Source organism: Mycolicibacterium neoaurum ATCC 25795 (assembly GCF_000691525.1).
Lineage (GTDB): Bacteria > Actinomycetota > Actinomycetes > Mycobacteriales > Mycobacteriaceae > Mycobacterium > Mycobacterium neoaurum.
On sequence record NZ_JMDW01000008.1, the window covers coordinates 113,494 to 169,181 of the forward strand.

A 55,688-nucleotide genomic window follows, 5' to 3' on the forward strand; every position below is an offset into this window, starting at 1 on the left:
TCTCCGAGGCCGTGACGTTGGCCGACCGCGTCCTGATCCTCGACGAGGGCCGTATCGCCCACACCGTCGACATCGACCTGCCCCGGCCACGCAGCCATGCCTCCCCGGAGGCCGCCGTGTTCACGGCTCGGCTGCTGGAACTGCTGGGTGTCGACGTCCTGCAACGACAACACTGAGGAACATCTGGTGAAGATCGCATCGCTGTTGGTGGCCATGATGATGGCTCTGACGGCCTGCGCGGGCGGCTCGGACAAGGCCGCGCCCGCGGGTCCCGTCGACCTGTCGACGGTGACGCTGAAGGTCGGTGACCAGCGCGCGATCTCGATCGAGGTGCTGATGAAGGCTTCCGGTCAGCTCGCCTCGTTGCCCTACAAGGTCGAGTTCTCGACCTTCACCGCAGGCCCGCCGCTGGTGGAGGCGGCCAGTGCGGGCGGTATCCACCTGGCTCAGGTAGGCAATACCCCCGGCGTGTTCGGGGCGGCTGCCGGCGCAGACATCAAATTCGTCGGCGCGCTGCAGGCCACCGGGAAGGGTGACGCGATCCTGGTGGCCAAGCAGTCACCGGTGGTGGGGGTGGCCGACCTGAAGGGCAAGAAGGTCGCGGTCACCAAGGGCAGCTCTGCCAATGCCAATCTGTTGTTGCATCTGAAGAAGGCCGGCCTGGGACTCTCCGATATCGAACCGGTGTACGTCGCACCCGCCGACGGCTATGCCGCGCTGACCCGTGGTGAGGTCGACGCGTGGGCGGTCTGGGATCCCTATACGGCGATCGCCGAGCAGGAGATCGGTGCCCGGATCATCGCGGCAGCCGACACCGCGGGCAACGGCTACAACTTCTGGGTCGCCTCGGCGGGTGCACTGGACGACGCGGGAGTCAGTGCGGCGATCGCCGACTTCCTGGATCGTTACGCGGTGGCCACGAAGTGGTCCGAGGACAATCTGGACAGATGGTCGGCCGATTACGCGAAGCTGACCGATATCAGCCCGCAGGCCTCCACGATCACCTGGACGCGGTCGCTGAAACGGCCGGTCCCGCTCTCCGCCGACGTGGTGGCCTCCGAGCAGCAGATCGCCGATGCGTTCACCGAGGCCAAGGAGTTTCCTGGCGCGGTCGAGATCGCCGATTTCGTCGACGACCGCTTCCAACGCGAAGGCGGCCAGTGACCTTGCACTCGCCATGCCCGAGTGCTAAAAATGAACTTGGCACTCTCGATCTGTGAGTGCCAGGTCGGGACGGTGAGGCGGGGAGCACACCCACGCCGTCCGTCGCGGGCACTGAACCCGACCAATGAGACGTGCAATTCCCAACCGGAGGAATCACTTCGCAATGGCCAAGACAATTGCGTATGACGAAGAGGCCCGCCGTGGTCTCGAGCGTGGGCTCAACGCCCTCGCCGACGCCGTAAAGGTGACGCTGGGCCCCAAGGGCCGCAACGTCGTCCTGGAGAAGAAGTGGGGCGCCCCCACGATCACCAACGATGGTGTGTCCATCGCCAAGGAGATCGAGCTGGAGGACCCGTACGAGAAGATCGGCGCCGAGCTGGTCAAAGAGGTCGCCAAGAAGACCGATGACGTCGCGGGCGACGGCACCACCACCGCCACCGTGCTGGCCCAGGCCCTGGTTCGCGAAGGTCTGCGCAACGTCGCGGCCGGCGCCAACCCCCTCGGCCTGAAGCGCGGCATCGAGAAGGCCGTCGCGGCCGTCACCGAGCGCCTGCTCTCGACCGCCAAAGAGGTCGAGACCAAGGAGCAGATCGCTGCCACCGCGGGCATCTCCGCCGGTGACCAGTCGATCGGTGACCTGATCGCCGAGGCGCTGGACAAGGTCGGCAACGAGGGTGTCATCACCGTCGAGGAGTCCAACACCTTCGGCCTGCAGCTGGAGCTCACCGAGGGTATGCGCTTCGACAAGGGCTACATCTCGGGTTACTTCGTGACCGACGCCGAGCGTCAGGAAGCCGTCCTGGAGGATCCCTACATCCTGCTGGTCAGCTCCAAGGTCTCGACCGTCAAGGACCTGCTGCCGCTGCTGGAGAAGGTCATCCAGTCCGGCAAGCCGTTGCTGATCATCGCCGAGGACGTCGAGGGCGAAGCCCTGTCGACCCTGGTGGTCAACAAGATCCGTGGCACCTTCAAGTCCGTCGCCGTCAAGGCCCCGGGCTTCGGTGACCGCCGCAAGGCGATCCTGCAGGACATCGCGATCCTGACCGGTGGCCAGGTCATCAGCGAAGAGGTCGGCCTCTCGCTGGAGACCGCTGACCTCGCCCTGCTGGGCCAGGCCCGCAAGATCGTCGTCACCAAGGACGAGACCACCGTCGTCGAGGGTGCCGGTGACTCCGACGCCATCGCCGGCCGGGTGGCCCAGATCCGTGCCGAGATCGAGAACAGCGACTCCGATTACGACCGCGAGAAGCTGCAGGAGCGCCTGGCCAAGCTGGCCGGTGGCGTTGCCGTCATCAAGGCCGGCGCTGCCACCGAGGTGGAGCTCAAGGAGCGCAAGCACCGCATCGAGGACGCCGTCCGCAATGCGAAGGCTGCCGTCGAAGAGGGCATCGTCGCCGGTGGTGGCGTGGCCCTGCTGCAGTCGGCTCCGGCCCTCGACGAGCTGAAGCTCGAGGGTGACGAGGCGACCGGTGCCAACATCGTGCGCGTCGCGCTGTCGGCTCCGCTGAAGCAGATCGCCTTCAACGGTGGTCTCGAGCCGGGCGTCGTCGCCGAGAAGGTGTCGAACCTGGAAGCCGGTCACGGCCTGAACGCCGCGACCAACGTGTACGAGGACCTGCTGGCCGCCGGCGTTGCCGACCCGGTCAAGGTCACCCGCTCGGCGCTGCAGAACGCGGCGTCCATCGCGGCGCTGTTCCTCACCACCGAGGCCGTCGTCGCCGACAAGCCGGAGAAGGCCGCCGCACCTGCGGGCGACCCGACCGGTGGCATGGGCGGTATGGACTTCTAAGTCCAGTTGTTTCGGAAAGCCCGGTCCCGTTCGCGGGGCCGGGCTTTTCCAATGTTCGCCTGACAGCGCCGTCGTGCCTATATATCCACGACGCCGCTGTCAGCGGAACATTGCGTCGGGCCGCGATGCACGCGGCGGCGGATGACGGCCAGGATGTCTTCGACCACCACGTCCCAGCGGTAGACAACATCCTCATAGGTCAGCCGAATCACCAAGAACCCCAGGCTCGTTGCGACCCTGTCCCTGGTCCGGTCGTTCTGGTAGTTCGGGAGATGGTGCTCGCGGCTGTCCGCTTCGATGATGAGTCGCCGGCCCACGAGAAAGTCGACCCGACCGACACCGGGAATGTCCACCTGGGTCCGGAGCCGGATGCCGAGGGCGCGCAGCCGTAATCGGATGATCGTCTCGGTTCCCGACTCACTGCGTGCGTCACATCGCTCGGCGAGGTTCAGGCGCGCAAGAGGGGATGCCGCGACGATCGACCTCGCGTCGGCCATCTCGATCATCCGCTTGTTCAGCATCGAGTCCAACACGATGACGAGCTGCTCGGCGTCGAGGCAATTGGCCGCCGAGGCCACTGCGATGTCGACCGGGTCGACGGCGGCGCGGATCGGTGGGTCGAGGCGGTAGGGGTGGCAGGATCGCACGCCCGGGCGGCGCGCACGTTTGGAATAGCGCACGTGTAGCGCCGGATCGAGGATCCAGACTCGACCCAGGCGCAACGCCGAGGTGCAGCCGAGGACGCCGCCGGCCGATACGGCGCGGACAACCTGCGGATCCGCGGTCGGGCCGGCGTACCAACCGCGCCGCAGCCGCATCCAGGTCGGCGGTGGCGCTACCCCAGCCGCCCGCAATTGCGCCACCGACAGCACCCCGCCGTTCGCGGCGAGGGCACGCTCGATTCCGGCCACGCTCCGATCTCAGCTCACCCCGGGGCCGCGCGACAGCCCCCACCGTCACCCTGTGGATAACTCAGTGTTTGAGCGGGACGCAGTCGTGCAGGCCGCCGGGGTCGGTGCCGGCGCGGGGCTCGATCGCACTTCGGTGCAGCACCGCGCGAGTGGGCGTCAGGCGCACACCGTCCTCGGTGACCTCGGCAGTGCCGTCGACGATCAGCGAGTACCCGGTCGGCTCGCGGGGCGGCCACAACACGGTGACGGCCTCATGCGATCGCGCATTGCGGCGGGTGGTGTTGCCCAGCGGCCCGATGGTGAAGACACCGTCGGCGAGGACCGGGGCGACGGCCACGGTGTGCGCGCGGAAATCGTCACCGACGGTGATCAGATAGCCGAACGGAAAATCGGCAAGGGTCTCGGCGAGCTTGTCCAGATCGACCTTCACGCTCATGTTGTCGGCGCCTTCTGACGGCCGCGGACCAGTCGCCCGGGCCGGGCCGCCGTAGGCACACCGTGCTCGGCGATGATCTCTCCGGACACGATGGTCGCAACGTACCCCTCGGCGGACTGGTCGAGTCGGCGACCGCCGGCAGGCAGATCGGCCTTGACGGTCGGGCGGTGCAACCGCATGGCGGCGGTGTCGAGGATGTTCACATCGGCCTTGTAGCCGACCGCGAGCTGGCCGCGGTCGGCCATCCCGGCGATCCGGGCGGGTACCGATGTCAGCTCGCGGATCACCTGCGGCAACGGCAGCCGGCCGGTGGGCCTGTCGCGCACCCAGTGCGTCAGCATATAAGTGGGAAAGCTTGCGTCGCAGATCATCCCGTAATGGGCGCCGCCGTCGCCGAGGCCCAGGACGATGTCATCGCGCTGGATCAGTTCGGCGACGGTGTCCAGTGAATTGTCGCGGAAGTTGGCCAGCGTCACCAACAGCATGGCGTGCCCGTCGTCGTCGAGCAGTCGGTCATAGGCTTCTTCGAGCGGGTCGACACCGCGGGCCCTGGCCCGTGCGCCGATCGAATCCTGCGGCGAGGGTTCGTAATTGGGTGGATCGCCGAGTGGGTACATGTAGTCCCAGGCCTGGGCGGCGAACATCAACGGGTGTCCGTCGGAGGCCGGTGTGTCGGTCAGGATGCGCTTGCGCACCTCGGGTCGACGCATCCGCGCGACACGCTCGTCCAGTGGTAGGTCGGCGATCTCCCGGTAGGACGGGTACATCACGAACGGATTGCCCGACAGCTCCAGGCCCAGCACCAGGCCGATGGGGCGCGGGAAGATCTGGCCGGTCACCAAAGGTCCAGCTGGGCCTGCTTGCGCATTGGCCTTCTCGACCATCCGCAGTGCATCGAGATGCAGCGGCGGGCCGGCGTTGCCGATCGCGAGCGTGAACGTCACCGGCAAGCCGACGTCGGCGGCGACGTCGAAGACGGCCTTCAGCGCACCCTCGTAGTCGCCGGCCATCAGGTCGGGCACGAACTGCAGCAGTCCGCCACCGGCGTCATCGACGCCGCGGGCGATGGCCTCGATCTCGGCGTGCTGCGCCTCGTAACTCGGAATAGGTTGTCCGCCGGCGGTTTTGTGCAGCGTCAGTCGTGACGAGGCGAATCCGACGGCGCCGGCGCGGACGGCCTCCTCGGCCAGCTTGCGCATCATGGCCAGGTCCTCGGGGGTCGGGAGCTCGCGGTCGACCCCGCGCCTGCCCATCACGTAGACCCGCAACGGGGAGTGTGGCAGGAAGGCGGCGACATCGATATCGCGCTGTCGCGAATCGAGGGCGTCGAGGAACTCCGGGAAGGTCTCCCAGGTCCAGGGCAGGCCGTCGACCATGACCACGCCCGGGATGTCCTCGACACCGGCCATCACGTCGACCAGCGTGTCGTGGTCCTCGGGCCGGCACGGCGCGAACCCGACGCCGCAGTTGCCCATCACCGCGGTGGTGACACCGTGCGCCGAGGACGGTGTCATGCGGTCACTCCAGATGGCCTGCCCGTCGTAATGGGTGTGCAGGTCGACGAATCCGGGCGTGACGTGCAACCCGGTGGCATCGATCTCACGATCGCCGGGGGCGTCGACGGCACCGATCGCGCGGATGGCGCCGTCGGCGATGGCGATGTCCCCGACATAGGGCTCACCGCCCAACCCGTCGACGATGGTGCCGCCCCGGATGACGAGATCGAATGTCTTCGCGTCGCCCTCGTATGTCATACCTCGAATGTACGGTCACCACGTGATAGATCACTTTGGAATCAACTGTGCGGATTGGGAGCGGTCGAAGGCCTTCTACGACAAGGTGCTCGGCGTGCTGGGGTTCACCAGGCAGATGGATTTCGATGTCGCGATCGGCTACGGCGTCGAGGGCAAGCCAGACTTCTGGATCGCGGATATGAACTCGGGGGAGGCGACGGGCCCCAACCGGGAGACGCATATCGCATTCCAGGCCGCCGACACCGACGGGGTGCGTGCGTTCTACGACGCGGCAGTGGAGGCCGGTGCGGAGTCGCTACACGCACCGCGGCTGTGGCCCGAGTATCACCCCGGCTACTTCGGGGCGTTCGTCCGCGACCCGGACGGCAACAACGTCGAGGCCGTATTCCACGGGGCCGCTTAGGGCGGGCGCGCCCCGGGTACCTTCCCGATATGTCTGATGCTGCGAGGGAATTGCTGCGCGACGCCTTCACCCGGCTCATCGAGCATGTCGACGAGGTGACCGACGGGTTGTCCGACGAGGTCTCGTCCTGGCAGCCGGTCGCGGGCGCCAACAGCATCGCCTGGTTGGTGTGGCACAGCGCGCGAGGACAGGATCTGCAGGTGTGCGATATCGCCGGCACCGAGCAGATCTGGACCCGCGACGGGTGGCGGGAACGGTTCGCGCTCGACCTGCCCGGCAACGATATGGGCTACGGGCACACGCCGGATGAGGTGGCGAAGGTGCGTGCGCCTGCCGATCTGCTCGCCGGCTACTACCACGCCGTGCACAAGATGAGTCTGGAGTACATCGCGACCGTCGATGACGCCGAGTTGGCGCGCATCGTGGACGACGGATGGGACCCGCCGGTGACGGCCTCCGCCCGACTGGTGAGCATCGTCGACGACTGTGCCCAGCATCTCGGTCAGGCCAAGTACATCCGCGGCACCCTCCTCCAGGACTGACCGAACTTGACAGGTGTCAACCCCGGTGCGAGATAGGTCACAGCCCCGGTCTAGCATGTGGCTATGACTGCAACAGCAGACCGTTCCGACGTGTCGACCATCCTGAATCCAGCAACCGGTGCGGTCGCGGGCCAGGTGCGCTGGACCAATCCCGCCGATGTGCCCCAGATCGCCGCCGGCCTGCGCGAAGCCCAACAGGGCTGGGAGGCGCGCGGCGCCAAGGGCCGGGCCAAGGTGCTGGCCCGCTACGCCGTGTGGCTCGACGAACACCGTGACGAAATCGAGCGGCTGCTGATTGCCGAGACCGGCAAATCGACGACCGATGCCGCTCAGGAGGTGTTGCTGATCAGCATCATCCTCTCCTACTACATCAAGACGGTGGAGAAGGCGATGGCGCCCGATCCCCGTCCCGCCCCGCTGCCCTTCCTGTCGGTGAAGAAGATTGCCGTCCATTACCGGCCACGGGCGGTCGTCGGCATCATCGCGCCGTGGAACTATCCCGTCGCCAATGCCCTGATGGACGCCGTGGGCGCGCTGGCCGCCGGTTGTGCGGTCCTGCTGAAGCCGTCCGAGCGCACGCCCTTGACCGCCGAGGTGCTGCTGCGCGGCTGGATCGACTGTGGCGCCCCCGAGGTGCTCGCTCTGGCCCAGGGTGCGCGCGAGGTTGCCGAGGCGGTCATCGACACTTCCGACTACATCCAGTTCACCGGATCGAGCGCCACCGGCGTCAAGGTGATGGAGCGGGCCGCTCGCCGGCTCACCCCGGTCAGCCTGGAACTCGGCGGTAAGGACCCGATGATCGTCCTCGATGATGCCGATATCGCGCTGGCGGCCAACGCCGCGGTGTGGGGGGCGATGTTCAATGCCGGGCAGACCTGCGTCTCGGTAGAGCGGGTATATGTCATGGACTCGGTCTACGACCAGTTCGTCGCGGCGGTCGTCAAGGCCGTGGAGAACCTGAAGATGGGTGCGGGCGCTGGTTTCGACTTCGGTGCCCTGATCGACGACTCGCAGGTCGCCGTCACCGCGCGCCATGTCGACGACGCACTGGCCAAGGGCGCCAAGGCGCTCACCGGCGGCAAGCGCCCGGAGGGCAAGGGCAGCTTCTACCCACCCACGGTGCTCGTCGACGTCGACCATTCGATGCTGTGCATGACCGAGGAGACCTTCGGGCCGACACTGCCGATCATGAAGGTGTCCTCGGTCGGCGAGGCGGTCCGGCTGGCCAACGACAGCCCCTACGGTCTGAGTGCCTCGGTGTTCTCCAAGGACGTTGAGCGGGCCGAGGATGTGGCCGTCCAACTGGAGTGCGGGGCGGTCAACGTCAACGACGTGATCTCCAACCTGATGCTGCCGACCGCTCCGATGGGTGGCTGGAAGACCTCGGGGATCGGCGCGCGGTTCGGCGGGCTCGACGGGGTGCGCAAGTTCTGCCGTCAGGAGACGGTCGTCGTGCCGCGTACCGCGGCGGGGGCAGGCAGCAATTACTACAACCACACCGTCAAGGCGCTGGCCCGCGGCAACAAGTTGATGACCAAGTTCGCTCAGATCCGTCCGCGCCGCGAAGCCAAGTAACCCCTGCTGTTCACCCGGGCGTCACCGTCACGTACGTCCGGGTGGATAGCTTCGGCGGGTGACCCTGGATGCCGCCGGCTACGCCGTCCGTGACGATGACGACGACGACCCCGAACTGTTGCTGTTGCCCAGCGGCGACGTCGTCGACACCTGGCGGGAGAACTATCCCTACGCCGAGCGGATGAACCGCGCCGAGTACGAGGAGCAGAAGCGGCTGCTGCAGATCGAACTGTTGAAGCTGCAGAAGTGGAGCCAGGCCAACGGCCTGCGGCACGTCATCGTCTTCGAGGGCCGCGACGCCGCAGGCAAGGGTGGCACCATCAAGCGGTTCATGGAACATCTCAATCCGCGCGGTGCCCGGGTGGTCGCCCTGGAGAAGCCCACCGAGAAGGAACGCACCCAGTGGTACTTCCAGCGCTACGTGCAGCATCTGCCCGCCGCCGGTGAGATCGTGCTCTTCGACCGGTCTTGGTACAACCGGGCCGGTGTCGAACGGGTGATGGGCTACTGCACACCCAAGCAGCACGCGGAGTTCATCCGGCAGACGCCGCTGTTCGAGCAGATGCTGGTCAACGACGGCATCAGCCTGACCAAGCTGTGGTTCTCGGTGACCCAGAACGAGCAGCGGACCCGGTTCACCATCCGCCAGGTGGACCCGGTCCGGCAGTGGAAGCTCTCACCGACCGACCTGGCATCGCTGGACAAATGGGGCGACTACACCGCGGCCAAGGAAGACATGTTCTCCTGGACCGACACCGAGACCGCGCCGTGGACCGTGGTGAAAAGTAACGACAAGAAACGCGCCAGGATCAACGCGATGCGCCATGTCCTGAGTAAGTTCGACTACGACAACAAGGACTACGACGTGGTCGGCAGGCCCGATCCACTGATCGTGGGACGCGCGCTATCGGATTGATCATGAAAGGGGCGGCATGCGTTCTCTGCTGGCCGCTCTGCTCTGGCTCGTGACCACGGCGCTGCTGGTCGTCACACTGCCCGCGCTGTGGGCCCAGCAGCACATCGTCAGTGAGGACGGTTATGCCGACCTCGCGGCATCGGCGGCCAAGGACAGTGCCCTGCAGCAGCCGATGGCCGCCGAGCTGACCGACCGGATCACGGCAGCGACCGGAACCTCGGGCACCCAGGCGACCTTGATCGGCGCCGCCGCCAACGGGTACACCTCCAGCGACGTGTTCCCCGGACAGTTCGGCGCGATAAACCGGGTCGCACACCGCTGGCTGTTCACCGACGACGCGCAGGGCCGGTGGGTGGTGGACCTGTCCCCGATGCTCGACGACGGTTCGATCCGCCAGACGCTGGCCGATTTCGGTGTGCAGCCACCGCAGGATCTGCAGGTGGCGATCACCGAGGATGCCTCCGGCGGGCTGCGTCCCGGACAGCTGCGCCCCGCCGCGGTGTGGGGGCCGTGGGCGAGCATCGGGGTGGCGGTGCTGACCGGGGTGTTCGCGTTGCTCACCCTCGCTGCATCACGTCGGCGGGGCAAAATGCTTGGGGCGCTCGGGGTTTCGGGCCTGCTTGTCGGTGCGGCCGGCTGGGCCGGTATCGAGATCGGCCGCCGTTACGTCGACACCGCGCTGGACCGCACCACCGGCAACATCCGCGAGATCGCCGAGGTCATGGTCGAGCACGCCATCTCCGGCATGCATGTCTGGCTCAACCTCACGCTGACCATCAGCGGCGGCGTCGTGATCATCGGCATCATCGTGTCCCTGCTCAGCGGACTCGGGGGAGCTCGTCGCGAAGAGGTGCCGGTCAACCGGAAACGGTGACGCTCACCGGCGTCCGCGGGGCGGCACCCGCTTACCCGGTCGTGGTTCGGCCAGACCGGCGCCCACCTCCAGGTCGTAGAGCGCCGGTTCGATCAGATCGGCCATCTTGTGGATGTCCGCCGCCACCTCCGGGGTGGTGATGAACCCGAAATCGACCGAGTCGCAGTAACTGAAGCACGTGACGTTGAGCGCCACGTCGAACAGCAACGGCCCCAGCGGCATCAGGCTCTCGACCTTCGCCCCCGCCAGGTACAGCGGAAACGGCGGCCCCGGCACATTGCTGATCACCACGTTCATCGGCGCGATCGAACTGCCGATCCCACTGGCCGCATAGGCGCGGGACGCCAGTGCCAGCAGGCCGGGTGGCGTTGTCTCGGTATAACCCATGATCTGGTTGGCCGTCAGCGCCTTGGCCATCTCCTTGGCGCCCTGGGTGTAGGCGTAGATCTTCTTGATCCGTTCGGCCGGATCGGCGATATCGCTGGCCAGGACGACGGTCATCGCCGACACCTGGTTGCCCACGGCATTGTCGGCATCGGTGCGGGTGGACACCGGCACCTGGGACACCAGCGATTTGTCCGGTAGCTCGTCGCGCTCCTTGAGATAGTCGCGCATCGCCCCGGAAACCAGCGCAAGGACGACATCGTTGAGCTTGACCCCGTAGGCCTCCTTGACCTTCTTCACCCGGTCCAGTGGCACCCGGGCCCCGGCGACCCGTCGGTGCGGCGAGATCGGGGCGTTGAATCGGACAGTCGGAGAATCGAAATAGCGTGGCGGCTTGTTGTCGATGTTGCGCACCGCGATCTGTTGGCGCACCGTCTGTTCGACCAGGCGGGCGATCCGGTATGGCGTCTTCACACCGATGTTGATCAGATCGTTGATCAGCTGCAGCTCCGGTCGCGGCAGCCGCTTGCCGACCAGGGAACCGTCCACGTCGACGGCCGGCGGGCGGGGCTCGGGCGTGACGTCGAAGAGGATCTCGGTCAGACCCGCACCGGAGACACCGTCGACGACGGCGTGATGCATCTTGGTGATGATCGCGACGCGCCCGTCCCGAAGACCCTCGATCCACCACAGTTCCCACAGCGGCTTGGACCGGTCGAGCTTGTAGGACATCAGCCGCCCGGCGAGCTCGTCGAATTCCTTGCGGCCGCCGGGTGCGGGCACCGCGATCCGCCGGATGTGGAAATCGATATCCAGGTCGTCGTCCTCGACGAACCACGGCCGGTCCAATCCCATCGGAGACCCGGTCACCCGCCACCGCAGCTGCGGCAACTCTGGCAACCGGCTGGCGACCAGATCGCGGACCCTCTCGAAGGTGAAATCCGGTGCGTCCGTTGGATCACACACCGCACAGGCGCCGATATGCATATGCCAACCGTTGGTTTCAGCGAACCAGAAGGCTGCATCGACGCTCGATAGCCGGCTCATGGGCATCAGCGTACGGAAGCGCTGCGCTGCGCGGATACGTTATGCGTCAGAGCGACGGGTGAGCGCCTCGGTGATCCCGAGCGCGATGAGGATGTCGGCGACGGTGACCAACAGCCCGGCCCAGTACATCCACTTGATCGTGGCATCGGGTTGGGCCGCGAAGTAGACGAACAGGAAGATCGGCCCGACGATGCCACACACCAGCGTCATCGACTGGATGACGAGGTAGCGCTTGAACACCGTGAGCCCGGACATCGGCGCCAGCCTAGTTGCCGATGGTCTGCCACAGATAGCGGTAGATCAGCGCCGAGCGGAACGCCGCCTGCGAGTTGTCCGCCGCCCCGCCATGGCCGCCCTCGATGTTCTCGTAGTAGCTCACCGGGTGCCCGGCCTCTTCCAGTGCCGCGGTCATCTTGCGTGCATGCCCCGGATGCACGCGATCATCGCGGGTCGACGTGGTGATCAGGATCGGCGGGTACGTCCGATCGGCCGAGATATTCTGATAGGGCGAGTATTTGGAGATGAACTCCCAGTCCCCGGGATCGTCGGGATTACCGTACTCGGCCATCCAGGATGCACCGGCCAACAACAGATGAAAACGCTTCATGTCCAGCAGCGGGACACTGCAGACCAGGGCGCCGAACCGATCCGGGTATCGGGTCAGCATGATGCCCATCAGCAATCCGCCGTTGCTGCCGCCCTGAGCGCCGAGGCGATCCACCGTGGTGACCCCGCGTGCGACCAGATCGGCGGCCACCGCCGCGAAGTCCTCGTCGACCAGATGCCTGCCCTCGCGCATGGCCTGGGTATGCCAACCCGGCCCGTACTCACCGCCGCCGCGGATATTGGCCAGGACATAGGTGCCGCCGCGGGCGAGCCACAACCGACCGAGCACACCGTCGTATCCTGGCGTGCGCGACACCTCGAATCCGCCGTACCCGCCCAGCAGCGTCGGCCCGGCCGCGCCGGGGCGACCGACCACGAAATAGGGAATGGAGGTGCCATCGGCCGAGGTCGCGAAGTGTTGACTGACCTGCAGTCCGGTGGTGTCGAAGAACCCGGGCGCCGCCTTGATCGGGCTGACCGGTCCGTCGGCCGTGCCGTGCAGCAACTGCGATGGTGTCAGGAATCCGCTTGAGTCCAGGAAGATTTCGTCGCCGTCGGAGTCTGCCCCCGCGATGACGGTGTTGGTGTTGGGTGGCACGCCGGCCAGGTCGACCGCGGTCCACGTCCCCGGCGTGACGATCTGCACGTGGCTGGCCACATCGGCCAGCGTGACCAGCACCAGCTTGTCGCGGGTCCATGAGTACTGGTGCAGGCTGGTGCGCTCGTCGGGCTCGAAGACGACGGTGAGATTCTTTGTGCCGGAGACAAACTCGTCGTAATCGGCGGCCAGCAGCGAACCCGCGCGGTAGTTGTCCCAGTCGGTGCGCAGCTCGATCAGCAGCCAGCCGCGATGCACCGACAGTGAGGCGTCGGTCGGCGCGTCGATGCGCACCAGCTGCTCGCCGCGCAGCTCGTAGATCTCGTCATTGAAGAAGTCGACCGCGCGGCTGATCAAGGTGCGCTGGTAGCCGGGTGTGCGGTCCACCGACGCCGCGACGATGACGTCGGTCCGCTCGCCCGCGTAGACCTGGACCGCATCGGCGAGCGGGGTACCGCGTCGCCAGCGCTTGACCAACCGAGCATAGCCCGAGTCGGTCAACGAGCCTTCGCCGAAGTCGGTGCCGACCAGCAGGGTGTCTTCGTCCTCCCAGCTGATCTGGGTCTTGGCCTCCGGCAGCTCGAAACCGCCGGGGACGAATGCACGTGTGCGCATGTCGAATTCGCGCACCACGACGGCGTCCGCCCCGCCCCGGGACAGGCTGATCAGGGCCAGGCTGTGGTCGGGTTCGATGACATCGGCACCGGCCCACACCCAGTTGGTGTCGTCGGTGCGGGCGAGTTCATCCACGTCGATGACGACGTCCCAGTCCGGCTGCTCGGTGCGGTAGCTCTCCAGCGTCGTGCGCCGCCACAACCCACGCGGGTTGGTCTCATCGCGCCAGAAGTTGTAGAGATACTTCCCGCGCCGGCGGACATAGGGGATGCGGGCATCGGTGTCGAGGACCTCGAGGGCCTCGGCGCGCATCGCCTCGAATTCGTCGTCACCCAGCTGCGCCAGGGTCGGTTCGTTGTGGCTGCGAACCCAGTCCAGGGCGGCGTCGCCGGTGACGTCTTCGAGCCATAGGTACGGATCGGCGGGGGAGTCGGCAGAAGTCACACAGACATTCATACCCTGCGCGTAGCGTTGAGATATGACCAGCCGAGCCCTCATCACCGCACCGGCCGCCGATCTGCTCGCCACCTTGCAGAACCAGCACGGGGCGTTGATGTTTCACCAGTCCGGTGGTTGTTGTGACGGTTCATCGCCGATGTGTTACCCGGAGGGCGATTTCATCGTCGGTGATCGCGACATCCTGCTGGCCGTGCTTGATGTCGGGACCGGGGTGCCGGTGTGGATCTCCGGACCGCAGTTCGACGTCTGGAAACACACCCAATTGATCATCGATGTCGTGCCAGGCCGGGGCAGTGGATTCAGCCTCGAGTCACCGGAGGGCAAACGCTTCCTCAGCCGTGGGCGGGTCTTCACCGACTCCGAACTCGCCGAACTGGAGGCGCGCCCGCCGATCACCGGCGCCCGCTACGAGGCGGGCGAACGGCCGGACGACCGGGATACCCGGATCGTGTCCGAAGCGGCCGAAGCCTGCCCGCTGCCCTCAGCTCCGCGCTGAACTTTTCCGCACATCACGCTGTCGGTCAGGTGGAGCGCTTGCGCAACGTGAACTGCACGACATCGGTCTGCCGTTTGCGGAATGTCTCGGCGCAGCCGGTGAGGTACTTCATGTAGCGGTCGTAGACCTCTTCGGACTGGATCTCGATCGCCTGCTCGCGGTGGGCGGCGAGGGCCTCCGCCCACCGGTCCAGCGTGAGCGCATAGTGCGGCTGCAGCGACTGTCGCCGGGTGAGCTCGAAGCCACCGGCCGCCGAGACCTCCTCGACCATCTCGACCGACGGGAGCCGACCGCCGGGAAATATCTCGGTGATGATGAACTTCACGAACCGCGCGAGCTCGAAGGTGACGGGAATGCCCGCTTCCTTCGCTTTCGCCGGGTTGAACGCGCAGATGGTGTGCAGCAGCATGACGCCGTCGTCGGGCAGGGCCTCGCGGGTCATCCGGAAGAAATCCGGGTAGCGGTCGAAGCCGAAGTGCTCGAACGCCCCGATCGACACGATGCGGTCTACGGGTTCGTCGAACTGTTCCCAGCCCTGCAGCAACACGCGGCGCTCGCGGGCGGAGTCCATGGCATCGAAGCTGCGCTGCACGTGCTCGGCCTGGTTCTTGGACAGCGTCAGGCCGATGACGTTGACGTCGTATTTCTCCACGGCGCGGCGCATGGTGGCACCCCAGCCGCAGCCGATATCGAGCAGTGTCATACCCGGTTGCAGGCCCAACTTGCCGAGTGCGAGGTCGATCTTGGCGAGCTGGGCCTCCTCCAGCGTCATGTCATCACGCTCGAAGTAGGCGCAGCTGTAGGTCTGCGTGGGGTCGAGAAAAAGCCGGAAGAACTCGTCGGACAGGTCGTAATGGGCCTGGACGTCGGCGAAGTGCGGGGTCAGATCCTTGGGCATGAACTGCCTTCCTGGCCGCCCGAGCGGCGATGGCGTATGGGTTGGGCGGGCCGCCGGCTCAGCCTTTCGCGCCCTTTTCCAGGGTGAACTGCACGACGTCGATCTGACCGTTGCGGAACAGGTCGGCGCAGCCGGTGAGGTACTTCATGTACCGGTCGTAGACCTCTTGGGACTGGATGGCGATGGCCTCCTCGCGGCGCGGCTCCAGCGCCGCGGCCCAGTGGTCCAAGGTGATGGCGTAGTGCTGCTGTAGGGAATGCTCGCGGGTGAGGGCGAAGCCGGCGTCGGCGGCGTGTTCCTGCACCATCTCGCTGGTCGGCAGCCGACCGCCAGGGAAGATCTCCTCGGCGATGAACTTCGCGAAACGGACCCCATCCATCGTCAGCGGGATGCCTTTGGCCTGCACGGCTTCGCGGCTGAAGTTGCAGATGCTGTGCAGCATCATGACGCCATCGGCGGGCAGCGCTTCATAGGTCATCCGGAAGAAGTCCTGGTAGCGGTCGAAACCGAAATGCTCGAACGCGCCGATCGAGACGATCCGGTCCACCGGCTCGTTGAACTGTTCCCAGCCCTGCAGCATCACCCGGCGCTCGCGGGCGGAGTCCATGGCATCGAAGCTGCGCTGCACGTGCTCGGCCTGGTTCTTCGACAGGGTCAGGCCGATGACGTTGACGTCATACCGCTCGACGGCCCGGCGCAGGGTGGCACCCCAGCCGCAACCGATATCGAGCAGCGTCATGCCGGGCTGGAGGCCGAGTTTGCCGAGGGAAAGATCTATCTTCGCGAGCTGGGCCTCTTCCAGCGTCATGTCCGGACGCTCGAAGTAGGCGCAGCTGTAGGTCTGCGTGGGATCGAGGAACAGCCGGAAAAACTCGTCTGACAGGTCGTAATGTGCCTGGACGTCCTCAAAGTGCGGGGTCATGTTCTTGGCCATGGGATTCAACTTCCTGGTCGAAGAGCGGCACATCTCAAGGTATTCGGTACAGCCCGAGACCCGGATGGGTTTTTGCTCGACTGAACGTACCCATCTTGCCTGTCAACCAATCGCGGTCGCCATCCGGCCGGATCGGCAACGGCGATAAGCTGGTGTCGTGACCCACTATGACGTCGTCGTACTCGGAGCCGGCCCGGGCGGATACGTGGCTGCCATCCGCGCCGCCCAACTCGGTCTCAACACCGCGATCATCGAACCCAAGTACTGGGGCGGTGTCTGTCTGAACGTCGGGTGCATCCCGTCCAAGGCGCTGCTGCGCAATGCCGAACTGGCGCACATCTTCACCAAGGAAGCCAAGACCTTCGGCATCAGCGGGGAGGCGAGCTTCGACTTCGGTGCAGCCTTCGACCGCAGCCGCAAGGTCGCCGACGGCCGCGTGGCCGGTGTGCACTTCCTGATGAAGAAGAACAAGATCACCGAGATCCACGGCTACGGCAAGTTCACCGATGCCAACAGCATCACCGTCGACCTCAACGAGGGCGGCACCGAGCAGGTCACCTTCGACAACGCCATCATCGCCACCGGTTCGTCGGTGCGGCTGGTGCCGGGCACCTCGTTGTCCGAGAACGTCGTCACCTACGAGAAGCAGATCATGACCCGCGAGCTGCCCTCCTCGATCATCATCGCCGGCGCCGGTGCCATCGGCATGGAGTTCGCCTACGTGATGAAGAACTACGGCGTCGACGTCACCATCGTCGAGTTCCTTCCGCGCGCGCTGCCCAACGAGGACGTCGAGGTCTCCAAGGAGATCGAGAAGCAGTACAAGAAGCTGGGCGTGAAGATCCTGACCGGCACCAAGGTCGAGTCCATCGAGGATTCGGGCGACGAGGTCACCGTCACCGTCAGCAAGGACGGCAAGACCGAGGAGCTAAAGGCCGACAAGGTGCTCCAGGCCATCGGTTTCGCCCCCAACATCGAGGGCTACGGCCTGGACAACACCGGGGTCGCGCTCACCGAGCGCAAGGCCATCGATATCGATGACCACATGCGCACCAGCGTGCCGCACATCTACGCCATCGGCGATGTCACCAGCAAGCTGCAGCTCGCCCATGTCGCCGAGGCCCAGGGCGTGGTGGCCGCCGAGACCATCGCCGGCGCGGAGACGCTGACCCTCGGCGACTACCGGATGATGCCGCGCGCCACGTTCTGCCAGCCGCAGGTGGCCAGCTTCGGGCTCACCGAAGAGCAGGCGCGCGACGAGGGGTACGACGTGAAGGTCGCGAAGTTCCCCTTCACCGCCAACGGCAAGGCGCACGGACTGGCCGATCCGACGGGCTTCGTCAAGCTGATCGCCGACACCAAGTACGGCGAGCTGATCGGTGGGCACCTCATCGGACCCGACGTCTCCGAGCTGCTGCCCGAGCTGACGCTGGCCCAGAAGTGGGATCTGACCGTCAACGAGCTGACCCGCAACGTGCATACCCATCCGACGCTCTCGGAGGCGCTGCAGGAAGCCATCCACGGCCTGGCCGGCCACATGATCAACTTCTGACGGGGAGCGCGTGCCGACCAGGGCAGTGATCGTCGCCGCCATCGGCGGTCTGGTGATCGGCCACATCCTGTGGCTGGTGGCCATCTCACTGGCGATCAACACCAGCAATGTCCCGTTCTGGGTGCTCGTCGTATCCGGTGTGATCACCGTGCTGGCGGGTGTCATCGCGGCGCTGGGCTGGCGGGCCCACCAACGGAAGGACCGGGTCGCCACCGCGTTCCTGTGGTCGGTTCCGGTCGCGCCGATGTTGCTGACGTTGACAGTTCTGGCCGTCACGTACTTGTAGACGTTTGCTTTCGGTAAGAATGACCCCGTGGGGGATGGCGCGCGGGGTGAGCTACTTCTTCAATGGTGGCGTCAGCGTGACGACTACGAGTGGCGGATCGAGTTCCTGCGTAGCCGTGGGATGCTCCCGGTTCTGCGCTATCTGATCGCCGGCATCGGCGCCGTCATGGGCGTGCTCGGTGCTGTCAACATCTTCGTTCCCCCGGTCAACGACACGACGCTGATCCGGGCCGGGTGGGCGGTGGTGTCTATCGGCTCGCTGGCATGGTCGGCGCGCTGGGCGTTGCGGCCCTGGCCCAGCGAACGTGTCTCGGCGCTGCTGGTCGCCTATGTCGACGTCATCATGACGCTGTCGGCGTTGCTGTTCGGCGACCCCAACCTGGCGATGTCGGGTATCCCGATCCTGCTGTGCGCGGGCGGTTACGTCGTCTTCTTCCATGGGCCCAAGCTGCACGTCGCCCACATTGTGTGGTGCGTGGCATCGGTGCTGGGCATCGCGGTGTGGATGCTGCTGAGCGCCGACAGTTATGGCCTGCAGGTCGCCGTGTCGCGCTCGGTGATCGCGCTGGCGGTGACGGTGTGCATCCTGCCCGCGCTGCAATTCGGTTTCTGGCTGCTACAGGGCAGCTCCATCCAGTCCGTCACCGATCCATTGACCGAACTGACCAATCGGCGCGGCCTCGACGCTGCGGTGCGTCGGCTCAACGAGTCCGCACCACCCGATACCGACCTGTGCGCGCTGCTGATCGACGTCGACGGTTTCAAGGCCGTCAACGACGACCTCGGCCACGTCGTGGGCGATCAGGTGTTGATCCGCACCGCCCGCCGGATCAGATCCAGCGTCTGCCCGCACGCGGTGGTGGTGCGCTGGGGCGGGGAAGAGTTCTTGGTGGTCGACCGCATCATGGCCGATCAGGCGCACTGGGTCGCCGAACGCATCCGGGCCTCGGTGGCCGTGCCCGACGAGCCGCGGGTGACCGTCAGCGTCGGCGTGGCGGTGTGCACCGAGCCGGTCTCCGGGCTCGACGGTGTCATCCCGGCCGCGGACCGGGCGATGTACGAGGCCAAGGCGCTCGGCGGTGACTGCGTGGTGATGGCCGAGAAGGCCCACTAGTCCGGGAAGTCCAAGGGAATACGCAGCGTCTCCATGGTGGCGGCCAGCGCGTCGTACTGGCCGGCCAGTGTGCAGAACTCGATGATCTGCGCGCGGTCGTAGATCTTCGACAGTGCGCTCCAGGTCTCGGGGGACATCGACCGGGTGACGACGAACTCGTCGGTCGCGGCGATGAGCACCCGCTGGTGCGGGGTCAGGCCGTCGGCGTCGGGACCTTCGAAGATCGCGGCCTGCACATCGGCCTTGAGGCCCCGGCTGCGCGCCAGCCGCCGGTGCTGTTGTAGCTCGTACTCACAATTGCGCAGGTGCCCGACCCGCAGGATCACCAGCTCGGCATCCTTGCGATCGAGCTTGCCCGCATAGAGCAGATACCCGGAGAACGGCAGCCAGGCCAGGAACAACAGCCGATGCTGGCCGAGCACGTTGAACAGATGGAACTTGGGGGCCCGGATGCCACGGGCGCCGATCTTGGCGATCGCCCAGTTCAGCGGGCCGAGCTCACGGAATCCGCCGGGCGGGATACGGGCAGGTGCGGTATCGGCGCTCACGCACCCGAGTCTAGGTAGTGCGCACCAGATACGGGGACACTGTGCTGCGGTGCTCGTCGAGGTCGAGCGCCTTACCCAGGGCGGGGAAGGCGCGCTGGGTGCAGTTGTCGCGTTCGCAGACCCGGCAGCCGGCGCCGATCGGAGTGGCGGTGACCCGATCTCCCGCCAGGTCCAGACCCTCGGAGTAGACCAGCCGGTGGGCGTGGCGCAGTTCGCAGCCCAGGCCTATCGCGAACGTCTTCCCGGGCTGGCCGTAGCGCGCCGCGCGTCGTTCCACGGTGCGTGCGACCCACATGTAGTTGCGGCCGTCGGGCATCTGGGCGATCTGGACAAGGATCTTGCCCGGGTTGGCGAAGGTCTCGTAGACGTTCCACAGCGGACAGGTGCCGCCGCTGGACGAGAAGTGGAAACCGGTGGCCGACTGACGCTTGGACATGTTGCCCGCCCGGTCGACGCGCACGAATGACAGTGGTACGCCGCGCATATCGGGTCGTTGCAAGGTCGAGAGCCGGTGTGCGACGGTCTCATACGATACCGCGTAGTGCGCCGACAGCCGCTCGACGTCGTACCGGAAATTACCTGCGATCTCATGGAACTGCCTGTACGGCAGCACGATTGCCGCGGCGAAATAGTTCGCCAGTCCCAGCCTGGCCAGGGTGCGCGACTCGTCGCTGGTGAAATGGCCGTCCTCGACCAGCTTGTCGATCAGATCACCGAATTCCAGGTGGCCCAGTTCGGCTGCCAGCTTGAAGACGAACTGCCCGCCCGACAGGTGGTCACCGACCTGCAGGGTGCGGGTCTGTGGGTCGTAGCGGTGCAGTACGTTGTCGCCGAGATCGGTGCGCCGCACGATGCGAACCCCGTGCACGCGGGTAAGCCGGTCGGAGAGCTCGCGGGTCAGCTCGGCGCGGTGCATGCGCATCCGGATCGTCAGATCCTCTGCGGCGGTGTCGAGTTCGTGCAGGTAATTCTGCCGTTGGTAGAAGTAGTCGCGGACTTCTTCATGCGGCATGGTGATCGCACCGGAACCGGATTCCGATGTGCTGAACCGGCCTTCGGTGGCGGCGGCCAGCTGGGTGGTGGTGAGCCGGTATCGCTGATGCAGGTTGACCATGGCCCGTGCGATTGCCGGATGGGCGCTGACGATATCGGCGAGTTCGCCCGCGTCGATATCGATGTCCAGATCACGGTCGAGGGTGACCTCGCGCAACTCGGCGACCAGGCGGGTGTCGTCCTGGGATGCGAAGAACCCGGCGTCCACGCCGAACACCTCGGTGATGCGCAGCAGCACCGACACCGTCAACGGCCGGACGTCGTGTTCGATCTGGTTGAGGTAGCTGGGGGAGATGTCGAGCATCTGAGCCAGCGCGGCCTGGCTGAAGCCGCGTTCCCGTCGTAGCTGACGGACCCTGGATCCGACGAAGGTCTTGGCCACCCGTCCAGCCTAATGAGCGTTGCAAAGGTTGGCTTTGCATTCTTCGCAGGCCATATTGGAGGAATGACCGGCTTGGCCAAGACCATGATGCCCGTGCCCGATCCGCACCCCGATGTGTTCGACACCCAGTGGCCGCTGCGGGTCGCCGACGTGGACCGGACCGGCCGACTGAAATTCGATGCCGCCACCCGGCACATCCAGGACATCGGGTCCGATCAGCTGCGGGAGATGGGTTATGAGGAAACTCACCCGCTGTGGATCGTGCGGCGCACGATGGTCGACCTGATCCGGCCGATCGAGTTCAAGGACATGCTGCGGTTGCGGCGCTGGTGTTCCGGCACGTCGAACCGATGGTGTGAGATGCGGGTCCGCATAGATGGCCGTAAGGGCGGACTGATGGAATCGGAGGCGTTCTGGATCAACATCAACGCCGAGACGCAGGGACCGGCTCGGATCTCCGACGACTTCCTGGCCGGTCTGCGCCGCACCACCGATGTCGACCGGCTCCGCTGGAAGGCCTACCTGAGGGCCGGCGACCGCGCGGATGCCGAGGAGATCCGGCCCTATCCGGTCCGCGTCAGCGATATCGACATCTTCGACCACATGAACAACTCGGTGTACTGGAGCGTCGTCGAGGACTTTCTCGGCACCCGGCCGGAACTGCTGGAAAGGCCGCTGCGGGTGACCATCGAGCACGACCTGCCGGTGGCGCTGGGCGACGAGTTGGAGATCATCCGGCACACCTACCCGGCCGGTTCAACCGATCGATTCGGTCCAGAACTGACCGACCGGACTGTTACAACGCTCACATATGCCGTCGGCGACGAGACCAAAGCGGTGGCGGCGATCTTCAATCGGTGACCCCCGCCGTTTAACAGTACGGGCGTACTGACCAGCGCAAACTGGCTACCGATCGGTAGGTTCTGAACCGGTAAAGCGGACTCACCGATTTGCAAAGTTAGCAACATGGCTGACCGTGTTGGACAAAATTGGCAAGCGAAACGGGTGGACCTGCGGATATAGCGTGAGGCATGCTCGACGTATCAGCTCAGTGGAAATCGCTGCAGCGTTAACAAAATCGAGTTGCCGAATCGATAGGAGCAACCATGTCCACCGTTGGCACGCCGAAGAGCCCGGAACAGATCCAGCACGACTGGGACCACAACCCCCGCTGGAAGGGCATCACCCGCACCTACACCCCCAAGGACGTCGTCGCGCTGCAGGGCACCGTCGTCGAAGAGGCGACGCTGGCCCGCCGTGGTGCCGAGGTGCTGTGGGAGCAGCTCCACGACATGGATTTCGTCAACTCGCTCGGCGCGCTGACCGGCAACATGGCCGTGCAGCAGGTGCGTGCCGGCCTGAAGGCCATCTACCTGTCCGGGTGGCAGGTCGCCGGTGACGCGAACCTGTCCGGTCACACCTACCCCGACCAGAGCCTGTACCCGGCCAACTCGGTGCCGCAGGTCATCCGCCGCATCAACAACGCACTGCTGCGTGCCGACGAGATCGCCAAGGTCGAGGGTGACACCTCGGTCGAGAACTGGTTGGCCCCGATCGTCGCCGACGGCGAGGCCGGCTTCGGTGGCGCGCTGAACGTCTACGAGCTGCAGAAGGCCATGATCGCCGCCGGTGTCGCCGGCTCGCACTGGGAAGACCAGCTGGCCTCGGAGAAGAAGTGTGGCCACCTCGGTGGCAAGGTGCTCATCCCCACCCAGCAGCACATCCGCACGCTGACCTCGGCGCGCCTCGCGGCCGACGTCGCCGACGTGCCGACCGTCGTCATCGCCCGTACCGATGCCGAGGCCGCCACCCTGATCACCTCCGATGTCGACGAGCGCGACCAGCCCTTCATCACCGGTGAGCGCACCGCCGAAGGCTTCTACCGCGTGAAGAACGGCCTGGAGCCGTGCATCGCCCGTGCCAAGGCCTACGCGCCGTACTCCGATCTGATCTGGATGGAGACCGGCACCCCGGACCTGGAGCTGGCCAAGAAGTTCGCCGAGGGCGTCAAGAGCGAGTTCCCGGACCAGATGCTGGCCTACAACTGCTCGCCGTCGTTCAACTGGAAGCAGCACCTCGACGACGCCACCATCGCGAAGTTCCAGAAGGAGCTCGGCGCGATGGGCTTCAAGTTCCAGTTCATCACCCTCGCCGGCTTCCACGCCCTGAACTACTCGATGTTCGATCTGGCCTACGGGTACGCCCGCAACCAGATGAGCGCCTACGTCGAGCTGCAGGAGCGCGAGTTCGCCGCCGAAGAGCGTGGCTACACCGCCACCAAGCACCAGCGCGAGGTCGGCGCCGGCTACTTCGACCGGATCGCCACCACCGTGGACCCGACCAGCTCGACCACCGCGCTGGCCGGTTCGACCGAAGAGGGCCAGTTCCACTAGGAATTGCTGTTGATAGCGTCAGGCCCCGTCCGTGCATTGCGGGCGGGGCCTGACGGCTGTCCGGAGTCAAGGAGAAACAGTTGAGCATCGAACGCGTGGGTGTCATCGGCGCCGGGCAGATGGGCGCCGGGATCGCCGAAGTGTGTGCCAAGGCCGGAGCCCAGGTGCTGGTCTTCGAACCCAATGACGATCTGATCGCCGCGGGCCGCACGCGGATCACCGCGTCGCTGGACCGGGCCGCCGCCAAGGGCAAGCTCAGCGAGGCCGACCGTGATGCGGCCGTCGCGCGATTGGCCTTCACCACCAGCCTGGCCGATATGGCCGACCGGCAGCTGACCATCGAGGCGATCGTCGAGGATGAGAACGTCAAGGCGAAGGTCTTCGCCGAGCTCGACCGGGTGATCACCGACCCCGATGCGGTGCTGGCGTCGAACACCTCCAGCATTCCGATCATGAAGATCGCTGCGGCGACGCAGAACCCGCAGCGGGTGCTGGGTCTGCACTTCTTCAACCCGGTGCCGGTGCTGCCGCTGGTCGAGTTGATCTCGACGCTGGTCACCGACGAGGCGGCCGCCGCACGGGTCGAGGATTTCGCCGCCAACGTGCTGGGCAAGCAGGTGGTGCGGTGTTCGGATCGCTCGGGATTCGTCGTCAATGCGCTGCTGGTGCCGTTCCTGCTGTCGGCGATCCGGATGCTCGAATCCGGTTTCGCCACCGTCGAGGATGTCGACACCGCGGTCGTCGGCGGGCTGTCGCACCCGATGGGCCCGCTCCGCTTGTCCGACCTGGTCGGACTCGACACCCTTAAGCTGATCGCCGACAAGATGTACGAGGAGTTCAAGGAGCCGCTGTACGGCCCGCCGCCGCTGCTCCTGCGCATGGTCGAGGCAGGTCACCTCGGCAAGAAGTCGGGTAAGGGCTTCTACGATTACTGAGCTTGGCTAACGATCTGGCCGAGCCGCATGGGGTAAAGTCGTCGAATGCGATACGGGGGCCGCTGAATCGTGAGCGCCTGCCAACGTCATTTCTGATCAACACCAGGGGTTGTTTTCGTATGTCGAAGGTTGAGTCCGGTCTGGAGCCGTACTACGAGGAGTCGCAGTCCATCTACGACATCTCCAACGACTTCTTCGCACTGTTCCTCGGACCCACGATGGGCTATACCTGCGGCTATTACGAGCGCGAGGATATGACCCTCGATGAGTCGCAGAACGCCAAATTCGATCTGGCGCTGGGCAAATTGGCGCTGGAGCCGGGGATGACGCTGCTCGATATCGGCTGCGGCTGGGGTGGCGCGCTCGAACGCGCGTTGATCAACTACGACGTCAACGTCATCGGCATCACGCTGAGCAAGGCGCAGTCCGAGTACGCCCGCGAGCGGCTGGCCAAGATCGACACCAAGCGCAACGTCGAGATCCGGCTGCAGGGCTGGGAAGAGTTCAACGAGCCCGTCGACCGCATCGTGTCCATCGGAGCGTTCGAAGCTTTCAAGGCCGAGCGCTACCCGCTGTTCTTCCAACGTGCCTACGACATCCTGCCCAGCGACGGCCGGATGCTGCTGCACACGATCCTGGCCCACACCCAGGAGTTCTTCCGCACCAACGGCATCAAGGTCACCCTCAGCGACCTGAAGTTCATGAAGTTCATCGGCGAGGAGATCTTCCCAGGCGGCCAGCTGCCTGCCGTCGAGGACATCGAGAAGTTGGCCGCGGACACCGGGTTCGATCTGCAGCGCATTCACCTGCTGCAGCCGCACTACGCCCGCACGCTGGACATGTGGGCGGCCAACCTGGAGGCGGCCAAGGATGAGGCGATCGCCATGCAGGGCCAGGAGGTCTACGACCGGTACATGAAGTACCTGGTCGGCTGCGCCGATTTCTTCCGTCGCGGTATCACCAACATCGGGCAGTTCACGCTCGTCAAGTAGGCGCATTCCGCGTCGAAAGTGCACTCAGATCGAGAAATCAGCCGATAACTCGATCTGAGTACACCGTCGCGGCCGGGGTCCCTCGGCTCGAAAGTCAGGCCGAAGCCAGCCGCTTCTTCTCGGCCTCGACGTCGAACTCGGCGGGCGGCCAACTCAGATCCAGGCTCTTGAGGGCCTCGATCAGCAGCTCCAGGACCGCCAGCCGGCTGTACCACTTCCGGTTGCACGGCACGATGTGCCACGGTGCGTAGTCGGTCGAGGTCTTGTCCAACATCGCCTGGTACGCCTCTTGGTACAGCGGCCATTTCAGCCGCTCGTCGATATCGGCGGGGTTGTACTTCCAGTATTTGTCCGGCCGGTCCAGGCGGTCGGCCAACCGCTGCTTCTGTTCGTCGAGCGAGACGAACATCGCCACCTTGACGATGGTGGTGCCGGTGTCGACGAGCTCGCGCTCGAAGGCGTTGATCTCGTCGTAGCGCGCGCCCCAGACGTCCGGCGGTACCAGATTGTGCACGCGCACGATCAGGACGTCCTCGTAGTGCGATCGATCGAAGACGCCGATGTGCCCGGCCGACGGCAATGCCTTGTTGATCCGCCACAGGTAGTGGTGCGAGAGCTCTTCCGGCGTCGGCTTACCGAAGCTGGTGTACTGGATTCCCTGCGGGTTTCCAGCTCCCACAACATGTTTGACGATTCCGCCCTTGCCCGCGGTGTCCATGCCCTGTAGCACCAGCAGCACCGAACGCCTGTCACCACTGCGGCTGTTGGCGTAGAGCATCTCCTGCAGACCTGCGAACCGCTCACCGCGCTCGGCGGCCAGGGCAGGGGCGTCGGACTTGGACCCGGTGAACCCCGGGGTGGCCTCGGCGTCGATCTCGGAGACCTTGTCACCGGGGCGGAACTTCAGGTGGGTGTGGGGTTCGTGGCTCCACAGCTTCGACAGTTCGGAGGTGTTGTCCTGGCTCACAACAGCTCAGTCAAGCAGGTGTGGCGGCAGCGCGGGTGGCGGATGGGCCTGGGCGTTGAATCTCTCCAGCGATCCGCCGACCTCGACGATGCCGCGCAGCGCGCTCCAGGACAGCATCGTCAGGTAGTCGATCAGCTGATCGGCGCTCATCCGCTGGTTGGACATCCACGAGTGGGTGGCCAGCTGCACCCCACCGACGATGTGGAACGCCCACGGCTCGACCCCGCCGGTGTCCATGCCCGCGGCCTGCATCCGGCGACGCAACATCACGGCCAGCATCCTGGCGATGATCTGCTCGGAATCGTTGATCGCCTTGGTCCGCGCCGAGGAGTTGTTGGACATGACGAATCGGTACGGCTCGGGCTCGGAGGCCACCGTGTCGACGTAGACCCGGATGATCTCCCGGACCAGCGCGTAGCCATCCAGATCGGTCGACAGCGCGGCGGCCATGTTGGGGATGAGGGTGGTCTGGGCGAAGCGCATCATGACCGCGGTCGTCAGATCGTTCTTGTCGACGAAATAGCGGTAGAGCACCGTCTTGGAGACGCCGATCTCGGCGGCGATCTCGTCCATGCTCACATTGGCGCCACGGCGGCGGATGGCCTCCAGCGTGCCGTCGACGAGCTCATTGCGCCGTTCGACTTTGTGCTGATGCCAGCGTCGTTTGCGGCCGTCTGTCTTCACCGCCGCGGAGCCCTGCTGTGCCACCGTCGAGAGTTCCATTCCGTTCACTAGGTCGCCTTGATACTACGGTGGACGAGCCGGCTGCGCGTTGGCGGATGATGGGGGAGTGGTGCGGACAAGTTTTGCTGAGTCGCTGGCCGGTGCCGATTCGGTGGCCGACGAACAGCGCAGGCTGGCATTGCGCCGGATGAAGATCGTGGCGACCGGTTTCCTGGTCGGTGCGACCGTGGTGTTCCTGGCGTGCACCTGGCTGCAGTCGCGCGGTGACGCCGCGCCGTGGGTGGGTTACGTGCGGGCCGCGGCGGAGGCGGGCATGGTCGGCGCGTTGGCCGACTGGTTCGCGGTGACCGCGCTGTTCAAGCATCCCCTCGGTATCCCGATTCCGCACACCGCGATCATCAAACGCAAGAAGGACCAGCTCGGCGAGGGGTTGGGCACCTTCGTGCGGGAGAACTTCATGTCCCCCGATGTGATCGAGACCAAGCTGCGTGACGCCGACGTCGCATCGCGCACCGGCAAGTGGCTCGCCGATGAACGCAACGCCGAGAGGGTCGCCGCTGAGGTCGCGACGGTGCTGCGGGTGTTGGTGGAGATGCTGCGCGATGAGGATGTCCAGCAGGTGCTGGACCGGATGATCGTCAAGCGCATCGCCGAGCCCCAATGGGGTCCGCCGATCGGCCGGGTGCTCACCAGCCTGCTCGACGAGGGGCGCCAGGAGGCGCTGCTGCAACTGCTGGCCGACCGCGCCTTCCAGTGGTCGCTGAACTCCGGCGAGGTCATCGAGCGGGTGATCGAGCGGGATTCCCCGACCTGGTCGCCGCGCTGGGTGGACCACCTGGTCGGCGATCGCATCCATCGCGAGCTGATGGACTTCACCGACAAGGTGCGCCGCGACCCCAACCACGAGCTGCGCCGCTCGGCCACGAAATTCCTCTTCGAGTTCGCCGGTGACCTGCAGAACGACGCCGCCACCATCCAGCGGGCCGAGAACGTCAAAGAACAGATCATGGCCCGCGACGAGGTCGCCCGCGCCGCCGAGACGGCGTGGACGGCGGCCAAGCGCATCCTGCTGGAATCGGTGGAGGATCCGTCCTCGGCATTGCGCGGTCGGGTGGCCGACACGGTGATCCGGATCGGGGAGTCGCTGCGCGACGACGCCGACCTGCGGACCAAGGTCGACGCCTGGATCGTCCGGGGCGCACAGCACCTGGTGTCGCAGTATGGGACGGAGATCACAGCGATCATCACCGAGACGATCGAACGCTGGGATGCCGACGAGGCGAGTCGGCGAATCGAGCTCCATGTGGGCCGTGACCTGCAGTTCATCCGTATCAACGGCACCGTGGTCGGATCGTTGGCAGGCCTGACCATCTACACCATCGCGCAGGTGCTCTTCTGAGACTGCTAGCAGACTGCTTGCAATAGTTAGCACTTTCGTGCCACCGTGGAAACCGTCAGCCACAAGCGACGGATGAAGGAGGCACCATGACGCAGGACGACAACCTCGCCGGCGTTGTGGCCAACGCTGCGCAGGACATCGGCAGCTACATCAGGACTCAGCGTGAGGCGGCGCAGGTATCGGTGCGCCAACTCGCCGAGAAGGCCGGGGTCAGCAATCCCTACCTCAGTCAGATCGAGCGGGGACTGCGGAAACCGTCGGCTGATGTGCTCAACCAGATCGCCAAGGCACTCCGTGTCTCTGCCGAGGTGCTCTACATCCAGGCCGGGATGCTCGAACCCAGCGAAGGCAACAAAGTGCGCGACGCCATCGTCACCGATACCGCCATCACCGAGCGGCAGAAGCAGGTGCTGCTCGACATCTACACGTCGTTCTGCCAGCAGAACGAAGCGGAAGCCGAGGCCGCGCAGAAGGCCGACGCACAGGCCGAGATCGCCCATCTCGACACCGAAGACGCCGCACCGCCGCAACCGTCCACTGTCTGAAAGGAAACGTCATGACCGAGAAGAATCAGCCCACCATCGAAGACCTCAAGGCCCCGCTGCTGGCCGCGGTCGGCGCCGCCGACCTGGCACTGGCCAAGGTCAACGAGATCGTCGAAACCCTGCGCGACCGCGCCGGTGATGCCCGCTCCGATGCCGAGACCCGCGTCGAGGAAGGCCGCGCCCGGCTGACCAAGCTCCAGGAAGACCTGCCGTCGCAGTTCGACGAGCTGCGCGACAAGCTCACCTCCGAGGAGCTGCGCAAGCTCGCCGACAAGTACGCCGACGAGGCGCAGAGCCAGTACAACAAGCTGGTCGAGCGCGGTGAGGCCGCCCTGGAGCGGCTGCGCAACCAGCCGGCGCTGGAAGAGGCAGCCTCGCGCGTCGAAGAGGTCACCGACCAGGCCGTCGAGCTGACCCAGGATGCGCTGGGCACCGTCGCCAGCCAGACCCGCGCGGTCGGCGAGCGTGCCGCCAAGCTGGTCGGCGTCGAGCTGCCCAAGCGCGCCGAGGCCGCCGAGCCCGCCAAGGCCGCCCCAGCCAAGAAGGCGCCGGCGAAGAAGGCCCCGGCCAAGAAGGCCGCCGCTCCGGCCGCCAAGAAGGCTCCGGCCAAGAAGGTCACCCAGAAGTAGGTTCGCCAACAAGGTGGCACCCGCATAGGCTGCAAGTGTGATGCTTGCAAACCTGGCGGGTGCCATTCTTTTTGCCCTGGGCATTGTCGTCGCCCTGGTGGGCCTCTACGCGTTCATCCACGCCGCGATGCAGCGCCCGGACGCCTACACCGCCGCGGGCAAGCTCACCAAGCCGGTGTGGCTGCTGATCCTCGGTGCCGGAGTGCTGTTGAGCCTGCTGATCAGCGGCGGGTTCGGCGCCGCGATCGGTGCCTGCGCCGCCGGCGTGTATCTGGTCGACGTGCGGCCCAAGCTGCTGGAGATCCAGGGAAAGTCGCGCTGAACAGATGCGTCACAGCAATATCGCCGCCGTCGTCCTCTGTTCGGCGGGACTGCTGCTCGGTACACCGGTGGCGCATGCCGGGCCGGCCTATGTCGACCACACCGAATGGGTGCAGTGGGGCGATCTGAAGAGCCTGCGCGTGTATCCGACGGCCCTCGGCCGGGCGCAGGCCGCGATTCCGGGCACCCAGATCCAGCAGGATCAGGCCTGGTCGCAGGTGCTGTCCTTGTCGCCCGAGGCCGATATCCCGGGCATGCAGTCCCAGTTCAACTGTCACTGGCAGTTCGCCGAGTTCGTCGAGCCCGGTAAGACGAGCTGGAATCTGGAACCGTGGCGGCCCGTCGTCACCGACGCCGAGATGGTCGCCGCCGGCTGTAATCCCGGCGGCACCGAAGAACCCTTTTAGGGCAACCCGGCGAAGCAGGGGTCGCCGCCGGCGCCGCTGCGGCCCGGGGGCATGACACCGTTGCGGGTGGAGAACTTCGCGACCACGCCGGTATCGGTGACCTCGACGCTGTCGGCGTGGATGCCCATCGGATAGTTCTCGGTCATCTGCTTGAGGAAGGCGTCCAGCGCCGGCTGCACGCTCTCCCGCGGGAGCACGAAGCCGAGGCCGGTCAACCGCTCCACCGTCAGCGTCAGCTCCTGGTTACGCACCTCGGGCTTGGCGACGATGCTGCCCAGCGTGCCCTGCAGCTCCACGGTCCCGTCGGCGGGATTGGTGGTCACACCGTTGACGAAGCTACCGACCAGCGGCACCGCGTTCTGGATGGTGCGTTTGATGCCGTCCGCCGACCACGTGATGGTGGCGTCCAGCGCCCCGACGGTGCCGGGTGACTCGGGGTTGCCGGTGACCCGGACGTCGTTGATGACGATCTCGGCCTTCATCCCCTCGGCCTCACGGATGCGGTTGCCCGCCGTGGTCGCGGTGATGTTGTTGTAGTTCTTGGCGAAGTGCTGCAGCAGGAACGGCCGGGGGCCGAACGACACGTCGACGTTGTCCTGCACGACGCAGGAGGTGACGCGCGAGACGGTGTCGTCGGCGATCTTGCGGGCGATCAGCTCGGCGCCCACGACGCCGGCCAGGGCCAGGGCGCCGACGATCACCACCACCAGCACGATCGACAGCGGATCGCGGAAGAGCTTGGTGAACTTGTTCGAGTTCGACGGCGGTGTGCTCGACGGGGGAGTCGATGCCGGGGTCGATGTGGACGTCGACACCGTCGGTTCGGCGGGCATTGCTGCCGGCGCTTCGGACGGAGGCGGGTTCACGCCGTCGGTGGGGCGGGCCCAGGGATCGGTCACGCAGTCGATTGTGCCTTAGCGAATGGGACGCGGTTAACCAGCACCGCGATGGTGTCCCGGGCCTTCGCGGCCGCCGCGAGGTCGATATCGGTCACCACCAGCTGCGGATCGGCGTGCGCCGCGGCGATGATCTCGCCGGTCGCCGAGGCGACCAGGCTGCCCCCGACGCCGGTCGGGCCCAGCGCGGCGATCGCATCGCCGGGGTAGGCCTGCCCGACAGCCGCGACGATGCCGGTGGTGTCGATGGCCCTGGCCCGTGCGAGCAAGGTCCACTGGTCGAGCTTGCCGGGGCCGTTGCCCCATGACGCGTGCACCGTGATGAGCTGCGCGCCACGGTCGGCGAGCTCGAGGTAGAGCTCGGGGAAGCGGACGTCGTAACACAGCGTCAGCCCGACACCCACCCCGTCGACGTCGATGACGGTCGGCTGCGAGCCCGCGGCGACGGTCGCGGACTCGGTGAAGCCGAATGCGTCGTAGAGGTGGATCTTGTCGTAGTGCGCGTCGACCCCCGCGCCCACGGCCAGCAGGGTGTTGGTGACCCGACCGGCGGGCACCTCGTCGGCCGGGCGGAACATGCCTGCCACGACGGTGACGCCGGTGCGCGCGGCGATCTCGCGCACGCCGTCGGCCCAGCGACCGTCCAGCGGCTCGGCGACCGGTGCCAGCGGCACCCCGAACCGGCACATGGTCGCCTCGGGGAACAACACCAGCCGGGCGCCGGCGTCGACGGCCTCGGTGGTGTACCGGTCGACCAGCTCAAGGTTGGCCGCCGGGTCGGTGCCGGACCGGATCTGAGCCAGGGCAATCCGCATGGCTCGAGGCTAGCCGTGCCCGGCGACGGTCGCCCACGGCACCGAGAGCACACCGTCGCGCAATCGCCGCCGCGGCGGGTCCACGGCGAAACCCTCGGCGCGCAGCTGTGCGAGCATCGCCCGCCAGCGGACCCGCGGGCCGAACACCCCGTGCCCGGCCGCACTGGCCCAGGCCCGGTCGGCGGCCGCCAGCAGGGCGTGGATGGGTTGTCCGTCGATGTTGCGGTGGATGAGGATCTTGGGCAGTCGCTCGGCCAGATCCGACGGCCTGTCGATATCGAACGGGTCGCACGCCAGGGTCAGGCTGACCGGCCCGTCGGCGTCCAGAAGCACCCAGCAGCAGCGCCGCCCGAGCTCGTCGCAGGTGCCGTCGACCAGCAGGCCACCCGGGGCCAGCCGCCCCAACAGCTGCGTCCAGGCCGGCTCGACCTCCTCGACCGGGTACTGGCGCAGCACGTTGAACGCCCGCACCAGTACCGGTCGCAACCCGGCGAGTTCGAACCCGCCGAGCCCGAATTGCACTGTGGCAGTGGCTGATTGCTGGGCGAGGCGGACCCGGTCGGGATGGATCTCCAGGCCCGTCACCCGCACGTCGGGGCGCACCGTCTGCAGTCGCGCTGCCAACTCCAGCGTCGTGATCGGCAGTGCGCCGTAGCCCAGATCCACCACCAACGGGTCGGGTGCGGCGTGCAGGGCGGTCCGCACCCGGGGTGAGTGCACTAGCCAGCGGTCGCTGCGGCGCAGCCGGTTGTACCCCGTGGTGCCACGGGTCGGTTTGCCCTGTGGTGAGCCGACCGCTCGATTCAGCTGTGGTCCCTGACCCACGTCTCGGTGAACTCCTGCTCCAGGCGGACCATCTCGGCCAGTTGGCCGCCGATGAAGCCCTCGATCTTGCCGCCCACCAACGGGATGCGCACCTCGGTCACCACATGCACGTTCAACTGGGCACCCTCGGCGCTGTCGCGCAATGCGGCCTTCCCGGTGACCCGCACCGGTGCACCGGGCACCGTACCGGTGATGGTGCCCGAGGTCCGTCCGTCGATGATCGGGGCCCACGATTCGGTGCGCACGAGCGTGAGGTCGCCGGAATGGAGTTGGCTGACGAAGCCGGGCAGTCGGTGAAACCGCACGGTCTGGGTGGTGCCGATGTCGAGGCCGCCGTCCGGGCGAGTGGCCAGCTCGTCGAGGTTGACCGCGTCGCAACCGGACTTCTCCAGCCGCTCGAGCCAGTACGTCCGGTCGGTGAAGGCTTCGAACAACTGCGCGACGCTGCATCCGTACGCGGCCGCCATGTCATGGGTACGCGGCATAGTCGGCACGCTACCGTTAGCGTCCGTGGTCAGTCCGACTTTCGCCGGTGCGGCGGTTGCCGAGAACATCGCCATCGCCCCGTGGACGACATTGCGCATCGGTCCGGTGGCGCGGCGTCTGATCACCTGCGAGACCACCGAACAGCTGATCGCCACGCTCTCGGCGCTACCGGTCACCGAGGACGTTCTGGTGCTAGCCGGCGGATCCAATGTCGTCCTCGCCGATGATCTGACCGGGCTGATGGTGGTCCGGATCGCCACCACCGGCATCTCGGTGCACGGTGCGGTACTGCGGGCCGAGGCGGGCGCGCAGTGGGATGACGTCGTGGTGGCCGCCCTGGAACACGGTCTGGGTGGCCTGGAGTGCCTGTCGGGCATCCCCGGATCCGCAGGTGCCACCCCCGTCCAGAATGTGGGCGCCTACGGCGCGGAGGTCGCCGACACCATCTCCCGGGTGCGGATCCTGGACCGCCGGACGGGGCTGGCCGAATGGGTGGATCCGCAACGACTGGACTTCGGCTACCGGCACAGCGCGCTGAAATATCAGTCGGCCGTCATCGTCGCCGAGGTCGAGTTCACCCTCAACGCCGACGGCCTGTCCGCGCCGCTGCGCTACGGCGAGCTCGCCACCCGCCTCGGCGCCGAGCCGGGGGAGCGAATCGAGCCCGACCGGGTGCGCGCGGCGGTGCTGCAGCTGCGTGCTGCCAAGGGCATGGTGCTCGACGATGACGATCACGACACCTGGAGCGTGGGGTCGTTCTTCACCAATCCGGTCGTTACCGAGCAGGCCTATGAGCGAGTGCGGGACGCCGTCGACGGGCCGGTTCCGCGCTATCCGGCCCCCGACGGGGTCAAACTGGCCGCCGGCTGGCTCGTCGAGCAGGCCGGTTTCGGCAAGGGGTATCCCGGCGACGACGCTCTGGCGCGGTTGTCCACCAAGCACGCGCTGGCACTGACCAACCGCGGCGGTGCCGGCACCGCCGATGTCCTGGCCCTGGCCAGGACCGTTCGGGATGGCGTGCGTGCGCGTTTCGGGATCGAACTCACACCCGAGCCCGTGCTGGTCGGGTGCGCGCTCTAGGTACTCTTGGTCCACGTGAGACCACCCGCCGAGTCCGAGAACGCACCGCTGAGCCGGCGTCGTGCGCTCGCAGTGCTGGGCCTGGGCGGTGCCGGACTGCTGGCGGCCTGTGCCGGTAAGCCCGCCGGAACTCCGCAGGTCGAGGAATCCGCCGCAGCCAAGGCGCCCACCTTCACGCTGACCCCGGACGACGCGGCCACCGACATCACCCCGACCTCGCCCGCCGGCGTCGTCGTCAGCGACGGCTGGTTCCAGAAGATCGCGCTGACCAACGCCAACGGCAAGGTGGTCGCCGGCAAGCTCAACCGCGACCGCACCGAGTTCACCGTCTCCGAGCCGCTGGGCTACGGGGCCGAATACACCTGGTCCGGTTCGGTGGTCGGCCAGGACGGCAAGGCGGTGCCGGTCACCGGCAGCTTCCGCACGGTGAACCCGCAGACCACCGTCAACGGCCAGTTCCAGTTGTCCGACGGTCAGACCGTCGGAGTCGCGGCGCCGATCATCCTGCAATTCGACGCGGCCATCGCCGACGAGCACCGCGCCGACGTGGAGAAGGCGCTCAAGGTCACCACCACCCCCGCGGTGGAGGGCAGTTGGGCCTGGCTGCCGGATGAGGCAGGCGGTTCGCGGGTGCACTGGCGGACCAAGGAGTACTACCCGGCAGGCACCACCGTGCACGTGGACGCCGACCTCTACGGGGTGAAGTTCGGGCCGCAGGCCTATGGCGCGGCGGATTCGACTCTGGACTTCACCATCGGCCGCCGCCAGGTGGTCAAGGCCGAGGCGTCCAGCCACCGCATCCAGGTGCTCGACGGGACCGGCGCGGTCATCATGGACTTCCCGTGCAGCTACGGCGAGGGCGACCTGGACCGCAACGTGACGCGCAGCGGTATCCACGTGGTCACCGAGAAGTACGAGGACTTCTACATGACCAACCCGGCCGCGGGCTACGCCAACGTGCGGGAACGCTTCGCGGTGCGCATCTCCAACAACGGTGAGTTCATCCACGCCAACCCGGCCAGCTCGGGCGCCCAGGGCAACAGCAACGTCACCAACGGCTGCATCAACCTCTCGCTGACCGATGCCGAGCAGTACTTCCAGACCGCGATGTACGGCGACCCGGTCGAGGTGACCGGCACCCGCATCGACCTGTCCTACGCCGATGGCGACATCTGGGACTGGGCGGTGCCGTGGAGTGAGTGGCAGGCCATGTCCGCGCTGAGCAAGAACAGCCCGCCCTCGGGCATCCCGGTGACCGCCCCGGTCACCCCGAGCGGCGCGCCGACGCCGTCGGCAAACCCGACGACTTCGACTTCGACGCCGACGACCGCGGGCCGTTAGGTCCGGCGGTTGATCCGGGAGCCGGTCGCGCCGGTCACCTGATCGCGCGGCCGAACCACGATCAGGTCCAGGTCGACGTGCGACGGTCGGCTGGCGACGAACCCGATGACCTCGGCGATGTCCTCGGCGACCAGCGGGGTCACCCCGGCGTACACCTTCTCGGCGCGGCCCTCGTCACCGTCGAAACGGTTCAGCGAGAAGTCGGTCTTGACCATTCCCGGCGCAACTTCGGTGAGCCGCACCGGCTTTCCGAACAATTCACTGCGCAGGGTGCGGTGCAGCACGCCCTGGGCGTGCTTGGCCGAGGTGTAGCCCGAACCGTTGTCGTAGGTCTCCAGCGCGGCGATCGAGGTGACGGTCACGATGAGCCCGTCACCGGAGTCGATCAGCTTTCCCAGCAGTGCCTTGGTGACCTGCAGGGTGCCCAGCACGTTGGACTCCCACATCCAGCGCCAGTGCTCGATATCGGCCTCGGCCACCGACTCCAGGCCGCGGGCGCCGCCGGCGTTGTTGACGAGCACGTCGACGCGATCCAGCTGTTCGGCCAGCGACGCGACCGCGACCGGGTCAGTGACGTCCGCCACAATCGCGGTGCCGTCGATCTCGGCGGCCAGCGCTTGGATGGGACCCTCGCGACGGGCTACGCAGACCACGTGAAAACCAAGGGACGCAAGGTTTTTGGCTGTCGCTTCGCCAATGCCGGCACTGGCGCCGGTGACCACCGCGACGCGGCGCTTGTCGGTTGAGGTCGTCATGGTGACAACACTAGGCCGCGATATCCACCCGTCGCGCAGGACACGATCCTCGTGTTACCTTGACGCCGTGATCTCGATCAGCCAGGCGAGCCGTCTCGCCGTGCGGAGTGCGTGTTGTTGTTGCGCACCCGCCGCGCCTTGCTGACCTGAGGACCTCGTTCGTCCCGCTGAGTCGCCGGTGTGGCAGAAGCCCACCCCTTCCGCACTCAGCCCAGAGGACACCATCGTGAGCACCGCCACCGTCGTTCGTCAGACCCCCGCCGCACATGCCAAGCGCGCCCTGTTGGCCCGCCATCACATCGTCGCGCCGTCACTCAAGGTCGCCGAGGTGGCCGCGGCATCGGTCTTCGGCGCAGCTCGGCAGCGCGGCCCGATCGCCCGTGACGCGATCGCCAGGGTCACCGGCCTGAGCATCGCCACGGTGAACCGTCAGGTCACCGCCCTGCTCGACGCCGGTGTGCTGCGCGAGCGCGCCGATCTCGCGGTGTCCGGGGCGATCGGCCGTCCCCGGATCCCTGTCGAGGTCAACCACGAGCCGTACCTGACCCTCGGTCTGCACATCGGTGCCAAGACCACCAGCATCGTGGCCACCGATCTGTTCGGCCGCACCCTCGACGTCGTCGAGACGCCGACCCCGCGCGGCAGCCAGAGCGCGGCGCTGGCTTCCCTGGCCGGCAGTGCGCGTCGGTACCTCAGCCGCTGGCACCGGCGCCGCCCGCTGTGGGTCGGCGTGGCCAGCGGCGGCGTGGTGGACAGCACCTCGGGTTACCTCGATCACCCGCGGTTGGGCTGGGCCGAGGCGCCGGTCGGGCCGGTGCTGGCCGAGACACTCGGGTTGCCGGTCTCGGTCGCCTCACACGTGGACGCCATGGCCGGCGCCGAACTGCTGCTCGCCGTGCGCCGTCCGAACACGCAGGCCGGAACCAGCCTGTATGTCTATGCCAGGGAGACCGTCGGCTACGCGCTGTCCATCGGCGGCCGGGTGCATTCCCCGGCCAGCGGCCCAGGCACGATTGCCGCACTGCCGGTCAGCTCCGAATTGCTCGGTGGCTCAGGGAAACTCGAGTCGACCGTCAGCGACGAGGCGGTCCTGACCGCGGCAAGGGCGCAGCGCATCATCCCGGCCGAGGGCCCCACCTCGACGATGGCGACGGTGCTGCGCGCCGCGCGCGGCGGGCACGAGGGAGCGCGCGCCCTGCTGGCCGAACGGGCCCGCGTGCTCGGCGAGGCGGTGGCCCTGTTGCGCGACATGCTCAACCCCGATGATCTTGTCGTCGGCGGGCAGGCCTTCACCGAGTATCCCGAGGGAATGGAACTGGTGGAGCGGGCCTTCGCGGACCGCTCGGTGCTGGGTGCGCGCGATATCCGCGTCACGGCGTTCGGCAACCGGGTGCAGGAGGCCGGCGCCGGTGTGGTCTCCCTCGGCGGCCTCTACGCCGACCCGATCGCCGCGATGCGACGGGCGCAGCAGCGCCGCAGTGAGGCCGGGGTGCTCGGCGCGTCCTGATCCCGCAGGTTTCGCCGGTCCGCCGCAGGTGTAGACATGAGCATGTGCGTGTCGTACCCGAACCGTCCGGACTGACGGAGGCCCGCCGCGTCGCGGTCCTGTCGGTACACACCTCACCGCTGTCGCAACCGGGTACCGGCGATGCCGGCGGAATGAACGTGTACGTATTGCAGACCGCGCTCGAACTGGCCAGCCGCGGTGTCGAGGTCGAGATCTTCACCCGCGCCACGTCCTCCTCGGATGAGCCGGTGGTCCAGGTGGCGCCCGGGGTTCTGGTGCGCAACGTCGTGGCGGGCCCGTTCGAGGGACTGGACAAGAACGACCTGCCCACCCAGTTGTGCGCGTTCACCGCGGGGGTGCTGCGCGCCGAGGCCACCCACGAGCCCGGCTATTACGACATCGTCCATTCGCACTACTGGCTTTCCGGCCAGGTGGGGTGGTTGGCATCCGATCGCTGGGCGGTGCCGCTGGTGCATACCGCCCATACGCTGGCCGCGGTCAAGAACGCGGCTCTTGCCGAAGGTGACACCCCCGAGCCGGTCCTGCGTTCGGTCGGTGAACAACAGGTCGTCGATGAGGCGGACCGGTTGATCGTGAACACCGAAATCGAGGCGCACCAACTGGTTTCGCTGCACAATGCCGACCCGGCCAGTATCGACGTGGTGCACCCCGGCGTCGACCTGGCGGTGTTCACACCCGGTTCGCGGCGTCAGGCCCGTGCGGCACTCGGCCTGGCCGAGGACGACAAGGTGGTCGCGTTCGTCGGCCGCATCCAGCCGTTGAAGGCGCCGGACGTGTTGCTGCGGGCCGCGGCCAAGGTCCCCGACCTGCGGGTGCTGATCGCCGGCGGTCCGTCCGGATCCGGCATGGACACTCCGAACGGGCTTGTTCGACTGGCGGCCGAGTTGGGTATCACCGATCGCGTGACATTCCTCCCACCACAATCACGCGACGAGTTGGTCGGTATCTACCGCGCTGCCGACATGGTCGCGGTGCCGAGCTACAACGAATCCTTCGGACTGGTCGCCGTCGAGGCGCAGGCCTGCGGTACCCCGGTGGTGGCCGCCGCCGTCGGCGGTCTGCCGGTGGCGGTGCGCGACGGCGTGACCGGCGCACTGGTCGACGGCCACGATGCCGGGGACTGGGCGGCGGCGCTGCAGTCGGTGCTCGCCGGTGACGCCGATCGACTCAGCACGGCCGCCGTCGCGCACGCGGCGACCTTCTCCTGGGCACACACCGTCGACGGGCTGATGGACAGCTACGGGCGCGCCATCACCGACTACCGGTCCCGGCATCCCCGATCGGCGACGCCGACCCGGCGGACGGGCCGTCGTTTTGCGCTGCGCCGGGGGGTGCGGGCATGAGTGTCACCGCGAAGTCGCGCGTGAGTGAGGATCGCAGCGAGGTACGAGCGAGGACCGGAGCGAGGGTGGGACGAGCATGAGTGTCACCGACATCATCGAGGAGACGCTGGCCGCCAACGACCTGGAATACACCCATCACAAGGGCGTCAAGGGCGGTCTGCCCGGCCTCGTGGTGGCGCTGCCGGGGGAGCGCAGGCTCAAGACCAACACCATCCTGAGCGTCGGCGAGCATTCGGTGCGGGTGGAGGCCTTCGTCTGCCGCCGTCCCGACGAGAACTTCGAGGCCGTCTACAAGTTCCTGCTCAAGCGCAACCGCAGGCTCTACGGGGTGGCCTACACGCTGGACAATCTCGGCGATATCTACCTGGTGGGCTGGATGGCCAACAGTTCGGTGACCGCCGAGGAGATCGACCGCGTGCTCGGACAGGTGCTCGAGGCCGTCGACAGCGATTTCAACACCCTGCTGGAGTTGGGCTTCCGCTCGTCCATCCAGAAGGAATGGGAATGGCGGGTTGCCCGCGGCGAATCCCTGAAGAACCTCGAAGCCTTCGAGCACCTCATCGAGGACTGACCGGTCATGGCAAGATTCCAGTCATGCCGACCTTGATCCTGCTGCGCCACGGCGAGAGCGACTGGAACCAGAAGAACCTGTTCACCGGGTGGGTCGATGTCGACCTCACCGACAAGGGCCGGGCCGAGGCGGTCCGCGGCGGCAAGCTGCTCGCCGAGCAGGGCGTGTTACCCGACGTGCTCTACACCTCGCTGCTGCGCCGCGCCATCACCACCGCCAACCTGGCATTGGACGCGGCCGACCGGCACTGGATCCCGGTGCACCGGGACTGGCGGCTCAACGAGCGGCACTACGGCGCGCTGCAGGGCCTGGACAAGGCCGCCACCAAGGAGAAGTACGGCGAAGAGCAGTTCATGGCGTGGCGGCGCAGCTATGACACCCCGCCGCCGCCGATCGAGAAGGGCAGTGAGTTCAGCCAGGACGCCGACCCGCGGTACGCCGACATCCCGGGCGGGGCCCCGCTGACCGAATGCCTCGCCGATGTCGTCGAGCGTTTCGTGCCGTACTTCGAGCAGGCCATCGTTCCTGACCTCAAGGCCGGTAAGACGGTGCTGATCGCGGCGCACGGCAACTCGCTGCGCGCCCTGGTGAAGTATCTGGACGGAATGTCCGACGCCGATGTCGTGGGCCTGAACATCCCGACCGGTATCCCGCTGCTCTACGAGCTGGACGAGAATCTCAAGCCCACGGTGGCCGGCGGGAAGTACCTGGATCCCGAGGCCGCCGCCGCCGGGGCCGCGGCCGTCGCGGCGCAGGGCGCCAAGTAGCGCACGAAAGGTGAGCGCCAGGTAAACGGCCGCCGAATACTGGTCTTTCTGCGTGTGACTTGTCCCGGTTTGGCTGCTTGCTGCTGGGATGTCGTTCACCCGATGCGTACGATTTTCGCGTGAGTGTCGGTTCCGCGCTGCTGTTGGCGGCAGCGCTGGCAGTGCTCGCGCTCGGAATCGGCGTCGCCGTCGGCATGGTGGCGATGCGCAAGATCGCCGCCCGCCGGACCGAGCGCGACATCGAAGAGGGCGGTGGGATCACCGTCTCCCAGATGCTCAGCCATATCGCCGCGATGTCGCCGATGGGGATCGTCGTCGTCGACACCTTCCGCGATGTCGTCTACATGAACGACCAGGCCATCGAACTCGGCCTGGTGCGCGACCGGCTGCTCGACGACCGCGCCTGGCAGGCGGTGCAGCGTTGCCTGGCCACGGGCGCCGATGTCGATATCGACCTGTCCCCGCGCAAACGCCAGAAGTCCGGCCGTTCGGGTCTGGCGGTCCGCGGCCATGTGCGGTTGCTGGTGGAGGGCGCACATCAGTTCGCGGTGGTGTTCGTCGGGGATCAGTCCGAGCAGGCTCGGATGGAGGCCACCCGCCGAGATTTCGTGGCCAACGTCAGCCACGAGCTCAAGACCCCGGTCGGGGCCATGGGTGTGCTCGCCGAGGCCATGCTGGCCTCCACCGAGGATCCCGAAACGGTGCGCCGGTTCGCCGAGAAGATGATCATCGAGTCGGTGCGGCTGGCCGACATGATCGGTGAGCTGATCGAGCTGTCCCGGCTGCAGGGCGCGGAAGCGCTGCCGGATCTGGAGAGCGTCGACGTCGACGATGTGGTCGCCGAGGCGGTCTCGCGCTACAAGGTCGCCGCTGACAGCGCGCACATCACCATCACCACCGATGCGCCGACGGGTTTCCGGGTGCTCGGCGACGAGCGGCTGCTGGTCACCGCGATCGCCAACCTGGTGTCCAACGCCATCGCGTACTCCCCGGACGGATCGGACGTGTCGATCAGCAGGCGTCGCCGCGGCGACGAGATCGAGATCGCGGTGACCGACCGCGGAATCGGTATCGCCCGCGCCGACCAGGAGCGGGTTTTCGAACGGTTCTTCCGGGTCGACAAGGCGCGCTCACGCGCCACCGGCGGCACCGGTCTGGGGTTGGCGATCGTCAAGCATGTGGCGGCCAATCACAACGGATCGATTCGGTTGTGGAGTCAGCCGGGCACCGGTTCGACGTTCACCCTGTCGATTCCGGCGATACCTGAGGGCCATTCGGCCGATGATGAAGAATGAGGAAGGTTGCACGCTGATGACCAGTGTCCTGATCGTGGAAGACGAAGAGTCCCTTGCTGATCCACTGGCGTTCTTGTTGCGCAAGGAGGGGTTCGAGGCCACCGTCGTCTCCGACGGCCCCTCGGCGCTGGCCGAGTTCGAGCGTGCGGGCGCCGATATCGTCCTGTTGGACCTCATGCTGCCCGGAATGAGCGGCACCGATGTCTGTAAGCAGCTGCGGTCGCGGTCCAGCGTGCCGGTCATCATGGTGACCGCGCGGGACAGCGAGATCGACAAGGTCGTCGGCCTGGAACTCGGCGCCGACGACTATGTCACCAAGCCGTACTCGGCCCGTGAGTTGATCGCCCGCATCCGCGCGGTGTTGCGCCGTGGCGCGGACAACGACGATGCCGGTATCGCCGACGGGGTGCTGGAGGCCGGCCCGGTGCGGATGGACGTCGAGCGCCATGTCGTCAGCGTCAACGGCGAGCAGATCACGTTGCCGCTCAAGGAGTTCGACCTGCTCGAGTATCTGATGCGCAACAGCGGGCGGGTGCTGACCCGCGGACAGCTGATCGACCGGGTCTGGGGTGCCGATTATGTCGGTGACACCAAGACCCTGGACGTTCACGTCAAGCGGCTGCGCTCGAAGATCGAGTCCGACCCGGCCAGCCCGGTACACCTGGTGACCGTCCGCGGGCTCGGTTACAAGCTGGAGGGCTGAGACCCGTCCTACTCGGCGGCGCGGGTCGCCGGGTGTACGGCGACCAGTCCTAGTTGTCCTCGGCGCCGGCACATCGCGGCCAGCTCGGCGTAGGCCTTCTCGCCGAGCAGCTCGGTGAGTTCGGGTGCGTAGGACTGCCAGACCGGCTTGGCGCCGACATGGGCCGCCGGATCCCCGGTGCAGTACCAGTGCAGATCGGCACCGCCTTCGCCCCAGCCGCGCCGATCGTATTCGGTGATGACGGTCTTGAGGATCTCCGAACCGTCGGGCCGGGTCACCCAGTCCTGGGTGCGACGGATCGGTAACTGCCAGCAGACCTCGGGCTTCATCGTCAGCGGTTCGACGCCCAGTTTGAGCGCCTTGGAGTGCAGCGCGCAGCCGATACCACCGGCGAAGCCGGGCCGGTTCAGGAATATGCAGGCGCCCTTGTACTTTCGGGTCCGCTGGTTGGGTTTTCCGTCGTACTCGTCGTCTTCCAGATAACCCTTGCGACCCAGCCCCTTACTGCGGAACTGCCAGTCCTCGTCGGTCAGCTTGGTGACCGCATCGTCGAGCATGGCGCGGTCGTCGTCGTCGGAGAGGAAGGCGCCGTGCGAGCAACAGCCGTCATCGGGGCGGCCGGCCACCGTTCCCTGGCAGGCGGGCGTGCCGAAAACGCATGTCCAGCGCGACAACAACCACGTCATGTCCGCGCTGATCACGTGGTTGGAGTCCTCGGGGTCGTAGAACTCGACCCATTCGCGCGCGAAGTCGAGCTCGACTTCGCCACCCACTCCTCCGAGTTGCCTACCGCCGACGGGTGACGTCTTCACAGTTGTCAACGGTAAACCCATTAACCTTGGTCGCGTGCGATTGGGCGTGCTGGATGTGGGCAGCAATACGGTTCATCTGTTGGTCGTCGACGCCCGCCGCGGTGGACACCCGACGCCGATGAGTTCCACCAAGGCCGCGCTGCGGTTGGCCGAGGCGATCGACTCGACCGGAAAGCTGACCCGCAAGGGCGCGGACAAACTCGTCAGCACCGTCGACGAGTTCGCCAAGATCGCGACCAGTTCGGGATGTTCGGAATTGATGGCCTTCGCCACCTCGGCGGTCCGTGACGCCACCAACTCCGAGGCGGTGCTCGCGCGGGTGCAGTCCGAGGCCGGGGTGTCGCTGCGCGTGCTCAGCGGTGTCGACGAGTCGCGCCTGACCTTCCTGGCGGTGCGGCGGTGGTACGGCTGGAGCGCCGGGCGCATCATCAACATCGACATCGGTGGCGGCTCGTTGGAGTTGTCCAGTGGGGTCGACGAGGAGCCCGAGGTGGCGCTGTCGTTACCGCTGGGAGCGGGCCGGCTCACCCGCGAGTGGCTCGCCGAGGATCCGCCCGGTCGTCGGCGGGTGGCGATGCTTCGTGACTGGCTGTCCACCGAACTCTCCGAGGCGGGATCGGTGATCCAGTCGGCGGGCACACCCGACCTCGCGGTCGCCACATCCAAGACGTTCCGGTCGTTGGCGCGACTCACCGGCGCGGCGCCGTCGGGAGCGGGGCCGCGGGTCAAACGAACGCTGACCGCGAGCGGTCTGCGCCAGTTGATCGCATTCATCTCTAGGATGACAACGGCCGACCGAGCCGAGTTGGAGGGGGTGAGTGCCGAGCGGGCGCCACAGATCGTGGCGGGGGCGCTGGTTGCCGAGGCGAGTATGAAGGCCTTGGGTGTCGAAACGGTGGAGATCTGTCCCTGGGCGTTGCGGGAGGGACTGATCCTGCGCAAACTCGACAGTGAAGCCGACGGAACCGCCCTGGTCGAGACCATCCCAGCCACTCCCGAGGGCAAAAGACGATGACTGATACCAACAGCAACGCAGACAACACGGCCACGCGACCCATCTCGGTCGCCGAGCTGCTCGCCAAGAACGGGTCGATCGGAGCGCCCGCGCCCGGTGGGCGTCGCCGGCGCCGTCGTGGCAACGCCGATGCGGTGACCGTCGCCGAGCTGACCGGGGAGATCCCGATCGTCTCGATGACCGACGAGCCGCCGGCGCCTGCCCCCGAACCGCCTGTCGACGAGGTGGCCGCCGAGGCTCCCACGGCCGAGGAGACCGCCGTCGACGCACCCGTCCTCGACGAGCCGGAAGCCGAGGCCCCCGACGAATCTGAAGTCGACCAAGCTGAAGTCGACGAATCTGAAGTCGTCGAGCCGGAAGCCGAACCAGAACCGGATGCCGAGGAGGCCGCCGCCGTCGACGCGGCGGCCACCGATTACGACGCCCACCTGCAGCAGCGCGAGGCCGAGCCCGAGCCGGTGGCCTTCCAGCCCCGCCGCCGCGCACACGGGTTCTCCCGGCGGACCGCCGAAGCCGAGTCCACCGATGCGGCGACCGCCGAGGCGATGAGCCCGGACCCGCTGCTCGACGACGACGGTGCCGGCGCGGCCGACCGGCCGTCCTATCTGAAGTCTCCCTCGGACACGCTGTTCGGCGGCGATTCGGTGGCCGACGAGGCGACGCGGCGCACCCGGACTCCTGGCCCCGAGGACATCGACCTGGAAAGCGGCGATCTGGATCGCAGCGATCTCGACGACACCGAGCTGCTGCTGATCGGCGACGCCGGCGACGCGCACGAGGGTTCGGCATTCATGCGCGGGCTGTGGGTCGTCGTGCAGAGTGTGCTGGCCGTTGCGCTCGGCGCCGGGCTGTTCATCGCCTTCGACCAGCTCTGGAAGTGGAACAACATCGTGGCGCTGGCGCTGTCGGTGCTGGTGATCCTGGGCCTGGTCGTGGGTGTGCGGGTGGTCCGCAAGACCGAGGACATCGCCAGCACGCTGATCGCTGTAGCGGTGGGCGCCATGGTCACTCTCGGTCCGCTGGCGTTGCTGCAATCCACCTGATGACGAGCTAGTGCGTCCCGCGATCAAGGTCGGGCTGTCGACGGCCTCGGTATATCCGCTGCGCACCGAGGCGGCGTTCGAGCACGCCGCCCGCCTCGGCTACGACGGGGTCGAGCTGATGGTGTGGGCGGAGGCGGTCAGCCAGGACATCGATGCCATCGAGGACATGTCGCAGCGGTACGGTATCCCGGTGCTCTCGGTGCACGCGCCGTGCCTGCTGATCTCGCAGCGGGTCTGGGGGGCCAACCCGATCGCCAAGCTCGAGCGCAGCGTCCGCGCCGCCGAACAGCTGGGTGCCCAGACCGTCGTGGTGCACCCGCCCTTCCGTTGGCAGCGCCGCTACGCCGACGGGTTCAGCGCGCAGGTCGCGGCCTTGGAGGCAGGCAGCGACGTTTACGTCGCAGTGGAGAACATGTTCCCGTTCCGCGCCGACCGGTTCTGGGGGACCGGCAAACCGTCGATCGAGCGGATGCGCCGGCGCGGCGGCGATCCCGGCCCGGCGATTTCGGCCTTCGCACCGTCCTATGATCCGCTCGACGGTGGCCACGCGCACTACACGCTCGATCTCTCGCACAGCGCCACCGCGGGCACCGATGCCCTCGAGATGGCCCGCCGGATGGGCGAGGGCCTGGTGCACCTGCACCTCTGCGACGGCAGCGGGGCGTCCACCGATGAACACCTCGTTCCCGGTCGCGGTAACCAGCCCGCCGCGCAGATCTGCAGGCAGCTGGCGACGTCGGATTTCACCGGTCACGTCATCCTTGAGGTCACCACCTCGGGCGCGCGCAATGCCGCCGAACGGGATGCGCTGTTGACCGAGTCACTCCAATTCGCAAGGGAGCACCTGTTGAGATGAGTGTGTTGTTCAGCGACGCGATGCGGTTGGAAACCGCGGGCGACGGGGTCTACACCGGGGCGCTCAACGAGCACTGGACGATCGGGCCGAAGGTGCACGGCGGGGCGATGCTGGCGCTGTGCGCCAATGCCGCGCGCACCGAGATCGGCGTCCCTGGCGTGGAACCGATCGCGGTGTCGGGCAACTTCCTGTGGGCGCCGGACCCTGGCCCACTGCGGGTTCTCACCGATGTGCGTAAGCGGGGTCGTCGGATCAGCCTGGTCGACGTCGAACTACGCCAGGGCGAGCGGGTCGCCGTGCGCGCGGCCATCACGCTCGGTGTGCCGGAGAACGACACCGTCCCGCTGCTGTCGACGAATCCGGTGGTCCCGTTGATGACCCCGGAACCACCGCCCGGGCTGGAGCCGATCGGGCCGGGACATCCGATGGCCGATGTGGTGCACCTGGCCCACGGCTGCGATATCCGGCCCTCGCTGACCACCATGGCGCCGCGTTCCGACGGTGGCCCGCCGGTGATCGAATACTGGGTGCGGCCGCGCGGTGCCGCCCCGGACGTCCTGTTCGCCCTGCTGTGCGGTGATGTGTCGGCCCCGGTGACCTTCGGGGTCAACCGGCTGGGTTGGGCACCCACCGTCCAGCTGACGGCCTTCCTGCGGGCCGTTCCGGTCGACGGCTGGCTGCGGGTGCTGTGCACGACGACCCAGATCGGGCAGGAGTGGTTCGACGAGGACCATGTCGTGGTCGACGCGGGCGGCCGGATCATCGTGCAGAGCCGTCAGCTCGCGTTGGTGCCCGCGTCCTGAGCGAACTCATGTCACGTTCCGTGACATGCTTTCCCGGTGGCGAGAATTGCGATCATCGGCGGAGGAAGTATCGGCGAGGCCCTGCTCTCGGGGTTGTTGAGGGCGGGCCGTCAGGTCAAGGATCTGGTGGTCGCCGAGAAGCATCCCGACCGGGCCCGGCAGCTGTCGGAGATGCATCAGGTGTTGGTGACCTCGGTGCCCGACGCCGTCGAGAATGCGTCCTACGTGATCGTGGCGGTCAAGCCCGGTGATGTCTCCGCGGTGACCGCGGAGATCGCCGAGGCGGTCGCCAAGGCCGACAACGACAGCGACGAGACGGTCTTCGTCAGCGTCGCCGCGGGTGTCAGCACGACGTTCTTCGAGAACAAGTTGCCAGCGGGCTCTCCGGTGGTGCGGGTGATGCCGAACGCGCCGATGGTGGTCGGCGGCGGCGTCAGTGCGGTGGCGGCCGGCAGGTTCGCCACCCCGGAGCAGCTCAAGGAGGTCGCGGCGATCTTCGACACCGTCGGCGATGTGCTGACCGTGACCGAGACGCAGATGGACGCGGTCACCGCGGTATCGGGTTCGGGTCCGGCGTACTTCTTCCTGATGGTCGAGGCGCTCGTCGACGCGGGCGTCGCGTCCGGGTTGTCACGGGAGGTGGCCACCGAGCTCGTGGTGCACACGATGGCGGGGTCGGCGGCCATGCTGCTGGACCGCCGGGATTCGGCACCGAATGGCGTAATGGACACCTCTGCGACCGCGCTGCGGGCTATCGTGACCTCACCGGGTGGTACCACCGCGGCTGGTCTGCGAGAACTCGAGCGCGGCGGCCTGCGCAGTGCCGTGGCAGACGCCGTGCAAGCGGCGAAAACACGCTCTGAGCAGCTAGGAATTACATCAGAGTAGTTCACCAATTTCGGACTTATTAGCCCACACCCGTCGCAATAACCCCAGTGGCCACGCTATTCTCCTCGTGTATGCACGCGTGCGTGCCAGCGGTGGGGAAGCCGCTGGCCCGGCCGTGCCTTATGGATTGGGTTGCGATGACGTCAATGAACGGGCCATCGGCGCGGGATTCCGCTGGCGACGGCCAGCCGAAGGCTCAATTTCTCACCGTCGCAGAGGTCGCCAGCTTGATGCGGGTCAGCAAGATGACCGTGTACCGCCTGGTGCACAACGGTGAACTGCCTGCGGTACGGGTGGGTCGCTCGTTCCGCGTACACGCCAAGGCGGTGCACGACCTCTTGGAGACCTCGTACTTCGACGCCGGCTGATTAGTTCCGGGCCGGGGCACCCGGGTAAGGTGACCCGGTCAGTTCACACATCGGTAGGTAGCGGAGTTCATGGGTTCAGTAATCAAGAAGCGGCGTAAGCGCATGTCGAAGAAGAAGCACCGTAAGCTGCTTCGTCGCACCCGGGTCCAGCGCAGAAAACTCGGTAAGTAGCTTTCGGCTCCGGCCGCTAGGCTGGCCCGATGGATGAGCTTGGTTCCGCACCGAAAGTCGTCCTGGTCACCGGGGCCTGCCGTTTTCTCGGCGGGTACCTGACTGCACGCCTGGCGCAGAACCCCGCGATCGACCATGTCATCGCGGTGGATGCGATAGCACCGAGCAAGGATCTGTTGCGGCGGATGGGGCGCGCCGAATTCGTGCGCGCCGACATCCGCAACCCCTTCATCGCCAAGGTCATCCGCAACGGCAACGTCGACACCGTCGTCCACGCCGCGGCGGCCTCCTACGCGCCGCGTGCCGGTGGACGGGCCACCCTCAAAGAGCTCAACGTGATGGGTGCCATCCAGCTGTTCGCGGCCGCGCAGAAGGCGCCGTCGGTGCGCCGCGTCGTGCTCAAGTCCACCTCCGAGGTGTACGGGTCCACGTCGCGCGATCCGGTCCGGTTCACCGAGGACGGCAGTGCGCGCCGACCGCCGACCGATGGTTTCGCCCGGGACAGCATCGACATCGAGGGTTATGCCCGTGGGTTGGCCCGGCGACGCCCGGATATCGCGGTGACGATCCTGCGGCTGGCCAACATGATCGGTCCTGCGATGGACACCGCGCTCTCGCGCTTCCTGGCCGGCCCGGTCGTGCCCACGGTGCTCGGCCGCGATGCCCGGCTGCAGCTGTTGCACGAACAGGACGCGCTCGGTGCGCTGGAACGGGCCACCGTGGCGGGCCGACCCGGCACCTTCAATGTCGGTGCCGACGGCATCATCATGATGAGTCAGGCGATCCGCCGTTCGGGCCGCGTCGCGCTGCCGGTGCCGCGTTCGGCGCTGGCCGTCATCGACTCGCTGCGCCGAGCCACCCGTTATACCGAGCTCGACCGCGAGCAGCTGAACTATGTGAGCTTCGGTCGGGTGATGGATACCACCAGGATGCGAAACGACTTAGGCTATATCCCGAAGTGGACCACCGCGGAGGCATTCGACGATTACGTGCGGGGACGTGGTCTGACGCCGATCATCGACCCGAAATGGGTACGCTCTGTGGAGGGTCGGGCAGTGGCGCTGGCGCAACGCTGCGGCGGCTAGGGGACGACGTGACGTCGGGTTGGGGAGAGGTTGTTCGGTGGCGGGTGAATCAAAGGCGAAAGTGATTCCGCTGCGCGCGAATTCGGGTCGTTCGACCGCCGCGCGCCGCGCCGCTCAGCGTGCCGATGGTGCGCGCAGGCATCCCTCCCTGCTGTCGGATTCCGACGAGCGTGCCTCCGCCGAGGAGATCGCCGCCGTCGTCCGCGAGATCGACGAGCATCGGAACAACGGCGCGGCCGCCGCCGAAGAGGACGTCCCCAACGAACTGTCCAAGGCCATCTCCGCGATCGCCGATTTCGCCACCCGCCGGATGACCGGTGACTACACCGTCGACGAGTTCGGTTTCGATCCTCATCTCAACGACAACGTCGTATTGCCGCTGCTGCGTGGGCTTTTCAAGAACTGGTTCCGCGTCGAGGTCAGCGGTATCGAGAATCTGCCGCTGGACGGGGCGGCGCTGGTGGTGGCCAATCACGCCGGCGTGCTGCCCTTCGACGGGCTGATGGCGTCGGTGGCGGTGCATGATCACCATCCGCGTCAACGGGCGTTGCGTTTGCTGGCAGCGGATCTGGTCTTCGACATGCCCGTGGTGGGCCAGGCGGCGCGCAAGGCCGGACACACCGTGGCATGCACCTCCGATGCGCACCGGCTGCTCGCGGCCGGTGAGCTCACCGCCGTGTTCCCCGAGGGTTTCAAGGGGCTGGGTAAGCCCTTCAAGGATCGCTACAAGCTGCAACGGTTCGGCCGCGGTGGCTTCGTCTCGGCCGCGCTGCGCGCGCAGGTGCCCATCGTCCCGTGCTCGATCGTCGGGTCCGAGGAGATCTACCCCAAGATCGGCGACATCACGTTGCTGGCGCGACTGCTGGGGCTGCCCTACTTCCCAGTGACGCCGCTGTTCCCACTGGCGGGTCCGCTGGGATTGGTGCCACTGCCGTCCAAGTGGCACATCAAGTTCGGCGAGCCGATCTCCACCGACGGCTACGACGAGGGTGCGGCGGATGACCCGATGATCACCTTCGAGCTGACCGACCACGTCCGCGAGACCATCCAGCACACGCTGTATCAGCTGCTGGCGAGTCGCCGGAACACCTTCCTGGGCTGAGCCCTTTACAAGGCGGCGCGAGATCGACGTTTATGCGGTCGCAGATGTCGTCAGAGGACCGAAACGTCGATCTCACGAAATCGATGGAGCCGTTCAGGCAGTCGCTGCGTCTGATCCAGCATGCGCATCCCATTCGTCGGCGCCGACGCCGTCGCTTCCGGTGAGTTGACGCCGTTCGCGCTGCGACGCCGGTATCGGCCGATTTACCGGGGGATCTATGTTCCCGCTGAGCACGAGGTGTCGCTCCGCGATCGCATTGTCGGCATCGGATTGGCAGCACCCGACGCCGTCATCGCCGGCGTAGCCGCATCGGCACTCTACGGCTCGAAGTGGGTCGACGCCGATGAGCCAATCGAGGTGGTCATGGGTGGACGTCGTACCCAGCAGGGTCTGATCGTGCGCAACGACACCCTGCAACCGGACGAGATCGCGACGATCTCGGGAATCCGGGTCACCACCCCGGCACGTACCGCCTTCGACCTGGCGAGGTACCTTCCGCGTGATCGGGCCGTCGCCAGGCTCGACGCGTTGCAACGTGCGCGACCGTTCTCGGTCGAGCAGGTCGTGACGATCGCCGCGCGGCATCCGCGGGCGCGGGGGTCGACGCAGCTGCGGACGACTCTGCCGTTCATCGACGGCGGAGCGGAGTCCCCGAAGGAGACCTGGCTGCGATTGCTCTTCATCGACGCCGGCCTGCCCAGACCCACAACGCAGTTCGTGGTGTACGACGAGGAAGGCCGCTATGTCCGGCGAATCGACATGTGCTGGAAGGAGTTCAAGGTCGGCGCTGAGTACGACGGGCAGCTGCACCTGACGAGCCGACACGACTACGTGAACGATGTGAAGATCGGGCGGGTGTTGCGCCGGTTGGACTGGCGGATCCTGCACGTGATCAAGGAGGACCGGCCGGTCGAGATCATCTCCGAGGCCCGGACGGCACTCCTGTCGCGGGGCTGGCGTCCGTGAGATCGACGTAGCTGTCGTCGCAGGCGTCCTGAGACCACAAAAATGTCGATCTCAACTCACAACTAGCTGTTCTGGTTGGCGACCATCCGCGCGATGGAGGCGTCCCGGGCCGCCGCGATCTGGGCGGTGACCTCGTCGGCCTCACCCTCGTGCTCGGCCTCTCCGAGGATGGTGATGACGCTGGTCAGCACCGGATTGCCATCGTCATCGGTGACCTCGGCGCGCACCTCGGTGAGGATGGCGCCGTGCGATTCGATGACCGAATCCAGGTACGAGTCGAACCACAGTTTGTCGCCGGCCTTGATCGGGCGGTGGAAGACGAGCTTCTGATCGCGGTGCAGCACCCGCTCGAGGTTCACCGGCACATCGAACTGGTTGAAGATCTCCAGCTGCACCCGCCGCCCGGCGACCGCGATGAACGTCAGCGAGGCCACGAGGCTGTCATGACCGTGCTCGGCGGCACCTTCCTCGCTGTGGTGGGCGGGGTGCTCATCCTTGACCGCGGTGGCGAACTCGCGGATCTTCTCGCGGCCGACCTCGAAATAGTCGGGGTACCGGTAGTGGGTTCCCACGATCTCTTCGGCAATGCCCATGGCGGGTCAGCCTACCGTGCGGGCGCTCAGTGACCGGCGTCGCGGCGAGAGGCGACCGCGGCCAGGGCCCCGCCGACCGCACCGAGGGCCAGCGCCGAGGGCACTCCGATGCGGGCCGCCTTGCGGGCGGTACGGAAGTCGCGGATCTCCCAGCCCCGCTCGCGGGCCACATCGCGCAGCGCCGCGTCGGGATTGATCGCGACCGCGGTGCCGACCAGCGACAGCATCGGCACGTCGTTGAAACTGTCCGAGTAGGCGGTGCATCGACGCAGGTTGAGGCCCTCGCGGATGGCCAAGGAGCGGACCGCATGGGCCTTGCCCGCGCCATGGAGGATGTCCCCGACGAGCCGGCCGGTGAACACGCCGTCGACGGATTCGGCGATGGTGCCCAGCGCGCCGGTCAGGCCGAGCCGACGGGCGATCGTGTCGGCGAGCTCATATGGCGTCGCGGTCACCAGCCACACCTGCTGGCCGGCGTCGAGGTGCATCTGCGCCAGTGCGCGGGTGCCCGGCCAGATCCGGTCGGCGATGATCTCGTCGTAGATCTGTTCACCGAGCTCGACCAGTTCGGCGGTGGAACGGCCCTCGATGAACGCCAGCGCCTTCTGCTTGCCCTCGGCGACGTCGTCGCTGTTCTCCTTGCCGGTGAACTGGAACTTGGCCTGCGCGTAGATGATCCCGGCGATATCGCGGTAGGTGAAGTACTTGCGCGCGGCCAGCCCGCGGGCGAAGTGCACCAGCGATGATCCGTGCACCAAGGTGTTGTCGACGTCGAAGAACGCCGCCGCGGTCAGGTCCGGCGGTGGCGGCGGAGGCGTGTCGGACACCGTTCAACATTAAGTCACCGGGGGCCGATACTGGGGGCGTGGACCATCAGGTGTTGTTGCTCACACGTGCCGGATGCAGCTTGTGCGCGGCGGCCGCCGCGACGCTGGACGCACTGGCCGCCGAACTGGGCGTGCAGTGGGAGTCGGTCGATGTCGACGTCGCCGCCGACGCGGGTCAGCCCGCATTGCGCGCCGAGTATGGCGATCGGCTGCCGGTGGTGCTCCTGGACGGTGTCGAACACAGCTACTGGGAGGTCGACGAAGCGCAGTTACGAAAAGATCTCAGCTAATTTGGTCGCTGCGCAGGTAAAGGCTACTTTGGACCGTGGCCTAGGGCGAGTGACGGGAAGAATCTGGGTGATGATGCCGTGAGCGTACTGCTATTCGGAGTGTCGCACCGCAGTGCGCCGGTTTCCGTCCTGGAGCAGCTCAGCACCGACGAGGCCGACCAGGCCAAGATCGTCGATCAGCTCCTGCAGTCGTCGCTGGTCACCGAGGCCATGGTGCTCTCCACGTGCAACCGGGTGGAGATCTATGCCGTCGTCGACGCGTTCCACGGTGGCCTGTCCGTCATCGGCCAGGTGCTCTCCGAATGCTCCGGCATGGGACTGAACGACCTCACCAAATATGCCTATGTGCGCTACGCCGAGGCCGCCGTCGAGCATCTCTTCTCGGTCACCAGCGGGATGGATTCACTGGTGATCGGTGAGCAGCAGGTGCTCGGTCAGGTGCGCCGCGCCTACGCCGCCGCCGAGGCCAACCACAGCGTCGGCCGCACCTTGCACGAACTGGCCCAGCGCGCCCTGTCCGTCGGTAAGCGGGTACACAGCGAGACCGGCATCGACTCGGCCGGCGCGTCGGTGGTGTCGGTGTCGCTGGAGATGGCAGAACGGCGCATCGGTGGCCTCGCCGGTCGCCGGGCTGTGGTCGTCGGTGCGGGCGCGATGGGTGCCCTCGCCGCCAAGCATCTGGTCCGCGCCGGTGTCGAACGTGTCGACGTCGTCAACCGATCGCTGCCGCGCGCCCGCAGGCTGTCCCAGAACATCGCCGATCTCGGCGTGGCGTCGCACCCCTATCTGCTCGATGATGTCGCCGCGGTGCTGGCCACCGCCGATGTCGTGGTCAGCAGCACCGGTGCGGTCCGCCCGGTCATGACGCTCGCCGACGTGCACCATGCGCTGGCCGCCCGTGACGACGACGATCGGCCGTTGGTGATGTGCGATCTGGGCATGCCGCGCGATATCGACATCGCGGTCAACGGTCTGCCCGGCGTCCACGTCATCGACATGGAGCGCATCCAGCGTGAACCGCGGGCCCGCGCGGCGTCCTCGGATGCCGAGGCCGCGCGCACCATCGTCGCCAACGAGGTCGCCAACTATCTGGCCGGCCAGCGGATGGCCGAGGTCACCCCCACGGTCACCGCGCTGCGTCAGCGGGCCGCCGACGTCGTCGAGGCCGAGCTGCTGCGCCTCGACAACCGGCTGCCGGGGCTGGATTCCACGCATCGTGACGAGGTGGCCCGCACCGTCCGCAGGGTCGTCGACAAGCTTCTGCACGCCCCGACCGTGCGGGTCAAGCAGCTCGCCGGGGCGCCCGGCGGGGACAGCTACGCCGAGGCGCTGCGCGAATTGTTCGAACTCGACCCGCAGGCCGTCGACGCCGTAGCCGGCGGCGAACTGCCGTTGATCGCATCAGATACCGATACTCAGTGATCCGAATCGGCACCCGGGGCAGCCTGCTGGCGACCACCCAGGCCGGCTTCGTCCGCGACGCGTTGATCGCCAACGGACACGAAGCCGAACTGGTCATCATCTCCACCGAGGGCGACCGCAATCAGGGCCCGATCGCCGATATCGGCGTCGGTGTGTTCACCGCGGCGCTGCGCGAGGCGCTGGCCGACGGTGAGGTGGACGCCTGCGTGCACTCCTACAAGGATCTCCCGACCGCCCGGGACGAACGGTTCACCATCGCCGCCGTGCCGCCCCGCGAGGACTCCAGGGACGCGCTGGTGGCGCGTGACGGACTGGTGCTCGGTGAGCTCCCGGCGGGCTCGGTGATCGGTACCTCGAGCCCGCGACGGGCCGCGCAGCTTAGAGCACTGGGTCTCGGTTTGGAAATCCGCCCCCTACGAGGCAACCTAGACACCA

The 55,688-nt window shown here is 66.9% G+C and carries 62 protein-coding genes (2 of these 62 only partly in view); 42 read left to right on the forward strand and 20 right to left on the reverse strand.

Going from position 1 to position 55,688, the window contains the following annotated elements; translation table 11 throughout:
* From IC40_RS0107945 to groL, 3 genes are all read left to right on the forward strand, one after another.
* Window positions 1–176, forward strand: the end of a protein-coding gene (locus tag IC40_RS0107945; RefSeq protein ID WP_030134209.1) for an ABC transporter ATP-binding protein. 541 nt of this gene lie to the left of the window's left edge; the window shows 176 of its 717 coding nt (coding positions 542–717); its start codon lies off the left edge, out of view; the stop codon is at window positions 174–176.
* A 37-nt stretch (window positions 177–213) separates the two neighbouring features.
* A complete protein-coding gene (locus tag IC40_RS0107950; RefSeq protein WP_042509632.1) occupies window positions 214–1,164 on the forward strand; it encodes an ABC transporter substrate-binding protein in 951 nt (316 codons plus the stop codon).
* Between the two features lie 163 nt (window positions 1,165–1,327).
* Window positions 1,328–2,953, forward strand: coding sequence for a chaperonin GroEL (gene groL, locus IC40_RS0107955; RefSeq protein ID WP_030134211.1), 1,626 nt, complete (start codon window positions 1,328–1,330; stop codon window positions 2,951–2,953).
* A 77-nt stretch (window positions 2,954–3,030) separates the two neighbouring features.
* Here the strand turns inward: groL and IC40_RS0107960 are convergent, their stop codons facing one another.
* The 3 genes from IC40_RS0107960 to IC40_RS0107970 form a co-directional block, all read right to left on the reverse strand.
* Window positions 3,031–3,864 carry an endonuclease domain-containing protein gene (locus IC40_RS0107960; RefSeq protein ID WP_030134212.1) on the reverse strand — a complete coding sequence of 278 codons (834 nt, stop codon included), beginning with the start codon at window positions 3,862–3,864 and terminating at the stop codon, window positions 3,031–3,033.
* A gap of 61 nt (window positions 3,865–3,925) precedes the next feature.
* Entirely contained in the window at window positions 3,926–4,300 is a 375-nt protein-coding gene (locus tag IC40_RS0107965) for a pyridoxamine 5'-phosphate oxidase family protein (RefSeq protein WP_030134213.1), read from the reverse strand.
* Window positions 4,297–6,054 (reverse strand): N-acyl-D-amino-acid deacylase family protein, encoded by a 1,758-nt coding sequence (locus IC40_RS0107970; RefSeq protein ID WP_030134214.1) that lies wholly within the window; start codon window positions 6,052–6,054, stop codon window positions 4,297–4,299. Before IC40_RS0107970 ends, IC40_RS0107965 begins: the two co-directional genes overlap by 4 nt.
* A gap of 22 nt (window positions 6,055–6,076) precedes the next feature.
* Between IC40_RS0107970 and IC40_RS0107975 the strand changes: the two genes are divergently transcribed.
* From IC40_RS0107975 to IC40_RS0107995, 5 genes are all read left to right on the forward strand, one after another.
* Window positions 6,077–6,457, forward strand: coding sequence for a VOC family protein (locus IC40_RS0107975; RefSeq protein WP_030134215.1), 381 nt, complete (start codon window positions 6,077–6,079; stop codon window positions 6,455–6,457).
* A 29-nt stretch (window positions 6,458–6,486) separates the two neighbouring features.
* Window positions 6,487–6,999 (forward strand): mycothiol transferase, encoded by a 513-nt coding sequence (locus IC40_RS0107980; RefSeq protein WP_030134216.1) that lies wholly within the window; start codon window positions 6,487–6,489, stop codon window positions 6,997–6,999.
* Window positions 7,000–7,062: 63 nt separating this feature from the next.
* On the forward strand, window positions 7,063–8,574 hold the full coding sequence (locus tag IC40_RS0107985) for an aldehyde dehydrogenase family protein (protein ID WP_030134217.1): 1,512 nt from the start codon (window positions 7,063–7,065) through the stop codon (window positions 8,572–8,574).
* 58 nt (window positions 8,575–8,632) lie between these two features.
* Complete coding sequence (gene ppk2 / locus IC40_RS0107990; RefSeq protein ID WP_030134218.1) at window positions 8,633–9,490, forward strand: polyphosphate kinase 2; 858 nt, start codon at window positions 8,633–8,635, stop codon at window positions 9,488–9,490.
* A 16-nt stretch (window positions 9,491–9,506) separates the two neighbouring features.
* A complete protein-coding gene (locus IC40_RS0107995) occupies window positions 9,507–10,364 on the forward strand; it encodes a hypothetical protein (protein ID WP_030134219.1) in 858 nt (285 codons plus the stop codon).
* Window positions 10,365–10,367: 3 nt separating this feature from the next.
* On the opposite strand, the gene IC40_RS0108000 is transcribed toward IC40_RS0107995, so the two are convergent.
* Genes IC40_RS0108000 through IC40_RS0108010 form a run of 3 tightly spaced genes read right to left on the reverse strand, consistent with a single transcriptional unit; the run spans window position 10,368 to window position 14,070 of the window.
* Window positions 10,368–11,795 (reverse strand): WS/DGAT/MGAT family O-acyltransferase, encoded by a 1,428-nt coding sequence (locus tag IC40_RS0108000; protein WP_030134220.1) that lies wholly within the window; start codon window positions 11,793–11,795, stop codon window positions 10,368–10,370.
* A gap of 39 nt (window positions 11,796–11,834) precedes the next feature.
* Window positions 11,835–12,050 carry a hypothetical protein gene (locus tag IC40_RS0108005; RefSeq protein WP_030134221.1) on the reverse strand — a complete coding sequence of 72 codons (216 nt, stop codon included), beginning with the start codon at window positions 12,048–12,050 and terminating at the stop codon, window positions 11,835–11,837.
* 10 nt (window positions 12,051–12,060) lie between these two features.
* Window positions 12,061–14,070 carry a prolyl oligopeptidase family serine peptidase gene (locus IC40_RS0108010; protein ID WP_030134222.1) on the reverse strand — a complete coding sequence of 670 codons (2,010 nt, stop codon included), beginning with the start codon at window positions 14,068–14,070 and terminating at the stop codon, window positions 12,061–12,063.
* Window positions 14,071–14,092: 22 nt separating this feature from the next.
* Here IC40_RS0108010 and IC40_RS0108015 point away from each other — a divergent pair, with 22 nt between their 5' ends.
* Window positions 14,093–14,569, forward strand: coding sequence for a DUF779 domain-containing protein (locus tag IC40_RS0108015; protein WP_030134223.1), 477 nt, complete (start codon window positions 14,093–14,095; stop codon window positions 14,567–14,569).
* A 25-nt stretch (window positions 14,570–14,594) separates the two neighbouring features.
* Here IC40_RS0108015 and IC40_RS0108020 read toward each other — a convergent pair whose 3' ends face one another.
* Both IC40_RS0108020 and IC40_RS0108025 read right to left on the reverse strand, forming a co-directional pair.
* The gene (locus IC40_RS0108020) at window positions 14,595–15,467 is read right to left on the reverse strand and encodes a cyclopropane mycolic acid synthase family methyltransferase (RefSeq protein ID WP_030134224.1); all 873 of its coding nucleotides are present in this window, start codon (window positions 15,465–15,467) and stop codon (window positions 14,595–14,597) included.
* Window positions 15,468–15,525: 58 nt separating this feature from the next.
* Entirely contained in the window at window positions 15,526–16,401 is an 876-nt protein-coding gene (locus tag IC40_RS0108025) for a cyclopropane mycolic acid synthase family methyltransferase (RefSeq protein WP_030134225.1), read from the reverse strand.
* Between the two features lie 157 nt (window positions 16,402–16,558).
* Between IC40_RS0108025 and lpdA the strand changes: the two genes are divergently transcribed.
* The 3 genes from lpdA to IC40_RS0108040 are packed head-to-tail and all read left to right on the forward strand — an operon-like array spanning window position 16,559 to window position 19,352.
* Window positions 16,559–17,953 (forward strand): dihydrolipoyl dehydrogenase, encoded by a 1,395-nt coding sequence (gene lpdA, locus IC40_RS0108030; protein ID WP_030134226.1) that lies wholly within the window; start codon window positions 16,559–16,561, stop codon window positions 17,951–17,953.
* Window positions 17,954–17,963: 10 nt separating this feature from the next.
* Window positions 17,964–18,239 carry a hypothetical protein gene (locus IC40_RS0108035; protein WP_234411520.1) on the forward strand — a complete coding sequence of 92 codons (276 nt, stop codon included), beginning with the start codon at window positions 17,964–17,966 and terminating at the stop codon, window positions 18,237–18,239.
* Between the two features lie 27 nt (window positions 18,240–18,266).
* Window positions 18,267–19,352 (forward strand): GGDEF domain-containing protein, encoded by a 1,086-nt coding sequence (locus tag IC40_RS0108040; protein ID WP_030134228.1) that lies wholly within the window; start codon window positions 18,267–18,269, stop codon window positions 19,350–19,352.
* Here IC40_RS0108040 and IC40_RS0108045 read toward each other — a convergent pair.
* Both IC40_RS0108045 and ramB read right to left on the reverse strand, forming a co-directional pair.
* On the reverse strand, window positions 19,349–19,900 hold the full coding sequence (locus IC40_RS0108045; protein WP_019513776.1) for a carboxymuconolactone decarboxylase family protein: 552 nt from the start codon (window positions 19,898–19,900) through the stop codon (window positions 19,349–19,351). The two genes, IC40_RS0108040 and IC40_RS0108045, sit on opposite strands and share 4 nt — an antisense overlap.
* 10 nt (window positions 19,901–19,910) lie before the next feature.
* Entirely contained in the window at window positions 19,911–21,335 is a 1,425-nt protein-coding gene (gene ramB, locus IC40_RS0108050; RefSeq protein WP_030134229.1) for an acetate metabolism transcriptional regulator RamB, read from the reverse strand.
* Between the two features lie 63 nt (window positions 21,336–21,398).
* Between ramB and IC40_RS0108055 the strand changes: the two genes are divergently transcribed.
* The 4 genes from IC40_RS0108055 (at window position 21,399) to IC40_RS0108070 (ending at window position 25,655) form a co-directional block, all read left to right on the forward strand.
* Window positions 21,399–22,196 (forward strand): acyl-[acyl-carrier-protein] thioesterase, encoded by a 798-nt coding sequence (locus IC40_RS0108055; protein WP_030134230.1) that lies wholly within the window; start codon window positions 21,399–21,401, stop codon window positions 22,194–22,196.
* A 245-nt stretch (window positions 22,197–22,441) separates the two neighbouring features.
* Window positions 22,442–23,728 (forward strand): isocitrate lyase, encoded by a 1,287-nt coding sequence (gene aceA, locus IC40_RS0108060; RefSeq protein WP_030134231.1) that lies wholly within the window; start codon window positions 22,442–22,444, stop codon window positions 23,726–23,728.
* 80 nt (window positions 23,729–23,808) lie between these two features.
* Entirely contained in the window at window positions 23,809–24,663 is an 855-nt protein-coding gene (locus IC40_RS0108065) for a 3-hydroxybutyryl-CoA dehydrogenase (protein WP_030134232.1), read from the forward strand.
* 119 nt (window positions 24,664–24,782) lie between these two features.
* Window positions 24,783–25,655, forward strand: coding sequence for a cyclopropane mycolic acid synthase family methyltransferase (locus IC40_RS0108070; RefSeq protein WP_030134233.1), 873 nt, complete (start codon window positions 24,783–24,785; stop codon window positions 25,653–25,655).
* A 94-nt stretch (window positions 25,656–25,749) separates the two neighbouring features.
* On the opposite strand, the gene IC40_RS0108075 is transcribed toward IC40_RS0108070, so the two are convergent.
* Both IC40_RS0108075 and IC40_RS0108080 read right to left on the reverse strand, forming a co-directional pair.
* Window positions 25,750–26,622, reverse strand: coding sequence for a polyphosphate kinase 2 family protein (locus tag IC40_RS0108075; RefSeq protein WP_030134234.1), 873 nt, complete (start codon window positions 26,620–26,622; stop codon window positions 25,750–25,752).
* A 6-nt stretch (window positions 26,623–26,628) separates the two neighbouring features.
* Window positions 26,629–27,330 (reverse strand): TetR/AcrR family transcriptional regulator, encoded by a 702-nt coding sequence (locus IC40_RS0108080; RefSeq protein ID WP_030134235.1) that lies wholly within the window; start codon window positions 27,328–27,330, stop codon window positions 26,629–26,631.
* Window positions 27,331–27,412: 82 nt separating this feature from the next.
* On the opposite strand from IC40_RS0108080, the gene IC40_RS0108085 reads away from it, so the two are divergent.
* The 5 genes from IC40_RS0108085 to IC40_RS0108105 all read left to right on the forward strand — a co-directional run bounded on the left by IC40_RS0108085 (window position 27,413) and on the right by IC40_RS0108105 (window position 30,607).
* The gene (locus IC40_RS0108085; protein WP_191293501.1) at window positions 27,413–28,705 is read left to right on the forward strand and encodes a DUF445 domain-containing protein; all 1,293 of its coding nucleotides are present in this window, start codon (window positions 27,413–27,415) and stop codon (window positions 28,703–28,705) included.
* 86 nt (window positions 28,706–28,791) lie between these two features.
* A complete protein-coding gene (locus tag IC40_RS0108090) occupies window positions 28,792–29,250 on the forward strand; it encodes a helix-turn-helix domain-containing protein (RefSeq protein WP_030134237.1) in 459 nt (152 codons plus the stop codon).
* 11 nt (window positions 29,251–29,261) lie between these two features.
* Window positions 29,262–29,879: a heparin-binding hemagglutinin gene (locus IC40_RS0108095; protein WP_030134238.1), complete on the forward strand. Its 618-nt coding sequence runs from the start codon at window positions 29,262–29,264 to the stop codon at window positions 29,877–29,879.
* A gap of 40 nt (window positions 29,880–29,919) precedes the next feature.
* Entirely contained in the window at window positions 29,920–30,201 is a 282-nt protein-coding gene (locus IC40_RS0108100) for a DUF2516 family protein (RefSeq protein ID WP_187697576.1), read from the forward strand.
* Between the two features lie 4 nt (window positions 30,202–30,205).
* Window positions 30,206–30,607 (forward strand): DUF2599 domain-containing protein, encoded by a 402-nt coding sequence (locus IC40_RS0108105; protein WP_030134239.1) that lies wholly within the window; start codon window positions 30,206–30,208, stop codon window positions 30,605–30,607.
* Here IC40_RS0108105 and IC40_RS0108110 read toward each other — a convergent pair.
* Genes IC40_RS0108110 through IC40_RS0108125 form a run of 4 tightly spaced genes read right to left on the reverse strand, consistent with a single transcriptional unit; the run spans window position 30,604 to window position 33,628 of the window.
* Window positions 30,604–31,506 (reverse strand): LmeA family phospholipid-binding protein, encoded by a 903-nt coding sequence (locus tag IC40_RS0108110; RefSeq protein WP_030134240.1) that lies wholly within the window; start codon window positions 31,504–31,506, stop codon window positions 30,604–30,606. The genes IC40_RS0108105 and IC40_RS0108110 overlap by 4 nt on opposite strands.
* A complete protein-coding gene (locus IC40_RS0108115; RefSeq protein WP_030134241.1) occupies window positions 31,503–32,318 on the reverse strand; it encodes a carbon-nitrogen hydrolase family protein in 816 nt (271 codons plus the stop codon). The genes IC40_RS0108110 and IC40_RS0108115 overlap by 4 nt, the downstream gene beginning before the upstream one ends.
* 9 nt (window positions 32,319–32,327) lie before the next feature.
* Window positions 32,328–33,143: a class I SAM-dependent methyltransferase gene (locus IC40_RS0108120; RefSeq protein WP_420891995.1), complete on the reverse strand. Its 816-nt coding sequence runs from the start codon at window positions 33,141–33,143 to the stop codon at window positions 32,328–32,330.
* Complete coding sequence (locus IC40_RS0108125) at window positions 33,122–33,628, reverse strand: DUF2505 domain-containing protein (protein ID WP_030134243.1); 507 nt, start codon at window positions 33,626–33,628, stop codon at window positions 33,122–33,124. The genes IC40_RS0108120 and IC40_RS0108125 overlap by 22 nt, the downstream gene beginning before the upstream one ends.
* A gap of 25 nt (window positions 33,629–33,653) precedes the next feature.
* Between IC40_RS0108125 and IC40_RS0108130 the strand changes: the two genes are divergently transcribed.
* Window positions 33,654–34,709, forward strand: a complete 1,056-nt coding sequence (locus IC40_RS0108130; RefSeq protein ID WP_030134244.1) for a UDP-N-acetylmuramate dehydrogenase — start codon at window positions 33,654–33,656, stop codon at window positions 34,707–34,709.
* Window positions 34,710–34,724: 15 nt separating this feature from the next.
* The gene (locus IC40_RS0108135; protein ID WP_030134245.1) at window positions 34,725–36,050 is read left to right on the forward strand and encodes a L,D-transpeptidase; all 1,326 of its coding nucleotides are present in this window, start codon (window positions 34,725–34,727) and stop codon (window positions 36,048–36,050) included.
* Here the strand turns inward: IC40_RS0108135 and IC40_RS0108140 are convergent.
* Window positions 36,047–36,805, reverse strand: coding sequence for an SDR family oxidoreductase (locus tag IC40_RS0108140; RefSeq protein ID WP_030134246.1), 759 nt, complete (start codon window positions 36,803–36,805; stop codon window positions 36,047–36,049). The two genes, IC40_RS0108135 and IC40_RS0108140, sit on opposite strands and share 4 nt — an antisense overlap.
* 226 nt (window positions 36,806–37,031) lie before the next feature.
* Here IC40_RS0108140 and IC40_RS0108145 point away from each other — a divergent pair, with 226 nt between their 5' ends.
* From IC40_RS0108145 to regX, 6 genes are all read left to right on the forward strand, one after another.
* Window positions 37,032–38,312 (forward strand): ROK family protein, encoded by a 1,281-nt coding sequence (locus tag IC40_RS0108145; protein WP_030134247.1) that lies wholly within the window; start codon window positions 37,032–37,034, stop codon window positions 38,310–38,312.
* 44 nt (window positions 38,313–38,356) lie between these two features.
* Entirely contained in the window at window positions 38,357–39,676 is a 1,320-nt protein-coding gene (mshA, locus tag IC40_RS0108150) for a D-inositol-3-phosphate glycosyltransferase (RefSeq protein ID WP_042509535.1), read from the forward strand.
* Window positions 39,677–39,752: 76 nt separating this feature from the next.
* Entirely contained in the window at window positions 39,753–40,247 is a 495-nt protein-coding gene (locus IC40_RS0108155; RefSeq protein WP_030134249.1) for a type III secretion system chaperone family protein, read from the forward strand.
* Window positions 40,248–40,270: 23 nt separating this feature from the next.
* Entirely contained in the window at window positions 40,271–41,014 is a 744-nt protein-coding gene (locus tag IC40_RS0108160; protein WP_030134250.1) for a phosphoglyceromutase, read from the forward strand.
* 119 nt (window positions 41,015–41,133) lie between these two features.
* Window positions 41,134–42,309, forward strand: a complete 1,176-nt coding sequence (locus IC40_RS0108165) for a sensor histidine kinase (RefSeq protein ID WP_030134251.1) — start codon at window positions 41,134–41,136, stop codon at window positions 42,307–42,309.
* Window positions 42,310–42,325: 16 nt separating this feature from the next.
* Window positions 42,326–43,012, forward strand: coding sequence for a two-component sensory transduction protein RegX (regX, locus tag IC40_RS0108170; protein ID WP_019513801.1), 687 nt, complete (start codon window positions 42,326–42,328; stop codon window positions 43,010–43,012).
* 8 nt (window positions 43,013–43,020) lie between these two features.
* On the opposite strand, the gene IC40_RS0108175 is transcribed toward regX, so the two are convergent.
* Complete coding sequence (locus IC40_RS0108175) at window positions 43,021–43,845, reverse strand: DUF3109 family protein (RefSeq protein ID WP_234411521.1); 825 nt, start codon at window positions 43,843–43,845, stop codon at window positions 43,021–43,023.
* Window positions 43,846–43,858: 13 nt separating this feature from the next.
* Between IC40_RS0108175 and IC40_RS0108180 the strand changes: the two genes are divergently transcribed.
* The 10 genes from IC40_RS0108180 (at window position 43,859) to IC40_RS0108220 (ending at window position 52,121) form a co-directional block, all read left to right on the forward strand.
* On the forward strand, window positions 43,859–44,839 hold the full coding sequence (locus IC40_RS0108180) for a Ppx/GppA family phosphatase (RefSeq protein ID WP_036459486.1): 981 nt from the start codon (window positions 43,859–43,861) through the stop codon (window positions 44,837–44,839).
* Window positions 44,836–45,882 carry an Rv0497 family membrane protein gene (locus tag IC40_RS0108185; RefSeq protein WP_030134254.1) on the forward strand — a complete coding sequence of 349 codons (1,047 nt, stop codon included), beginning with the start codon at window positions 44,836–44,838 and terminating at the stop codon, window positions 45,880–45,882. The genes IC40_RS0108180 and IC40_RS0108185 overlap by 4 nt, the downstream gene beginning before the upstream one ends.
* Before the next feature lie 10 nt (window positions 45,883–45,892).
* Window positions 45,893–46,738 (forward strand): sugar phosphate isomerase/epimerase family protein, encoded by an 846-nt coding sequence (locus IC40_RS0108190; RefSeq protein WP_030134255.1) that lies wholly within the window; start codon window positions 45,893–45,895, stop codon window positions 46,736–46,738.
* Window positions 46,735–47,541, forward strand: a complete 807-nt coding sequence (locus tag IC40_RS0108195) for a thioesterase family protein (protein ID WP_030134256.1) — start codon at window positions 46,735–46,737, stop codon at window positions 47,539–47,541. The genes IC40_RS0108190 and IC40_RS0108195 overlap by 4 nt, the downstream gene beginning before the upstream one ends.
* 36 nt (window positions 47,542–47,577) lie before the next feature.
* Window positions 47,578–48,429, forward strand: a complete 852-nt coding sequence (gene proC, locus IC40_RS0108200) for a pyrroline-5-carboxylate reductase (protein WP_030134257.1) — start codon at window positions 47,578–47,580, stop codon at window positions 48,427–48,429.
* A gap of 137 nt (window positions 48,430–48,566) precedes the next feature.
* Window positions 48,567–48,797, forward strand: coding sequence for a cell division/environmental response transcriptional regulator (locus IC40_RS0108205; protein WP_023985266.1), 231 nt, complete (start codon window positions 48,567–48,569; stop codon window positions 48,795–48,797).
* Window positions 48,798–48,866: 69 nt separating this feature from the next.
* The gene (locus tag IC40_RS27200) at window positions 48,867–48,968 is read left to right on the forward strand and encodes a 30S ribosomal protein bS22 (RefSeq protein ID WP_003402602.1); all 102 of its coding nucleotides are present in this window, start codon (window positions 48,867–48,869) and stop codon (window positions 48,966–48,968) included.
* Window positions 48,969–48,997: 29 nt separating this feature from the next.
* Window positions 48,998–50,053: an SDR family oxidoreductase gene (locus IC40_RS0108210; protein ID WP_030134258.1), complete on the forward strand. Its 1,056-nt coding sequence runs from the start codon at window positions 48,998–49,000 to the stop codon at window positions 50,051–50,053.
* A 37-nt stretch (window positions 50,054–50,090) separates the two neighbouring features.
* Window positions 50,091–51,155, forward strand: coding sequence for a lysophospholipid acyltransferase family protein (locus IC40_RS0108215; RefSeq protein ID WP_030134259.1), 1,065 nt, complete (start codon window positions 50,091–50,093; stop codon window positions 51,153–51,155).
* 120 nt (window positions 51,156–51,275) lie between these two features.
* Window positions 51,276–52,121 carry a type IV toxin-antitoxin system AbiEi family antitoxin gene (locus IC40_RS0108220; RefSeq protein WP_030134260.1) on the forward strand — a complete coding sequence of 282 codons (846 nt, stop codon included), beginning with the start codon at window positions 51,276–51,278 and terminating at the stop codon, window positions 52,119–52,121.
* A 62-nt stretch (window positions 52,122–52,183) separates the two neighbouring features.
* Here the strand turns inward: IC40_RS0108220 and IC40_RS0108225 are convergent, their stop codons facing one another.
* Entirely contained in the window at window positions 52,184–52,714 is a 531-nt protein-coding gene (locus tag IC40_RS0108225) for an FAS1-like dehydratase domain-containing protein (RefSeq protein ID WP_030134261.1), read from the reverse strand.
* Between the two features lie 26 nt (window positions 52,715–52,740).
* Window positions 52,741–53,541, reverse strand: a complete 801-nt coding sequence (locus IC40_RS0108230; protein WP_019513813.1) for an HAD family hydrolase — start codon at window positions 53,539–53,541, stop codon at window positions 52,741–52,743.
* Between the two features lie 38 nt (window positions 53,542–53,579).
* Here IC40_RS0108230 and IC40_RS0108235 point away from each other — a divergent pair, with 38 nt between their 5' ends.
* The 3 genes from IC40_RS0108235 to hemC form a co-directional block, all read left to right on the forward strand.
* Window positions 53,580–53,831, forward strand: coding sequence for a glutaredoxin family protein (locus tag IC40_RS0108235; RefSeq protein WP_030134262.1), 252 nt, complete (start codon window positions 53,580–53,582; stop codon window positions 53,829–53,831).
* A 78-nt stretch (window positions 53,832–53,909) separates the two neighbouring features.
* Entirely contained in the window at window positions 53,910–55,253 is a 1,344-nt protein-coding gene (locus IC40_RS0108240; RefSeq protein WP_030134263.1) for a glutamyl-tRNA reductase, read from the forward strand.
* Window positions 55,250–55,688 carry the beginning of a hydroxymethylbilane synthase gene (gene hemC / locus IC40_RS0108245; RefSeq protein WP_030134264.1) on the forward strand. 497 nt of this gene lie beyond the right edge of the window, so 439 of the gene's 936 nt are visible here — the first part of the coding sequence; the start codon lies at window positions 55,250–55,252; its stop codon lies beyond the right edge, outside the window. The genes IC40_RS0108240 and hemC overlap by 4 nt, the downstream gene beginning before the upstream one ends.

Coding starts and splice junctions, on each gene's coding strand:
- IC40_RS0107950 (WP_042509632.1), top strand. CDS start 214: ATGATGATGGCTCTGACGGCCTGCGCGGGCGGCTCGGACAAGGCCGCG.
- groL (WP_030134211.1), top strand. CDS start 1,328: ATGGCCAAGACAATTGCGTATGACGAAGAGGCCCGCCGTGGTCTCGAG.
- IC40_RS0107965 (WP_030134213.1), bottom strand. CDS start 4,300: ATGAGCGTGAAGGTCGATCTGGACAAGCTCGCCGAGACCCTTGCCGAT.
- IC40_RS0107970 (WP_030134214.1), bottom strand. CDS start 6,054: ATGACATACGAGGGCGACGCGAAGACATTCGATCTCGTCATCCGGGGC.
- IC40_RS0107980 (WP_030134216.1), top strand. CDS start 6,487: ATGTCTGATGCTGCGAGGGAATTGCTGCGCGACGCCTTCACCCGGCTC.
- IC40_RS0107985 (WP_030134217.1), top strand. CDS start 7,063: ATGACTGCAACAGCAGACCGTTCCGACGTGTCGACCATCCTGAATCCA.
- IC40_RS0107995 (WP_030134219.1), top strand. CDS start 9,507: ATGCGTTCTCTGCTGGCCGCTCTGCTCTGGCTCGTGACCACGGCGCTG.
- IC40_RS0108000 (WP_030134220.1), bottom strand. CDS start 11,795: ATGAGCCGGCTATCGAGCGTCGATGCAGCCTTCTGGTTCGCTGAAACC.
- IC40_RS0108005 (WP_030134221.1), bottom strand. CDS start 12,050: ATGTCCGGGCTCACGGTGTTCAAGCGCTACCTCGTCATCCAGTCGATG.
- IC40_RS0108010 (WP_030134222.1), bottom strand. CDS start 14,070: ATGAATGTCTGTGTGACTTCTGCCGACTCCCCCGCCGATCCGTACCTA.
- IC40_RS0108015 (WP_030134223.1), top strand. CDS start 14,093: ATGACCAGCCGAGCCCTCATCACCGCACCGGCCGCCGATCTGCTCGCC.
- IC40_RS0108020 (WP_030134224.1), bottom strand. CDS start 15,467: ATGCCCAAGGATCTGACCCCGCACTTCGCCGACGTCCAGGCCCATTAC.
- IC40_RS0108025 (WP_030134225.1), bottom strand. CDS start 16,401: ATGGCCAAGAACATGACCCCGCACTTTGAGGACGTCCAGGCACATTAC.
- IC40_RS0108055 (WP_030134230.1), top strand. CDS start 21,399: ATGACCGGCTTGGCCAAGACCATGATGCCCGTGCCCGATCCGCACCCC.
- aceA (WP_030134231.1), top strand. CDS start 22,442: ATGTCCACCGTTGGCACGCCGAAGAGCCCGGAACAGATCCAGCACGAC.
- IC40_RS0108070 (WP_030134233.1), top strand. CDS start 24,783: ATGTCGAAGGTTGAGTCCGGTCTGGAGCCGTACTACGAGGAGTCGCAG.
- IC40_RS0108090 (WP_030134237.1), top strand. CDS start 28,792: ATGACGCAGGACGACAACCTCGCCGGCGTTGTGGCCAACGCTGCGCAG.
- IC40_RS0108095 (WP_030134238.1), top strand. CDS start 29,262: ATGACCGAGAAGAATCAGCCCACCATCGAAGACCTCAAGGCCCCGCTG.
- IC40_RS0108100 (WP_187697576.1), top strand. CDS start 29,920: ATGCTTGCAAACCTGGCGGGTGCCATTCTTTTTGCCCTGGGCATTGTC.
- IC40_RS0108105 (WP_030134239.1), top strand. CDS start 30,206: ATGCGTCACAGCAATATCGCCGCCGTCGTCCTCTGTTCGGCGGGACTG.
- IC40_RS0108115 (WP_030134241.1), bottom strand. CDS start 32,318: ATGCGGATTGCCCTGGCTCAGATCCGGTCCGGCACCGACCCGGCGGCC.
- IC40_RS0108125 (WP_030134243.1), bottom strand. CDS start 33,628: ATGCCGCGTACCCATGACATGGCGGCCGCGTACGGATGCAGCGTCGCG.
- IC40_RS0108140 (WP_030134246.1), bottom strand. CDS start 36,805: ATGACGACCTCAACCGACAAGCGCCGCGTCGCGGTGGTCACCGGCGCC.
- IC40_RS0108155 (WP_030134249.1), top strand. CDS start 39,753: ATGAGTGTCACCGACATCATCGAGGAGACGCTGGCCGCCAACGACCTG.
- IC40_RS0108160 (WP_030134250.1), top strand. CDS start 40,271: ATGCCGACCTTGATCCTGCTGCGCCACGGCGAGAGCGACTGGAACCAG.
- regX (WP_019513801.1), top strand. CDS start 42,326: ATGACCAGTGTCCTGATCGTGGAAGACGAAGAGTCCCTTGCTGATCCA.
- IC40_RS0108175 (WP_234411521.1), bottom strand. CDS start 43,845: ATGGGTTTACCGTTGACAACTGTGAAGACGTCACCCGTCGGCGGTAGG.
- IC40_RS0108185 (WP_030134254.1), top strand. CDS start 44,836: ATGACTGATACCAACAGCAACGCAGACAACACGGCCACGCGACCCATC.
- IC40_RS0108195 (WP_030134256.1), top strand. CDS start 46,735: ATGAGTGTGTTGTTCAGCGACGCGATGCGGTTGGAAACCGCGGGCGAC.
- IC40_RS0108205 (WP_023985266.1), top strand. CDS start 48,567: ATGACGTCAATGAACGGGCCATCGGCGCGGGATTCCGCTGGCGACGGC.
- IC40_RS27200 (WP_003402602.1), top strand. CDS start 48,867: ATGGGTTCAGTAATCAAGAAGCGGCGTAAGCGCATGTCGAAGAAGAAG.
- IC40_RS0108210 (WP_030134258.1), top strand. CDS start 48,998: ATGGATGAGCTTGGTTCCGCACCGAAAGTCGTCCTGGTCACCGGGGCC.
- IC40_RS0108220 (WP_030134260.1), top strand. CDS start 51,276: ATGCGCATCCCATTCGTCGGCGCCGACGCCGTCGCTTCCGGTGAGTTG.
- IC40_RS0108225 (WP_030134261.1), bottom strand. CDS start 52,714: ATGGGCATTGCCGAAGAGATCGTGGGAACCCACTACCGGTACCCCGAC.